The organism is Snodgrassella sp. CFCC 13594, from assembly GCF_001590725.1.
Lineage (GTDB): Bacteria > Pseudomonadota > Gammaproteobacteria > Burkholderiales > Neisseriaceae > Snodgrassella.
In genome coordinates this window covers 230687-288357 of sequence record NZ_LQXR01000001.1, presented here as the reverse complement: position 1 = coordinate 288357, position 57671 = coordinate 230687, and the positions used below count along the sequence as shown (strand labels likewise).

Here is a 57671-nt window from a genome sequence, read left to right as displayed (position 1 = left end):
CATAATCGGCATCGTTCATATGCTGCCAATCCAGTAAGCGCAAATTATGGACCAAATTACCGCTGCCGATAATCAACACCCCTTGCTCACGCAATTGAGCCAATTTCTTGGCCAAGATGATGTGTGATTGTGGCGTCAATCGGCGGCACAGGCTCAACTGTATCAATGGCACATCTGCCTTGGGATACATATGCTTCATTACAGTCCAACTGCCATGATCAAAACCGCGCTCAACATCTTCCTGCACAGGCACGATTTCATGCAATAAAGTTTGTATTTCGCTGGCCAGCGCCAGATCAGCCTGAACTGGATACTGCACACGATACAAGGCAGGTGGGAAGCCATAAAAATCATACACAAGACCAGGATCAGTGCTGCCCGTTTCAGCGATATTTAAGGTTTCCCAGTGCGCAGAAATGCACAATACTGCACGCGGCTTGGGCATATTCTCTGCTGCCTCTCGCCATTTTGGCGTAAAGGGATTGTCTTCGATAGCCAGCATAGGTGATCCGTGACCAATAAATAATACCGGCATTTTGACATTGGTTTGCATTATCATTACCTCGCTTTTTATATGCATTCAGGCAGCTATTTAAAGCTGCCTGAATATCATCACGTATCTATTTGAGTGGGCCACCCCGGTGTCACCCGTCATTTACCTTCATGCCAAGACTGCGAATTGTGTTCTTCATTCATGGCACTGCTCATTGCCTGTCTGGGGGCAAGACGGCAGTTAAACTGATTGACGGCAGAATCGATTATCCAAGGCGTATGCACCGCCACCGGCGACAACCAAGTACAGAAAAATAAAGCAAAACAGCACGGCGCTTTCGCCTTGATTGGCTAATGGCGTCAACAAAGTGTGCACACCACTCCATTGCAAAACATGAAAGCCCAGATAAGCCACAGCCATCTGACCCGCCAAAATAAATGCCGCGGGGCGCACAAACAAACCTAAAATCAGCAATACTGAACCCACCAATTCAATAACTCCCGCTGCACCCATTAAGGACAACAATGGAATCCCGCCATGGCCTTCTGTCATTGAGATGGGAAATTCCCAGAATTTAGCGGTGGCATGTTGGATAAACAAAAAAGCCGTTACCACACGCAACAGTGCCAATACTTGCAGTTGCCAACGGTGGAGTGAATTGCCTGTTGATTGAGTCATAATCGTCTTCCTTCTCTTATGTGGTGTGATTGATTCAACACACATTGTATTGAAGAACAAAAAAGAAAACGATACCATAAACGATGATGGATTATTTCCTATTAAGAAAGTATAAGCATGGATACTTTACAAAGTATGTGGGTTTTCCGCCGCGTGGTTGAATTGGGTAGCTTCACCAAAGCCGCTGATTTTATGGATATTTCAACGGCCATGGCGAGCAAGCATGTGCACCATCTGGAAAAAACCATTCAAGCCAAGCTACTGAACCGCACCAGCCGCCGCATCAGCCTCACCGAAGCGGGAGAAACCTACTACCAACGCTGTGTATTGGCGTTAGATACTTTGAATGAAGCTGGCAAAGTGGTACAGGAAGGGACGGTCACGCCGCGTGGCTTACTCAAAATCACGGCACCCGCTTGGGTAGCCACGCCCTATTTTGCGCGCTTGTTGGCTGAATATCGGCAACAATATCCAGAAGTCACTTTGTCCATCAACCTCGACAGCCGCCATATTGATTTGGTGGCTGAGGGCATTGATTTGGCTTTACGCGTCACCAGCCACCCCGAACCCAATTTGATTGTTCGCCCACTCACTCAAGTGGGTTTCCATTGGGTGGCCAGTCCGGGCTACTTAAAACAACATGGAACGCCTGCCGACCTAGCGGATTTACACCAGCATTTGGGCTTGATGCCGACTTATGTCAACATGGACGTCCCCATCCAAATGGCAGTGAGCAGCAATAATGCATTGATGCTGCACCAATTAGCCGTCAGTGGCGCGGGGCTGGCTTACTTGCCCGAATGGATATTAAAAGACGACTTGGCGCAAGGGCGTTTGTCCATCGTATTGCCTGCATTCTCCCGTGAGCAACACACCTTATATGCGGCGTACATGGATCGAGAGTTTCTCAGTGCCAAAGTCCGCAGCCTGATTGATTTTCTGGCACTTAAATGGGATAAACTTTAATGACCACACCGATTTTCAGCACACAAGATGCAATTGGCTGTTTGCAAAACCTATTTAAAGAAACCGTTCAGGCAGCCTTGCCGGAAGGAAAAATTGCCGCATTCCTGCCATCTGAGCGCCCCCAGGGAAAGGTTGTCGTGGTGGGGGCAGGCAAAGCAGCTGCGGCCATGGCAGCAGAACTAGAACAAATTTGGCCTTATGCGGATGTGCCATTAAATGGGGTGGTGGTCACACGTTATGGCCATGGTGTACCCACTCAACACATTCGTGTGTTGGAAGCCAGCCACCCTTTGCCCGATGACGCAGGCGCCGCTGCCGCGCAAGCGCTGCTTGATGCCGTAACGAATTTATCGGCTGAAGATTGGGTGATTTATTTGGTTTCCGGCGGCGCCTCTGCGCTGACTGCACTACCTGCAGAAGGGATAACCCTAGTCGATAAGCAGGCAGTTAATCGCCAATTATTGGTTAGTGGCGCGCCGATAGAAGCGATGAATATCGTACGCAAGCATTTATCACGCATCAAAGGTGGGCGTTTGGCCGAAGCTGCCGCGCCAGCGCAGGTGTTGACACTCGCCATTTCGGATGTGGTGGGCGATGATATCAGCACCATTGGCTCTGGTGCTGCGGTACCCGACAGTAGCACCTTAGACGACGTGGCACGGGTCGTCCGCCAATTTAGCATTGCGTTGCCTGAACATGTGCAACAGTATTTGCGCAGCGCTGAGCTGAAACGCCGAAAACATTGGTCAACCAAAGCCATCACATCATTGCCACCGCCAACCAAGCCTTTGCCAGCGCCACTGAGTGGGCACAAGCAAAAGGCCTGAATGTCCTGTATTTGGGTGACCGCATCAGCGGTGAAGCTCGCGAAGTGGCACAAGTATTGGCTGGTTTGGCTTTGCATATTCAGGCCACCAATAGCCCACTTGTCAAACCAGCCTTGCTCCTCAGTGGCGGCGAAACCACCGTCACCGTACGCAATCACCAAGGCCGAGGTGGGCGCAACAGTGAGTTTTTACTGGCATTGGCGCTCGCACTCAATGGCGCACAAGGCATTTATGCCTTGGCCGCCGACACCGATGGCATTGATGGCAGCGAAGACAACGCTGGGGCTTGGCTCACACCCGACACGATGGCCAAAGCCCAGCTTCACCATTTGGATGCCCACACTTTATTAACCCAAAATCGGGCTTATGACTTTTTTAGTGGCGTCCAACAACTGCTCAAAACAGGTCCTACCCGCACCAATATCAACGATTTTCGTGCCATTTTGATTGTGTAAACACCATCAGTGATCGTAAAAAGCTGCCTGAATGATTCAGGCAGCCATTACCCGAGTGCCCATCGCTGCGTGTACAATACACATTATTTGCTCAGCAATCGGCCATGTCGCACACACCCAAATCCCAATACGAAAACAACAAGCTCCATAAACGATTGCGCCACCAAGTGGGTGCCGCCATCAATGATTTTCGCATGATTGAACATGGCGACAAAGTCATGGTTTGCCTCTCCGGCGGCAAAGACAGCTATGCCCTTCTGGACATTTTGATGGGCCTGCAAAAATCAGCACCCATTGAATTTGAGTTGCTGGCAATCAACTTGGATCAAAAACAACCTGGTTTCCCCACGCACATTTTGCCTGAGTACCTCCAGCAATTGGGTATCCCGTTTCAAATTATCGAAGAAGACACCTACAGCGTGGTCAAACGGGTGATAGAAGAAGGCAAAACAACCTGTGGCTTATGTAGCCGCTTGCGTCGTGGCATTTTGTATCGAGTGGCCAAAGAAACAGGCTGCAATAAAATTGCCTTGGGTCACCACCGCGACGATATTTTGGAAACCTTGTTTCTCAACCTTTTTTACGGTGGCAAATTGAAAGCCATGCCGCCCAAGCTCTTGTCTGACAATGGCGAACATATGGTGATCAGACCTTTGGCTTACGTCAAAGAAAAAGACTTGGTGCGCTATGCCGGAATCAAACAATTCCCCATTATCCCGTGTAATTTGTGTGGTTCTCAGCCCAATCTACAGCGACAAGTGATTAAAGACATGTTGCAGCAATGGGATCAACAATTTCCAGGACGCATTGAATCCATGTTTTCTGCTTTACAAAATGTGGTTCCTTCGCATCTGGCCGACACCGATTTATTTGATTTTCACCATTTGCAACCAGGCCAAATGCTCAAACACGGTGGTGACACCGCGTTTGATAGAGAAGCATTCATCGCCACGCCGCCAGTCGTCAGCAAAACAGATGTAGCTGATGGCATCACGGCCAACCGTGTCATCAATATTCTCGACACGCGCAGCCGCACTTTGCCACAGCAAGCATAATTTCACCATACACCCCCACCAATTAAGGGATAAGGCATACACACCATGAGCAATACCCACTCAGATAAAAAACCACTGACACCCGCCAAAGCGATGGTTGCCGCCATCAGCGGTTATGCCATGGATGGCTTTGATTTACTGATACTGGGGTTCATGCTGCCCGCCATCAGCGCATCGCTGCTGCTGAACCACTCACAGGCAGGCTCATTGGTGACTTGGACACTGATTGGCGCCGTTTTGGGCGGGATCGTGTTCGGTCATTTAAGCGATCGTTACGGACGAATTAAAATTTTGTCTCTAACTATTTTAATGTTTTCTGTTTTTACCGGTCTATGCGCCCTGGCACAAGGTTACTGGGATTTGTTGATCTATCGTACTTTGGCAGGGGTAGGCTTGGGCGGGGAATTTGGCATTGGCATGGCCATGATTGCCGAAGCATGGCCAACAGAAAAACGCAATCGAGCATCGGCATGGGTGGGTATAGGTTGGCAGCTGGGCGTATTGCTGGCAGCTTTTCTCACCCCATTGCTACTCCCTTTAATTGGTTGGCGCGGCATGTTTTTGGTTGGATTAGCACCCGCACTGGTTTCCTGGCTGATTCGCCGCAGTATGGGCGAGCCTCAAGCTTTCGTGCACAGTGCGCAAAAGCAAGAAAACATCTCTTTTCTGTCTCGTTTAAAATTATTGTTTAAAGACAGGCACACCACCAAGGCCAGCTTGGGGATTTTTATTTTGTGTTCGGTACAAAATTTTGGCTACTATGGCCTGATGATTTGGATGCCTGCATATTTGGCATCTAATTTCGGCTTTAGCCTAACCAAATCAGGCCTGTGGACAGCCGTAACCGTGATTGGCATGACTGTGGGGATCTGGCTATTTGGTGTATTGGCAGATCGATTTGCCCGCTGGAAAATTTTTCTGTTGTATCAAGCGGGCGCAGCCATCATGGTTATCATCTATGCACAACTCACCAATCCCACGGTCATGCTCTTTGCTGGCGCCGTAATGGGGCTGTTTGTCAATGGCATGATTGGTGGCTATGGTGCGCTAATCTCCGATACTTTTGAACCCCAAGTGCGTGCCACCGCACAAAATGTTTTATTCAATTTAGGCCGCGGCGTGGGCGGGTTCGGCCCTTTGGTGATTGGCCTATTGGTATCGCAGTGGTCATTTATCGCAGCCATCTCGTTACTGGCCGTGATTTATCTACTGGATATTCTGGCCACTTTATTTTTACTGCCCAAAAAACACAGCCAAGGTGACGATACATTGGGCGCCATTGGCTGAATATTAAGTTAAAAATAAATGCCTTCCATTTTGAGTCTAGGAAAATATAATGCATCATTTTACTCATGTCATTTTATTCACCGACGCAGACGGTTATGCGCGTTTTCGTGAAGAGCCCATTGCGTTAACCGAGGGCAATGAAAAAAGCCGCTTATCACCATGGCTGGCTGCCAATGGGCTGCAACTGCGCCAAAGCCCTGTGGGCTTTACCAGCGATTTTCATTGCACGGGCAAAGCGCAATGGCTTTTTGTGTTGCAAGGCATTATGGAAATAGGTTTACGCGATGGTAGTACCCGCCGCTTTGGCCCAGGACAACATTTTTACTCGGCCGATACCTTGCCTGAAGGCGCGATTTTTGATAACAACATTCATGGTCATTGCAGCCGTTTGATTGGCGACCAGCCATTGATTACGGCATTTGTTCGTGGCGACGATTAATGGCCAAAGCCAACATGGGGTCTACACGACAACACATCAACCCGTGCGTCTGGCCGTATGGTGGGCAAAACCTTATTGAATTTTCCCACCCAAATCTGCCATGCCAGAGTGTGGATGTAAACCAGTAAAACACGACGACCATCAATTCTCACCAACATGCAGGCTACTTCGTTGTTGACCAAACCAACCTAGATGTCTTTAGCAAACCGTATATTTTATTTCACATGCAATTGTGTTTACCCCATTCAGGAGCATCGAGATGAACGAAAAAATGCTGTTTACCCTACCCGACACTGAAGGCCAAATTTTTCAGGCAGCCGAACATCTGCCGCTGGTGGTGTATTTTTACCCCAAAGACAGCACACCCGGTTGCACCACCGAGGCACAGGAATTTAGTGCCTTGTTGCCTGAGTTCCAAAAGTTGGGTTACACCGTGGTTGGCATCTCACGCGACACCGCCAAAAGCCACCATAATTTTGTTTGCAAATATGCGCTCAATGTGACCTTGTTGTCAGATGTCGACGAAACAGTCTGCCATCAATTTGATGTGATTCATGAAAAAAATATGTATGGCAAAAAAGTTATGGGCTTGGTGCGCAGTACATTCATATTGGATGAGCAAGGCCATATTGCGCATGAGTGGCGCAAAGTCAAAGCCGCAGGCCATGCTCAAGCAGTGCTGGATACCATTAAAGGTGCATAGCCCATGTACAGTCGCCAATATACTGCGCCGTGCTGCCCACTGCGCTTGGATTTCGATGATGCAGACCGATTAACCGGTCTACATTGGCAGCATCAACCCATGCCTTGGCTAACCACCCTGAGCGGCCATTGGGCGGCACAACTGGATGCCTATTTTTCAGGCAGCCTGAAGGCTTTTGATTACCCAGTTTCAGCCCAAGGAACAGCATTTCAACAACGAGTCTGGCAGGCCATCGCGTCCATTCCATACGGCCAAGTAGCCAGTTATGGCGACATCGCCAAGCTCATTGGCAGTGCACCACGCGCCGTAGGCCAAGCATGCGGCAAAAATCCTTTGCCCATCGTCGTGCCATGTCACCGCGTTGTAGCAAGCCATGGCTTAGGCGGTTTTGGCTTGGGCAACAACGAATCTGATTTGGCCATCAAAAAATGGCTACTGGCCCACGAGGGCGCACAGTGGTAGCACCCTCCCAAAACCAACAAAAGCTGCCTGAAAATATAACACAGCCAATTGAAAGCCTACTCGAGCATTTATGGCTCAGCGAGCAGTTATCCACCAATACGCTCAATAGCTATCGGCGTGATTTGTGTAAAGTAGCACGGCGATTACAGGCAGATAAACTCGATTGGCTATCGGTTAATGACCTGCAACTGGCAGCCGCGGTATTTGTGGCCGAAGAAAAACCCAGCTCGCAGGCGCGTGCGCTGTCAGCGTGTAAACGTTTGTTTGACTATTTACAGGTTTATGGGCAACGGGCTGATTTGCCCACGGCACACCTAAGCTCACCCAAATTGGGACGCCACCTCCCCGCCATCATCACCGAAGCACACATCGATGCCCTGCTCGCCACACCCATCACCGACAATCCATTGGGTTTGCGCGACAAGGCCTTGCTGGAATTGATGTATGCCACCGGTTTGCGGGTGAGCGAAGCGGTACAATTGCAACTGGTCGAAATGGACTTAAACCGAGGCCTCATCAGCACCATAGGCAAAGGCAACAAACAGCGTCTGGTGCCACTGGGTGAAGAAGCCGTGTATTGGTTGCAGCGGTATCTGGCTGATGCGCGTCTTTTTTTACTCAAAGGACGCGCCTGCGACGCGCTGTTTGTGAGCCAAAAAAAGGTCGCGATGAGTCGCCAGCTGGCATGGATGATTGTCAACAAATATGCTCAAGCAGCAGGCATCCAGCATCTAAGTCCGCATGGTTTGCGCCATGCCTTTGCCACTCATTTGGTGAATCATGGGGCTGATTTACGTGTGGTGCAAATGCTGTTGGGCCATGCCGATATTGGCACCACCCAAATCTACACCCATGTCGCGAATGAGCGTTTGAAAAGCATGGTGCACGAACATCATCCGCGTGGTTAACCGATTAGCGCTAGAGATGATTGCTTTTATCTAGGCAAGATCGCACGGCACCATGATTTTTAGTGGCCGCTTCCCAACCCAAATTCGCTTGTTTTTTGAGCACTTCTACGGCCTGAGGCAAAGGTGTCAACACCATAGTCTCTTTGGTATACACCGCGCCAAATTGTGCTGCCAAATGAGGCCACCAACGATTGCCCATGAGTTCCCACACCGATTGCGATTCCTCGGCTTGAACGCGCAACCGATAACCCATAAATTGCGCTTCGCTTAAGGTAAATCCATGTTTCTGGAAAAGTTGCTGCACACTTTGTGCCGTATGGTGATGCAGCCCACGTAAATTAGCATGGTGCCCATACCATAAACGCCAATAGCCGCAGGCATTTAAGCCAGTAATCACTATCTGTCCACCTGGCGCAAGAATGCGGTGCAATTCACGCATCACGCATTCAGGTTGAACACAACCATCTAGACCGTATGGCCAAATCACCGTATTGATACTGTGCGTTGCCCAAGGCATGGCATCATAAGCAGCCACAACATCAGTTTTACTTGTTGCAATCGTAGCTGAGGCTGCCTGAAACAAAAATTGACCTGCAAACGCACTGTCAACAGGCAATGGCAAGTTCGCCGCACCCAATTGCAATACGGTGGACAACGGTGCACGTGTCAACTTATCCATCACAAATGCTTGTGTTTGCTGCAGCATATAGTGGCCAAATGGACTGCCGTGTAACCAAGTAAGCAGTCCAGATTCGCAGTCATTGGGCATCTGCACGCAACCTCTCATTAAAAAATATCAATAAAATCAGTACTCATACTGTACTTTAAAATATGGCAAAAACTGTAAAAATAGCACGCTAAGCCTTGACCATCTTGGCATCAGCCTTAGTATCGGTAAGATTTTTATCATTATTAATGGTTTCATATGGCTCATCTTAAGCACATGGTACTGGCATTAACTGGTTTGGTACTGGCCCCGTCTTTCTCTTTTGCACAAACTTACAACAGCAACAGCGTGGGCTTGTCCATCATGAATTTGAACTCGGCAATCCTAAAAGGCCAAGCCTTATCCATGGGTGATATTTGGGGACGAATGCGCCAAGATTTCCGTATGACCGAGGTTAACCCGGAAATTATTCGCCGCCAAGAGCAGTATTATGCCAGTAAAAGCGCTTATTTTAATCGCACCATAGACCGCAGTCAGCCTTATCTTTACCATATTTTAACTGAAGTCGAAAAACGCCAAATGCCGGCAGAAATTGCCCTGCTGCCATTTATCGAAAGTGCTTTTGTCACCAAAGCAAAATCGCCCGTAGGCGCTTCTGGTCTGTGGCAGTTCATGCCCGCCACAGGGAGGCACTATGGCTTAGAGCAGACCACTTTATATGATGGGCGCCATGATGTGTACGCGGCTACCGATGCCGCTTTAAATTATTTACAATACTTATATGCCTATTTGGCGATTGGTCCTTGGCATTGGCCGCATACAATTGGGGTGAAGGTAATGTGGGGAAAGCAGTGGCGCGTGCGCAGGCAGCGGGGTTAGATCCCACGTACGACAACCTGCGTATGCCTAATGAAACACGTAATTATGTGCCCAAGCTGTTGGCTGTGCGCAATATCATCAACAACCCACAAGCATTCAGCGTTAATCTCGCTAAAATCGACAACAAACCCTATTTCCAAGCCATCAATGTCGAGCAGCCGCTGGACATTCAGTCTGCTGCACGTTTAGCCAACATTTCCACCAATGAATTTTTGGCGCTCAACCCAAGCTTCAACGGCCCCGTATTCGTTCCCAAAAACAATCGAAAAATGCTGCTCCCCATCAGCGCCATCAATACATTTGAAAACAATTACCGCAAAGCAGACAAAAGCAGCTTGCTGTCTTGGAATTTATATACCACGCTATCCAACACCAACGTGGCTGATTTAGCCATGCAAAGTGGCATGAGCGCCAGTGAAATCAAACGGCTGAATGGCATCAGTGGTAATACCATTGCAGCAGGGCGCAGCGTATTGTTAAGCAAAAATAGCATGGCAACACCGGCATTAAGCTCCTTTGCCAACAATGACTCAGATGATTTACTGCGACCAGCGATGGCTAAAGCTGACATGGCGCCAGTCTTGCCAGCGCGCAGTTTGGCTAATGTCAAAGTAAACGTACCAGCAACACCCGTTCAAGCGGTGCCTCTTTTGGCGCAAGCGCCTGTGACAGCTGCTGCTCCGATACGCACTACCCAATTAACACAAATCGCTGCACTTCCGTCCACGCCCGCCATCACCATCAGCCAAGCACCTGTGAGTGCGGCCCCCGCTACTGTATTGGCACAGGCGATGCCAGCTGCGCCAATAAACTCAGGTTCACCTGAAATCAGTCGTCATGAAAGCGTGGCTTCAATCAGTAACACCCCTATCAGCAACACGACTCTAGTCGATCCGCTGTTGACGCTGGCACAAGAATCCAGCTTGAAATTAAATGCAGCCGAATCGGTGCAAGATGCCTTGGCCAAAGCCGAAATGGAAGAAAACCGCCAAGCGCGCTTGGCGCAAGCCCGTGCTGAACGAGCGGCCAAATTGGCGGCCAATGCTGTCAAAAATGACACCGATGATGAGCGCGCACCCAAAACCCACAAAGTAGCATCGGGCGAAACTTTATTTGCCATCGCTCAGCGCTATAATTTAAATGTAGCTGATTTGGTGACAGCTAACCGCTTAAAAGGCAGTAACATTCACGCAGGCCAAGTCTTGAATGTGGCCTTAGATGGTCGCAACACCTTGTCCAAATCCAGCAGCGTGCGTCAAGTGTCTTATACAGTAAAACGCGGTGACACACTGACTTCAATTGCAGCACAGCTGAATATGCCAGTAAGCAGTCTGCAAAAATTGAATAAGGGTGAGAATATTCGCCCAGGCCAGAAAATCAAACTCACCAATCTGTAATTCCCTTAAGCAAACCCAAAGCAGCGCCACAAGGCGCTGCTTTTTTATGATGAGTGATCCAGCCAACAATTGACGGCAACGCTTTAGCCGTTATACTGGCACACATTCCATTCATCGATGTATGCCATGATCAGTGTGACCGATGTTTTCAAAATTGGCTTGGGGCCGTCTAGCTCGCATACGGTAGGCCCCATGCGTGCTGCGGCACACTTTGCCGCCTCTTTGGCTCGCCAGCAACAGTTATGGCAAACACAACGTGTCGCCGTCGAAATCTATGGCTCATTGGCGCTCACAGGTCTAGGGCATGGCACGTTTGACGCGATTATTTTAGGTTTGGAAGGCGCTGATCCTCAAAGCATAGACTTGGACAGCGTCGCACAGCGATTAGCCGACATTGAAACACAAGGTAAACTCAAGCTCGCGGGCCAACAACCATTGCAATTTGAATCCGCTCGGGATTTAGCAGTACGCTACGATGAAATTCTACCCAAGCATCCCAATGGTCTTATTTTTACGGCTTATGACGATCAGGAATCGGCTATTTCCCGTGAAACATACTATTCGATTGGTGGTGGCTTTATCGTGACTGAAGATGAATTTGGTCATGCGAGCGAAACCTCAGTTGCTGTGCCTTATCCATTCAATAATGCCGAAGAATTGTTTGCATTCTGCCAACAGCAAAATTTAACCGTAGCGCAATTGGTCATGGCCAATGAGATGATGCTGCATCAATGCAGCGCAGATGAAATACGAAAACGAGTAACCCACATCGCTACAGTGATGCAGGCATGTGTTGCGCGCGGCTTAACAACGAGGGGTATTTTGCCGGGCGGCCTGCAGGTACAACGTCGAGCGCCACAACTGGCGGAACAATTACAAAAGCTGCATGATGCCAATCAGGTCAATACCCAATTGTGGCCAATGGTATATGCTATGGCCGTCAATGAGGAAAACGCAGCTGGTGGCCGAGTGGTCACTGCACCTACCAATGGCGCCGCTGGGGTCATCCCAGCGGTATTGGCTTATTATCGACGTTTTCACCCTCTTTGCCATGATGACGGTGTGGTAGATTTCCTGCTTACAGCGGGTGCTGTGGGCATTTTATACAAAACCAATGCCTCTATTTCAGGTGCCGATGTGGGCTGCCAAGGCGAAGTAGGCGTGGCGTGCTCCATGGCTGCGGCGGCTTTTGCTGCCGTGAGCGGGGGTAGCTTAAAACAAATTGAAAACGCAGCAGAAATGGCTATGGAACACCATTTGGGGCTCACTTGCGACCCGGTAGGCGGGTTGGTACAAATTCCGTGCATCGAGCGCAATGGTATCGCCGCCGAAAAAGCCATCAAATTGGCACAATTGGCCTTATTGGAAAGCGGTACACACCAGAAGGTGAGCTTAGACATGGTGATTAAAACCATGCTGGCTACTGGACGCGACATGAAATCTACCTACAAAGAAACGTCATTGGCGGGCTTGGCCAGTACCCTCAAACAAAAAGCCGTGACCGTTTCAGTGCGGGTGGTTGAGTGCTGAAACCGTTCAGGCAACCCAATAATAAATGCCCAAAACCGAGATAAAGAATGTATTACTACAGCATAGAAAATGAAGATGCCCAGCATTTGGGGTTTTTGGTTGTGATGGGCCATGATCCAGAAGCCAATGCACAACATTGCGAAAGCGGGTTTTTCGCGCTCAAGGCCCAGGCAGATGAAGCAGTGCAGCATACTTACCAAGCCGCTTGGCGGGTGTTGCAACAGCGCAGCAAGCAAGAAGGACTCTGCTGGCAAAAACAAGCAGACTATTTGCTACTCAGTGATGCCGAAGGGGCCGTGATTGGCCGCCTACAACATCAATATCTGCGTTTAGATAACCAGCAATACATGTTATCAGACCTCACTGGAACGCTTTAATGACTGCTTCGAATAATCCACGGCAGGCTGTTTCAGGCAACCTGTTAAATTGCACGGAAAATCCAAGGTTAACATGAGTACCCCTGACACCATTAAACGCACAGGCCAGTTTGCCTTTGCCCGATCCCGCCGCTTTGCTCCTTTGTTTGCCACTCAGTTTTTGGGGGCCTTCAATGATAATTTGTTTAAAACCGCCCTATTTGTGCTCATCAGTTTTTATGGTTTGGGCTCCAACGCTTGGTTGCCTGCAAGTCAAATGCTTAATCTTGGCGCTTTATTGTTTATTCTGCCTTATTTTCTATTTTCCGCATTGTCTGGGCAATTGAGCAATAAGTTTGATAAAGCCATACTGGCACGTTGGGTCAAGCTCGGGGAAATTGCCATTATGCTGTTGGCGGCATTCGGTTTTTGGTGGCATTCTGCCGCTGTGTTATTGATGTGCTTATTTTTAATGGGCTTGCAATCCACGCTATTTGGCCCATTAAAATACGCCATCTTGCCCGATTACTTAAAAAGCCGTGAGCTCCTTTCTGGCAATAGCCTCATCGAAAGCGGCACATTCTTGGCCATCCTATTGGGCCAAATTCTGGGTACGCTACTGGCTGGGGCTGATACGCATTGGATTATTGCCTCGGTATTGTTGGTGGCGGCATTGGGTCAAGCCAGCAGTCTGTTTATGCCAAAGGTAGCCGCCAAAGCACCCAATACGGCCATTGATGCCCATGTATTTCGCTCGACTTGGCAGCTACTGCGTGCCACTTGGGCACAAAAAGAGTTGATGGTTGCCATCATCGGCATTTCATGGTTTTGGTTTATTGGTTCGGTCTACACCACGCAACTGCCCACTTACACTCGCCTTAATTTAGGCGGCGATGAAAGTGTGTTCAATCTCATGCTCACGTTGTTTTCTATTGGCATTGGCCTAGGCTCGATTGTCTGTGCCAAACTCAGTCATGAAAAACTGCACTTGAGTTTAGTGGTACCGGGCACGCTGGGGATGACTGTATTTGGCTTGTGCTTAGTATGGCTCACACATGGCCAGCACTACACCGTGACCCAAAATTGGGCTGATTTTTTACTCCGCGCCAATGCCTGGCCAATAATGGGTTGTATTACTGCGTTGGGCTTATTTGGCGGCTTCTTTTCAGTGCCTTTGTATACTTGGCTGCAAACCAGCAGCAGTGATGAATTTCGTGCCCATGCTGTGGCCGCCAATAATATTGTCAACGGGCTGTTTATGGTGGCGGCCGCCTTAATTAGTTCTGTGCTGATTTGGTTATTTGACAGCATCAATTTACTTTATTTGGTGGTGGCTGTAGGCAATGTGGTGCTACTCCTGTATTTACTCACAGCCACTTCCTCGGTGCGTGATGATGTGAACGCTTTTTTCTGGCGTCACTGACCATGCAACAACACGGCCATCTATGCTATGAGTGGCATGCATCGAAGTGGCAAAGCCAATTGAAGTGGCAAAGCCATGAGCGTTGCAAACAGCAACACTTCTATGGCATCATGGTGAAGCCCTATATTTTTAATGGCTTCATCAAGCAGCAACGGTTTCGGATCGGGGGAATAAATTATCCCGCACACCATTAACCTCAAAAACACGCCACGATAAAAATACAACGATGGCAGACCGAATATCTACTTCAGGCAACCTTTTTCAAACAATAAAAATTGATCAACAAATCCATCCTGATCATTGCTGAAAGATAAAAAATGCCCCATAACGGGGCATGATATATTTACCAGTAGTAGTGTAAAACATGAATTTAAATCCGACTTGTGTGCTCTTTTGCCAGTCGCCGTAATTCGAATTTCTGTATTTTCCCAGTTGCCGTTTTTGGCAATTCACCAAAAATAATCTTTTTGGGCACCTTAAACCGGGCCAGATGCTCACGGCACCAATCCAGTAGCGCCTGCTCCGTTAGCGATGCATCGGGTTTGATTTCCACAAATGCCACCGGCACCTCCCCCCATTTTTCATCCGACACAGCCACGACCGCCGCATTCATAACGGCGGGATGCTTATAAACCACATCTTCCACCTCAATACTGGAAATATTTTCACCGCCCGAAATAATGATGTCCTTGCTGCGGTCTTTAATCTGCACATAACCATCGGCATATTGCACCCCCAAATCGCCGGTATGAAACCAACCATCGGCAAACGCTTTTTGAGTGGCTTCCGGATTTTTCAGGTAGCCTTTCATGACAATATTGCCACGAAACATCAATTCCCCCATGTCTTCGCCGTCCGCGCATACAGCAGTCATATTTTCTTCATGGAATACCTGCAACCCCGCCTGTAAACTGCCACGCATACCTTGTCGCGCTTTCATGCTGGCCCGTTCACTAATTGATAGATCATGCCATTCTTCGTGCGCCACGCACACCGCTGAAGGACCATAGGTTTCAGTTAACCCATACACATGGGTGATATCGAAATCCATTTGTTCCATACTCGCCAACACAGCTTCCGGCGGCGCGGCACCAGCCACCAATCCTTTAACCGAATGCTCAATACCGGCTTTCTGGGCTTCAGGCGCATGAGCCAACGCCGCATGTACAATAGGCGCGGCACAATAATGGCTGACTTGATGCTCGCGAATCAAATCCAAACAGAGCTTGGGTTCAAATTTACGCAGACACACATTGACTCCTGCACGCGCTGCAATGGTCCATGCAAAACACCAGCCATTGCAATGAAACAGCGGCAAAGTCCACAAATACACAGGGAATTTGGCCATGTCCCACTCGAGTATATTGGACAAAGCATTGATGGCTGCGCCCCGATGATGATAGACCACCCCTTTGGGATTACCTGTGGTGCCAGAGGTGTAATTCAGCGCAATGGCATCCCATTCATCGTCAGGCCACACCCAGTCATCGGTATTGCGTGCACGCGCCAAAAAATGCTCATATTCATCATCGCCATAATGCGCCACATCGACTGGCCCCAAAAGATCATTCACTTGAATGACGTTCAATGTAGGCATGTGCGTTTTAATGCGGGGAATATAGGCAGCGAATTCACTGTCCACCAACAATACCTTGGCCTCTCCATGCTGCAAACAAAAAATCAGCCCCTCCACATCCAAACGAATATTGAGCGCACACAAGACACCACCCGACATGGGCACACCAAAATGCGCTTCAATCATGGCAGGTGTATTGGGCAGCAATACTGCGACCGTGTCATTTCGGCCGATACCCACTTGGCGCAAAGCAGATGCCAATTGGCGGCAACGATCATAGGTTTTGCCCCAAGTCTGGCGCAGATGGCCATGGATAATGGCCGTTTTATCACCATATACCTCAGCAGTGCGCTTCAAATAATCAATGGGGGTTAATGGGGCGTGATTGGCCGCATTGCGCGCCAAGCCGGTATCAAAATCGGCCATGTGTTTCTCCTTATCCTTTTTCTTCTCTATAAAAAGGCTGCCTGAATACTCATGCAGCCTCCATCGTTGGCCTCATGCCGTCAATGGTTCATACTTTTTATTGTGGTTAACTACTTGTATCAACAACCTTCATCACGTACATGACTATATGATCATGTTTTGATCACGGCGGTTGTCAATCATTTTGGGTTATAACACTAAAATCAGGCCATGTCATGACCTTCTATTGAGACATTAATGCTGTTCCGAGAGCCAGTTACGGGCTACTAGATATTCATTTAAGCGGGCTTCTGGCGTATTTGCTTGGGGTTGATGGTTATAGTCAAAACGCACCAATGGCGGCATAGACATCAAAATGGATTCTGTGCGCCCCCCACTTTGCAATCCGAAATGCGTCCCCCGATCCCACACTAAATTAAATTCCACATAGCGACCGCGTCGATATAATTGAAATTGTCGCTCACGTTCACCAAACGGCGTATTTTTTCGCCTCGAAACAATGGGCAAGTAAGCATGCAAATACCCTTCTCCTACCGCCTGCATCAACGAGAAACAAGTTGTAAAATCCCAGCGATTAAGATCATCGAAAAATAATCCCCCGACGCCGCGTGCCTCCTGGCGGTGTGGTAAGTAAAAATAATCATCGCACCATTGCTTAAACTCGTGGTAGATGCTGTCACCAAAAGGTTGGCACAAAGCTTGAGCCACTCGATGCCAATGCATAATATCTTCATCCACAGGATAAAATGGCGTCAAATCAAACCCGCCACCAAACCACCATACTGGCTCCGCATCCGCTGGATAAGCCACAAAAAAACGAACATTGGCATGGCTAGTGGGCACATAAGGATTATGGGGATGCACCACCAAAGACACGCCCATAGCCTCAAATGGCGCACCAGCCAACTGAGGACGCTGCGCTGTGGCCGAGGCCGGCATGGCATCGGCTTTGACGTGGGAAAAGTTCACACCTGCCTGTTCAAACACCGCACCGTGGCGCAACACCATAGTGCGCCCTTGTCCCAAACGACTTTGCCATTCATCCGTTTCAAAAATGGCCCCGCCATCTTCTGCGGCCAAAGCATGGCATATCTGCGTTTGCAATTGACGTAAAAAATGTCTCACTTGAGCTACTGGCAAAGTATCAGCCATATTGGTGTCCTTATCGAAAATCATTATTGTATCCGTTGTGTGCATTGGCGCCTCAGCGAACCACTCACGCCAATGCACCCACTGTACATGCCGATTTCACATGCGCATCAGCACACCCGCTATTCACTTTAGGCTAATGAACCTAGGTGGCATAAAACTGAAGATACACAGTATCACACACGGTTTCAGACAACCTGCCCATCAGACCAAAACCAATCTCATTCGTCTTCACCGCCCACATGCAACAGGCTTCGCCGTTTCATACCATCAGGCTTGCATTATCGCCAACTCGCCCCCATTACTTCTATCTCAAGGAGGCAAAATGAAACTATACACTTACGATCATTGCCCGTTTTGTGTGCGTGCGCGCATGATTTTTGGCCTGAAACAGGTACCTCTCGATAATACGGTCTTGCTCAATGATGATGAAGACACCCCCATCCGGTTGGTGGGGAAAAAACTGGTACCCATTGTGATTAAACCTGACGGCACAGCCATGGGCGAAAGCTTAGATATTGTCCATTATATTGATGCCTATGCTGGCGGACAGCAATTGGATGCGCACATTCGTCCAGAAATAGAGCAATGGCTACACACGGTGGGCGAATACAGCAATCGCTTAACCATGCCTCGTTGTACCCAAATTGGGCTGCCTGAATTTGCCACACAAGCGGCCATTGACTACTTTACCCGCAAGAAAACCGAATACATTGGTGATTTTAGCGAAAATTTAGCCAACACCCCAGCATTGCTGAAACGCCTAAATGTAGACTTGCTACAACTGGTGTCTTGGGTTCAATCGCATCAGGCCTTAAATGGTCAATTGGGCCTAGAAGATATCATTACCTTCCCCATTCTGCGCGGTTTGACCATGGTTAAAGGAATTGAGTGGCCGCCAGCCGTGCGTGCTTATGTTGAAAGCATGAGCCAGCAAAGCCGTGTGCCTTTATTTGACAGCAAAGCCATTTAGTTGCCTCGAGCCTGAGCATGGCTCAGCTCATGATGCCAACGAGGTTGCCTGAAAACCTGCGTCATTTTACATTGGCGCGGGTTTTCGTGATTAAAGCACACGGATACTGCCCAAGTGTTGATCTTCGGCAGCCGCCGCATGGGTTAGTTCCACACAGCCACCAATTAGCCCATTCCTGATGGAAAAATCAGCCAAAACCAAAACGCGGCCGCAACTGCCATCTGGGCGTTGCACCGTCACACGATGGTGTGAAAACACATGTGATTGATTGCCCATTAACGTGATGAATTCCAATTGCTTGATGTGCACCTTTTGTTGCAAAACCATTAAATGTTGCTGAAATTGAGCAAAATCGCTGTGAACCTCATTGGTCCATTGTTCATAATCAGGGCAGAAAAACTGGGCCACAGTGGGCACATCAGTATGGCCTGCCACCAGTAGCGTGTGCAAAGCATCGCGGACCAGTTGTGTATTGTGCATGGAATGCTCCTAAAATCAGTGAATACGATTGACTATAGCGCGCCCCGCTGCGTGCCCGTGAGGAAGAAGGAGTAAAATTTGTGGCCAAATCAGTCAAACGCAGCCAACCACCTCTATGGCAACAATATCCAAACCCTGACCAGTCATTCAACGCTGTAGTCAGACATTATTCACAGCAAACAGACGTTGAGTGGCACCAACATTCTTGGTTACAGGCCTATTGGGTGCATTCGGGCGTGGTTCATGTGTTTTTACAGACGCATTTGCAGTTGGCCGCACCAGGACAATTGTTGCTGCTGGCACCACACACACAACACGGAGCTTACTTTCCAAAGCATACTCGCCTAATCGCCCTAAATTGGCGGCCCAATATTGCTACTGACATCAATGGCGCGATCCTAACAACATGCCCTGCTTTCTTGGCGGCGTTATTACAACAAGCCGCTGACAATAGGCCATCAACACATCTTTACCAATCGGCTCTGCAAACTCTATTCGCGACTGAATTGCAGCTTGTATGCACATCCATACCGGTCGCTGCCGAGCCCCCCATTCCGTTGCCCCAACACAAAATGCTGCGCCGTCTGTTGATCCGGTATATACAAGGGCCTAAGCCTGCCGAAACATTGGCGCAATTGTGCCGACATGTGGGCAGCAGTGAGAGTACGGTGCAAAGGCTATTTCAACAGCAATTGGGTATGTCGTTTCGACAATGGAAACAGGCGTATCATGCGGAGAAAGCAAAACGATTGCTTTCTTCCGGCGCCAGCATGACCGATATTGCCGAAGCATTGGGCATGGCCGATGCTTCATCGGTGTACAAAATGCTCAAGCGCCTACAGCCCATCAAGGAACCGTCAACCCCATCATGAAAAAGCTCACTCAATTCCACGTCATTCGTAGCACAAGCATGAACATCGTCATTTTACTGACATTGTTTGCTGGTTTACTCAGTCTGCAAGGCTGTGTCACCAAACTGGTTACCGTGCCCGTGAAGGTGGTCTATGGCACCACGAAATTGGTGGCCAAAGGCACGTATCATGCCGTTAAAGCGGTCATTCCGGATGGTCAAAAAAAGAACGAAGCAGAAGCGCATAAAAACGACTCTAGTAATGCCACAGAACCAACGGCAACCCCAATTAGCGAGTGAGCTAGGCTGTTCAGGCAGCCTTGTCGGCCAATTGAGCCCCTCTATTTTTAAAACAGTTGGCCTTGTTGTTGCAAATATGCTTTCAAAGGCTGTGGCAAACCATAATCGGCCAATGCTTGTGGCAAGACCCAACAACCCTGTTGCTCAGGAATATTGGGCCTAGGCAAAATAACCTGCGCCCTGAATGGCGTAATCAGCAATTGACGATGAGTCAAACGGTGGCTGATTTCAGCATCTTCACTCAAGTCTGCTGCAACCAATTCCCACTCAGCAGCGGCTATTAAGGTTGCCTGAAAAGAATCAAAACACGGTACGCACCAAAGCCCACCCCAAATCCCTTTATTCGGCCTTTTTTGGAGCCACACGGCCCCTTCCGAGTTATGCAATACCAACCAAAATAAGGGCAATACTTTCACCGGAACCGCACTTTTTTTACGTGGTAGTTCATCTTGTTTGTGTTGTGCTCGGGCCAAACAGCTCATTGCCTGCGGGCAAATATCACACAAAGGCTTGCTGCGCCTACACACAGTGGCGCCCAAGTCCATTAGCCCCTGCGTGTAAGCAGGCATGTCGATATTGTTTTCAGGCAACAATTGTTCCGCCAGCGTCCATAATTTATCGGTAAACGCCTTATTACTCGGATCACCATCCAAAGCAAATACACGGCACAACACGCGTTTGACATTGCCATCCAGAATGCTTTCGCGCGCATCAAAGCAAAATGCCGCAATGGCCGCTGCAGTGCTGCGGCCTACTCCGCACAAGGTTTCTAATTGTGTGCGTTGTTGCGGAAATACACCGCCAAATTCATTCATGACCTGCCTCGCTGCTTTATGCAGATTGCGGGCGCGGCTGTAATACCCCAATCCTTGCCATAATGCCAATACCGCATCTTCATCGGCTTCGGCCAAGGCCCCCACTTGCGGGAATGTTTGCAAAAAGCGAGGATAGTAATCCAATACTGTGGCCACTTGCGTTTGCTGTAACATGATTTCCGATAGCCATACCCGATAAGGATCGCGCACCTGCCAGGGTAAATCATGGCGGCCTGCCTGTTTTTGCCAACACACCAAGCGCGCAGAAAAACTCCTAATCTGGTTATCCACTATCATGGCATTGTTCATCTTCATTTAGCACACCATCCAACACGGGGACATCACGGCTATTTTGAAATCATTGATGCTATCGGCATTCAAAACATGCAGATGGATATTGTCTGTTGTGCCGATCCTCAGCATATTCAAAAACGCAACTCCAATTTCGCAGTACACAAAGTAAACATCAGACCCACAGAATGCAATCGCCATCTCATCAGCATCAAATAAATTAGCGTTATATTGTTTTAAAAAAACATAATCAAACAGGATTAACCAACGTCGATTATAATAATAGGCTGTCTGAATGTTTCAGGCAGCCTATTATTGTACACAAAGACTTGGCATGAGCACTTTCTCTTTATTTGTTTCCTGTCCGCGCGGTTTGGAACAGCCTCTGGCAAACGAGCTGGCTGCCTTGGGTGCTGCCGACATCCGCATCAGCGATGGCGGGGCAGCCTGCAGCGGCGATTTGGCGGTCATTTATCGCATTAATTTACATGCCCGCACCGCCAGCCGTGTGTTGTTGCGGTTGGTGCAAAACCGTTTTCGCAACGAAAATGACATTTACACATTGGCCCGCAACGTAGACTGGCCACACTGGTTTGGGGTAGATAAAGGGTTCAAAATCCACATCGAAGGCAAACGCGCCAAAGTGGCGAGCTTGAATTTTGCCGCACTTAAAGTTAAAGATGCATTGTGTGATGTCTTTCGTGAAACCACAGGTGCGCGACCCGATGTGCAAAAGATTCGGCCCGACGTGCGCATTCAAGTATTCATTGAAGAGCAAAATCTAGCCATCTACTTGGACACCAGTGGCGAGGCTTTATTCAAACGAGGTTATCGTACTGAAGCAGGCGAAGCGCCCATGCGCGAGAATTTAGCCGCCGGCTTGCTACTTTTGGCCGGTTATGACGGTAGCCAACCATTTATGGATCCCTTTTGCGGCAGTGGTACCTTAGCCATTGAAGCGGCACTCATCGCAACCCGTCACGCTCCAGGATTGCACCGCAGCTTCGGTTTCGAAAGACTGGATAATTTCGACGCTCATTTGTGGGATCAACTCAGGAAGCAGGCTGAAGCGAGCATTGGTACTGCATCCGCTCCCATTGTCGGCAGCGACATAGACCGCTTCATGGTTCGTACTGCCAAGGCCAACGCCGAGTATGCGGGCTTGACACATTGCATAGACTGGCAGGTGGCCGATGTTTTGGATGTGCGACCACAAGGCGAGCACGGCATTCTCATCAGTAACCCACCGTATGGTGTGCGACTATCTGAAATTCAAATCTTGCAAGCACTTTACCCGCAGCTAGGCAGTTGGCTGAAGCAATATTTTGCTGGCTGGCGCGTGGGCATGTTTACTGCAGATCGTGACATGCCAAAAATGATGCGCCTGACGCCAAAACGGAAATATCCACTACACAACGGTAATCTAGACTGCCGCTTGTTTGTATTGGATATGGTTGCAGGTTCCAATCGGGGAAGTAAATGACCACACCAACCAATGCCAATCCAGCTGATGATACTATGCGTTTATCAAAACGCATGGCTCAACTGGCTTATGTTCGCGCCGTGAAGCTGATGGTTACATAGAGCAAGGCTGGGTTAAAGTAAACGGTCAAACCGCGATTTTGGGGCAAAAAGTAACGCCATCAGATCGCATTGATCTTGAGCGGCAGGCTCACCAGCAGCAAGCCAATCGTGTCACGATTTTGCTGAATAAACCTGTAGGTTATGTGAGTGCACAACCAGAAAAAGGCTATAAAGCCGCAGTGGAATTAATTACCGCAGCCAATCATTGGTCGGGCGACACCAGCGGCATTGTGTTTCAGGCAGCCCAACACATCCGGCACTTGGCACCTGCGGGCCGCTTAGACATTGATTCAGTGGGATTATTGGTACTAACCCAAGATGGCCGGATCGCCAAACAACTAATCGGTGAAAACAGTGGTATGGAAAAAGAATACCTGGTGCGCGTCAGAGGCCAGTTAAACGATAATGGACTGGCTTTACTCAATCATGGACTGAGCTTAGATGGAGAGAAGCTGCGACCAGCCAAAGTCAGCTGGCAAAACGAAGACCAACTGCGTTTCATCCTGAAACAAGGCAAAAAACGCCAAATCCGACGCATGTGCGAATTGGTTGGTTTGCGTGTCGTAGGGCTAAAACGCGTCCGCATGGGTAAAATCAAGTTGGCAACACTACCGCCAGGGCAATGGCGTTTTCTCTCATCTCATGAACATTTTTGATCATTATTTGCCCATGAAAAGCCTTGCATCACGTTCCGCAAGGCTTTTTTCATGATACTCATGCTCCATTTTCGGCCATGCTCTCTGCATGAGTTTAAAACTCATCATTCCCATACAGCAAAAAATAATAATGGAGAAAGCCTAATGACAGTCATGATAACGGCAGCATGAGTTCGGTTAGGTTTATTTGAGAATGGCGTATGATAATAGGCAAGCAGCAACCAAGCTGATATTTTGCCAAAACGCATTTCACAGTCAAGCAAACCGCACAGCACACAAACACATCAATTTTCATGGAGTCTGACATGAATGTCCAAAACGAAAAAGACAATCCACTAACTTATCGAGAACGCATGGTTCTGGAAGAGCATGAAAAACTCTCACCGCGCTTGATGTATGAAATCATCCGGCGTAACGGCATAGAAGAACTTAGGCGTCCCACCAAAGCATTGGTTTTCTCCGGCATTACCGCCGGTATTGTCATTACCTTTTCTTTTGTATTCAAAGCCATACTCAGTGCCCTTTTACCAGACGCCAGTTGGGCACCTTTGATTGCCAATATGGGTTACACCGTAGGCTTTCTCTTGGTTATTCTAGGACACATGCAGTTATTCACGGAAAACACCATTACCACTGTTGTGCCTTTGTTTAACCCTTTATCCCTAAGTAAATTGAAAGCTGTACTGCGCCTATGGGCCATTGTTTTGGTTTCCAACCTCGTAGGAACCGCCATTGCGGCCGCATTTTTGCTCAACACCCATCTATTCTCGCCTGAGTGGGCCGCTGCTTTGGACGCATTGGCGCATCATGTGGCCTCATTTACTGCCATGGAAAACCTAATACGCGGCATTCCTGCTGGTATTTTAATTGCTTCATTGGTTTGGATGTTGCCCAGCGCTGGATCCAATAAATTCGTGTTGATCTTCTTTTTTATCTATTTGATTGCTTTGGGCGACTTTACCCACATCGTGGTGGGTTCTGCCGAAATGGCCTACTGGTTATACAAAGGCCAAGCGACGATCGGCCAGTATTTATTTGATTTTTTGCTGCCAACGGGGCTGGGCAATATCATAGGCGGCACCGGCGTGTTTACTTTGCTGATTTATGGCCAAGTCACCGACGAACTGAATTAGCACGCAAGGAAATAGCTGCATACCCCAATCCATCCAAAACATACCAGAGCGGATACGGTTCTGATTTTTTAACGCCAATCAATGGTCGGAGGATGCAGTCAATTGAATTCAATGCAACCTTACTCCATTCAAAAAAAATACTGCTGGTTCAAACTGATATGAGCCATCCCAACTAAAACGGATGGCCTAGTACAATAGAAAATTTAAACTTCTCTACGAGGCCAATATAAAAGGCTGCCTGAATAGGCAGCCTTTGCGGACACCGAATTACTATTTCAATTTAATGCTTTGCTTGGCGACCAAAATACACAAAACCAATCGCACCCAAAATCATCATGGGCAAACTCAGCCATTGCCCCATTGATAAGTGCATGGCCAATAGCCCTAAAAAATCATCGGGTTCGCGCGCAAATTCGGCAATAAAACGGAACGTACCGTAACCCAATAAAAATAACGACGACACTTGCCCAAGCGGCCGTGTTTTTTTGGAAAACACCCACAACACCACAAACAGTGCAATGCCTTCCAATAAAAATTCATACAATTGCGATGGGTGACGTGGCAACATTTGATACTGAGACCAAATTGGCAACCACCGTTGCGGGTCTTGCGCCACAATCATCAAGTCTTCATTCTGTGCATGAGGAAATCCCATGGCCCAAAACGCATGAGGATCTGTAACGCGCCCCCACAGTTCACCATTGATGAAATTACCGATGCGGCCCGATGCCAAACCCAGCGGAACTAGAGGCGCCACAAAATCAGAAATTTGAAAAAAACTCAATTTGTGTTTTCGAGCAAACAGCAACATCGCTGCCAAAACCCCTAAGAAACCGCCATGAAAAGACATGCCTCCTTGCCATACCTTTAGGATTTCCAGTGGATGAGAGGAATAAAAACCAGGTTGGTAAAATAAAACGTAGCCCAGCCGCCCCCCTAAAATAACCCCCACTACACCCCAAGTGAGGAAATCATCCAGCATATCTTTGGTCCAAATCGTGTTGCCCGCTGCAATGCGTCGTCGCCCAAGCCACATAAACAAACAGAAACCAACAATATAACTGAGCGCATACCACCGGATTGCCAACGGACCTAAATGCACCAATACTGGGTCAAAATTGGGGTGTATCATCATAGCGAATCTATCCTTGATTAAAGTGCATTTCAGGCTCCCTGAAACACCTATAAAACTCCCGCATTATAGCCCAAGCCCAACACGCTCAGGCAGCCTCCCAGTTAAAATTTGGTGAAGGTCACTACTCCATACATGGCGAAACCCACACCAACCTGCTCATCTTCTTCGCCACGCCACCTTTCTTGCATCAGTGATCAGCAGAATCGCATCGCCTGAATCACCTGTGACGAACAATCCAAGCCAGCCATGTGGTGATCGCTGTGTCGCCAGTATGTAGGTGCTGGCATACTGCGCCAATGGCATAGCATCACATAGAATTAAGCACCGAAATTTCAGCATTTTCACCCGCACTGGTACAACTTATCTTTTATCTATATTCATCTCGTACCTTCAAAAATATGAACCGCAGTCAGCCCTACCAAATATGAATTCCAGCCTAAGCACAAACGTATTGACAAGAATAACGACACTCTTTAATATTAAATTATGTATTTTAAATACATATTATATTAATCACAGGGATCCACCATGAGCCTTACCAATCAACAAATCGAACTGATTCAAGCCACCGTACCAGTATTAAAAGAACACGGCGCTGAATTGACTGCTTACTTTTACAACCGCATGCTGACCAATAATCCAGAATTAAAAGAAACATTCAATATGGGGCACCAACGCAGTGGAGCCCAAGCCCGATCATTGGCTGGCGCCGTTTTGGCCTACGCGGAAAACATTACTTCTTTGGAAAATTTAGGCGATGCTGTCAGCCTGATTGCCCACAAGCATGTCAGCCTGAATATTCAACCAGAACAATATGATATTGTTGGTGACAATCTCTTGCATTCCATCAGTGAAGTATTGAATGTTCCTATGGATGCCGATCTGATTCACGCATGGGCCGCTGCATACCAGCAATTGGCCACTATCCTGATAGATGTGGAACGTGATTTATATGGAAAGCAAGTCCAAGCGGAAAATGGCTGGACGGGATGGAAGCCTTTTAAGATTGCGAAAAAAGAAGCAGAAAGCAGTGAAATTACCTCATTTTATTTGACCCCAATGGATGGTCATGCCTTGCCAGCCTACCGCCCTGGCCAATACATTTCGGTACGTGTGAATGTACCGGAGCTGGGCTTGCACCAACCGCGCCAATATACGCTTTCTGACCACAGTAACGGGCAATATTTCCGTATCTCTGTCAAAAAAGAAGCTGGTCATGACGGCCTGGCTGACGGCTATGTATCCAATACGCTACATCAGCAATATCAAGTTGGCGATATTGTGGAAGTCAGCAACCCTACAGGTGATTTTGTCTTGCTCAACCCCAATAAAGATAACGTATTCATCAGCGCAGGTGTAGGGCTAACGCCTATGGTGGCCATGCTCAACGAACTCTTAGCACAACAAAGCAAACATCAGATTAGCTTCATCCACGCTTGCCGTAATAGCCAGGTTTTGGCAATGCACAATCACATTCAAACCATTGCTGCCCAACACCCAAACATACACACGTACTTGGCTTGCGAAACCGAGGATCCACAACTGCCCGCTGATAGAATTGGCCGTTTGGATCTGACGGCCTTAGATGCTGATTTATTGCCGCGCGAGGCTGATTATTATGTATGTGGCCCCAAGCCTTTTATGTTGCACAGTGCCAATCACTACGACACTTGGGCATTCCTGCGCAAAACATTCACATGGAATTATTTAATACAGGCGGCGTTGCTGACATTAAGCAAGCCGAGGCGGCTTAATTAAAAAGTCCCGATTGGTTCAGGCAACCCGGAATGCTGCCTGAATCTGAATCATAGCAATACCCATAAAAAAACCTGAATTGCGCATGGCGATTCAGGTTTTTTATTGATACAAAGGCTTATTTACGCAAGCCCAAGCGACCAATCAACTCACGATAAGTATCGGGTTTAGTGCGGCGGATATAGGCCAGCAAACGGCGGCGTTGGCTCACCATTTTCAACAAACCGCGGCGGCTATGATGGTCTTTGGGGTTGGTTTTAAAATGCCCAGTCAAGTCATTAATGCGAAAAGTCAACAAAGCAATCTGCACTTCAGAAGAGCCAGTATCGCCTTCAGTACGCTGGAAATCTTTAACAACTTGTGCTTTTTGTTCTACGGTCAACATATTTTACTCACTTACTTTAATCAATTAGGTCTTACGACCGACAAGTTTGCCGAGCAGGACTTACCCACAAAACAAACTCCAACTGCGATTCACGCTTCAGCGGTGGTGCTCATCAAACGCAATGCCTTGATGCCATTTAGCGCCGGTATATATTGCGCCAAACCCATAAACCGATTTGCTTCGTCATAAATACGCAAGGGCGTTATTGTGCCACAATTTTCTTTGGTTTGCACAGGCAAACCATGTTGCAAGCGCAAAACATCGGCATTATTGAGACATTGTGAGGGGAAATGCTGCACCATAACATCACAAGGCAATAATTCGGCATCCCGTGCCACATCGGTCATGTCCTGCAATTGACTCAAGGTATGCGCAGAAGCCACTTGGAAGCCTGCAGTGGCAGTACGCCGCAGCGCCGTCAAATGCGCTACCGTACCCATGTGTTTAGCCAAATCCTCAGCCAATGTCCGAATATAAGTACCTTTGCTGCAACGCACGGCCAGCACCAGTTGCGATGGTACAAACGATAAAACTTGAATATCATAAATGGTAATTAGGCGTACTTTACGTTCAACCGTCAATCCTGCACGCGCATACTCATACAAAGGCCGGCCTGATGCTTGAGGGCTGAATACATAGGAGGCATTTGCTCAATATTACCGTGAAATGCGCTCAGCGCCTCCGTCACGTCGGTTTCGGTCACGGTCTTCTCGGCTCGCTGCACCACTTCGCCTTCGGCATCGCCCGTAGTGGTGGCTTCCCCTAGCCTTAAGGTGGCGAGATACGCTTTATCCGCATCCAATAAATACTGGGCAAATTTAGTGGCTTCGCCAAAACACACCGGCAACAACCCCGTTGCCAATGGATCCAATACCCCAGTATGCCCAGCTTTGGCCGCCGAATACAGGCGCCGCGCTCGTTGCAAAGCGGTATTGCTGCTCATACCACAGTCTTTGTCGAGTAATAAAACGCCATTCAGCCTGCGCTGTGGTGTGGGTGTTGAAACCATGATGTTATTTTCCCCAAAATCATATTCAGGCAATTTGTAACCTTTTTTCCCAATCACATTCTTTGAATAATGCAAACAAGTCGGTAAGCTCAGTGGGCACGCATCATACCATGCTTTCTTTTTTTGAAGCTTATCGGTACACTGCGGCAGATGGCCGATGTGTACGGCCTTTAATGATGCACTGCCGCATTTACACATCATAATCAATTATTTGGGAGGATTCATGAAGAAACGCATTTTGGCCATTTTGGTGGCTGCTGCCGTGGGTGCAGCATTGACAGGCTGTAATAAAAAAGCCAGTGGTGAAGCTGGCGCAGAAGGTGAAAATGTGATTCATCTGGCTTCAGGCAGCCCATTGTCTGGCGGCCAAGCCAGTGCTGGTAAAGACTTTGCCAACGGTGCGCAATTAGCCGTGGATGAGATTAACGCCGCAGGTGGTATTGAAATTGGTGGTAAAAAATACACGCTGGCATTGGATGCTGAAGACGATGCTGGCGATCCCAAAACTGGCGCCACAGTGGCCCAAAAAATTGCCGATAACGATGATATTATGGGCGTGGTAGGCCACTATAATTCGGGTGTAACCATGGTGGCCGATCCCATTTATGCTAAAGCAGGCATTGCTTCAATTACCGTGAGCACCAACCCAGACGTCATCAATAAGGCACCGAAATTCGACAATGGCGGCACCGCTGTATACCGCATCAATGCCGGTGATGATAAACAAGGCCCTGCTTTGGCTACATTTGCACAAAGCAAAGGCGTCAAAAATATGGCGATCTTTGACGATGCCACTGCCTATGGCAAAGGCATTGCCGATCAAGTAGAGAAAAAAGCCAAAGAACTGGGGGTTAATATTGCTGCACGAGAAGCCGCGACGGACAAAACCACGGACTTCAAAGCGTTGCTGACTAAGGCTAAAGCAGCCGGTGCCGATGCGGTAATGTGGGGGGCTATGACGACACTGGCGCGATTTTGGCCAAGCAGGCACGTGAGTTAGGCATGAGCGTATTGGTATTGATGCCAGATACAGCTTGTACCGACAACTACATCAAATTGGCGGGTTCGGCCGCAGAAGGCACCATTTGCTCTTCAACCTCTGTTCCTTTAGATAAGATGCCCAAAGGTGAGCAATACAAAGCCTCATATGCCAAAAAATTCCCAGGCCAAGTTGTTCAAGCCTATTCACCGTTATCTTATGATGCGGTCTATGTATTTGCCGCAGCGGTGAAAAAAGCAGGCGCCATCGACAAAGCCAAAATTGCAGCAGCCATGCCAACTGTCAGCGTGGATGGTTTGACTGGTGCCGTTGCCTTTAATCCCAATGGTGAGCGCAAAGATGCAGAAATTGCTATATTGCAAGAGCAAGGCGGTAAGTTCAATGTGATTCAAATGGTTAAATAATCGGTGTACCACAACAAAAATCCCCACCCTTGCGGTGGGGATTTTTTATTCAGACAGGTTAAGCGCGAGCCATTATTTGCAATGCACCTGCCCGCATAGGCCGTCGGTGCTTCATCTTCCAGTAAAAAAACTAGTCTTCATCAACCGATTTTTCTTGTGTCACTTGGTCAATCAAATGCGATATGCTCATCCCTCTTTCTAAGGATTCGTCATACTCAAAATGGAGCTCTGGAATACGAAATAAACGAATGCGCTTGGCCAATTCGCTGCGCAAATAACCCTTAGCATGCTCCAATGCTTCTTCAGTTACTACCCGAGTTTTGTCATCCAATACCGTGTAATACACCACCGCATGGCTGTAATCTCGGGTTACTTCCACTTCATTAATGGTAATGAACCCAGCACGAGGGTCTTTCAGACCAGTGCGCACCAGTTCAGCCAACTCGCGCATAATTTGCTCTTTAACTCTATCTTGGCGGGCATAACCGCGTTGTTGTTTGCGCATTGTTTGTCCTTTCTGTATTCAATCATGGACGACAACAAAAGGCAGCCTGAAACCACCAGGCTGCCTGAATAGCCGGTTCCAGCATTAAAGCTGACGAGCCACTTCCACCACTTCAAATACTTCCAATTGGTCGCCTTCCTCGATTTCATTGTAGTTCTTCAGCATCAAACCACATTCAAAACCTTGGCGGACTTCCTTAACATCATCTTTAAAGCGTTTCAATGAAGCCAGCTCGCCCGTGTGAATGACCACGTGGTTACGGATTAAACGCACATGGGCATCCCGTTTAATGACGCCATCTGTCACCATACAACCGGCAATATTGCCCACCTTAGAAACATTAATGACTTGACGGATTTCCACCGTACCAATCACGTTTTCCTTTTCTTCAGGCGCCAACATACCGCTTAAGGCAGCCTTCACATCATCAATGGCATCATAAATGATGTTGTAATAGCGAATTTCCACGCCCTCATGTTCAGCCAACTTACGAGCTGCCGCATCGGCACGAACATTAAAGCCGATAACAACGGCCCCTGAAGCGATGGCCAAATTGACGTCAGATTCGGTTACACCACCCACACCGCTGTGCAATACGCTGACTTTCACCTCATCGGTAGACAATTTTTGCAAACTACCAGCCAAAGCTTCATAAGAACCTTGAACGTCTGCCTTGATGATAACAGGCAAACTTTGTGCTTTATCTTCACCCATGTTGTTGAACATGTTTTCCAATTTGGCTGCTTGCTGTTTGGCCAAACGTACATCACGGTATTTGCCTTGGCGGAACAAAGCAATTTCACGTGCTTTTTTCTCATCTGCCATCACAATGGCATCTTCACCCGCATTGGGTACATCAGACAAACCCAAGATTTCCACTGGAATGGAAGGGCCAGCTTCGGCAATTTGCTTACCGTTTTCATTGACCATTGCGCGAACGCGGCCAAATGCCGTACCCGCCAGCAACACATCGCCTTTGTGCAAGGTACCACTTTGCACCAGCAAGGTAGCCACTGCACCACGCCCTTTATCCAAGCGCGACTCAACAATAATGCCCTTTGCCGGTGCATCAATAGGAGCCTTAAGCTCCAACACTTCAGCTTCCAACAATACAGCCTCCAACAAGGCATCAATATTGGTGCCTTGTTTGGCCGATACGTCAATGAATTGGACTTCGCCGCCCCACTCATCCGGCACCACTTCATGTGCTGTTAATTCTTGGCGAATCCGTTCCGGATTGGCGCCTTCTTTATCAATTTTATTGACAGCCACCACCATCGGCACTTTTGCGGCTTTCGCGTGGGCAATGGCTTCCAAAGTTTGCGGCATCACGCCATCATCGGCAGCCACCACCAAAATCACGATATCAGTGGCTTGCGCACCACGGGCACGCATAGCAGTAAATGCTTCATGGCCCGGAGTATCCAAAAACGTAACGACGCCACGCGGTGTTTGTACGTGGTATGCGCCAATGTGTTGCGTAATACCACCAGCTTCACCCTGTACCACTTTAGCGCGGCGAATATAGTCCAACAAAGAAGTTTTACCATGATCAACATGACCCATTACGGTCACCACAGGTGGGCGCGGTAAAGCTTCCGCTTCTACCACCGTCTCATCTTCGTCCAAAAAAGCTTCTGGATCATCGGCTGCCGCCGCTTTACCGATATGACCCATTTCTTCCACCACAATCAAAGCCGTTTCTTGGTCGAGCACCTGATTAATGGTAACCATCATGCCCATTTTCATCAAAATCTTGATGACTTCGGCTGCTTTAACTGCCATTTTGTGCGCCAACTCGGCCACAGTAATGGTTTCTGGTACCAAAACTTCATGCACAACGGGTTCTGTTGGGGCTTGGAAAGCATGTTGGTTGGGTTCCAACTTCAACTGTTTTTTGCCACCTTTTTTCCCACTACGCCAACGCCCATCATCAGCGCTACTTTGACTGCGACCCTTACCACTCTTCAAAGATTTACCTTTGGGCACATCATCGTCACGATGGCGGCGTTCTTCTTTCTTACGGCCAACTGAAACAGGGGCTGCAACCCCTGCAGCTGCCAAAGGCTTTTTCTCAGTAGGCTTGGCCGACCGGTGCTCTGCTTGCTTCTGTTCTTTGCTGGCCTTAGCATCTTGAATAGCCTGCAATTTAGCAGCGTCACGACGTGCTTGGCGCTCTTGCTTTTGCTTCAACAGCGCTTCCTGATGCGCACGCAAAGCCTCAGCTCGTTTAGCTTCATCTTCACGCTGTGCTTGTTCTTCCACACTGATAATCGGCTTAGCTGCTTCTGCAGCCAAGGCAGCAATATCCAATTTTTTCTCGCCACGCTTGCCTTTTTTATTGGTGGCCTTTTGGTGCTCAGCTTTAGGAGTCAATGGTTTGGCTTCTGCATGATGACTAACAGCTGTTTTTTCTACCGGTACAGCAACTACTTCTACTGCTTTAGCAGCAGGCTTTTCTGTAGGTAATGGCTGCGCATCAACTGGGGTCGGTGCGGGTTCTACGGCTGCCTGAATAGCTGCAACTTCCACCTTTTCAGTCGATGTCTGCTGTGCTGCTTTCAGTTTTGCCGTTTCAGCTTCTGCCTCAGCACGCTGTTGACCTTCATCCGCTTCAACCACTGGCGCAACCGGTTGAGCTGGTTCTGCGGTCAAGTCTTCCGTCGGCACCGCAATCCGACGACGACGACGAGTCTCAACTTCCACACCGGCTACGGTGCTTTTTTCAGTGCTTTTCTTGCGTGTCAATGTAATGGTGCTACCACCTTGGTTACCATGTGATTGCTTTAAATGAGCCAGTAATTGTTTTTTGTCGGCAGCAGTCAATTCATCGGCCACGGCCTTTTTATCCACGCCAGCTTCAGCCAATTGTTCCAACAAACGTTGTGGTGACAGACGTAATTCTGCTGCAAATTGCTCAACTGTTGTTTGATTACTCATAAACTCCCTCTCTTATGCTTCGTCAAACCAGTGGGCGCGTGCAGCCATCACCACTTTTTTGGCGGTTTCTTCATCGATACCGGTGATTTCAATCAATTCATCCACCGACAACTCTGCCAAATCATCACGTGTTTTGATGCCAGCCTGAGCCAAATCACGCAACATCTCCTGATCCACACCTTCCAAAGACTTTAAATCTTCATCTAAGTGTTCCATTTGCTCTTCCGAAGCAATGGCCAAGGTCAAAATAGCATCGCGGGCACGGTTACGCAGCGCGTTTACCGTATCTTCATCAAAACCATCAATTTCCAACATTTCCTGTACTGGGACATAAGCCACCTCTTCTAAGCTGGCGAAACCTTCTTGCACCAACACATTGGCCACATCTTCATCCACACCCAGATTGGCCACAAACAATTCACGCAAAGCCTGATCTTCCGCTTCATGGCGCTCTTGGGCCTCTTCCACGGTCATGATATTTAACTGCCAGCCTGTCAATTCAGCCGCCAGACGCACATTTTGACCACCGCGACCGATGGCAAGCGCCAATTGGTCTTCTGCCACAATCACGTCCACTGAGTGATGATCTTCATCAATCAGAATACGGGTTACCTCTGCCGGGCTTAACGCATTAATGACAAATTGGGCGGTTTCAGGTGACCACAACACCACATCAATACGCTCGCCTGACAACTCATCGGTTACCGCATTTACACGAGAACCACGCACACCAATACAGGTCCCTTGTGGATCAATGCGTGCATCGTGAGATTTAACTGCAATTTTGGCACGCAACCCAGGATCCCGAGCCACCTCTTTAATTTCCAGCAGCCCATCTTCAATTTCCGGCACTTCCATTTCAAATAATTTCACCAAAAATTCTCGAGATGTGCGGGTCAAAATCACTTGGCTACGGTTACCGATTTGGTCAACACGCAAAAATAAAGCACGCACTCTGTCGCCATTCCGAAAGCTTTCACGGGGAATCATCTGATCACGCGGCAGCAAGGCTTCCAGTCGACCGATTTCGATAATAGCGCCATGCCGTTCCACACGTTTTACAGTGCCCAGCACCAAGCTGTCTTTGCGCTGTAAAAATTCACTCAAAATCTGTTCGCGCTCAGCATCTCGTATGCGTTGCAAAATCACCTGTTTGGCAGTTTGTGCACCGATACGGCCAAACTCCACATTATCAATCGGCTCTTCGTAATAATCACCAATTTGCAATGTCGTGCCTGGTTGTTCTTCCTGAATTTCTTCAATGGTCTTCTGAATATCAGGATAAGTGTAGTCCTCATCGGCCACGATCAACCAACGACGGAAGCTCTGATAATCACCGGTTTCACGATCAATGGCCACGCGTACATCCATGTGTTCACGTTCTGTTTTTTTCTTCGCGGCGCTGGCTAGGGCGAATTCCAACGCACTAAACACCACCTCGGTGTCCACGTTTTTCTCACTCGCCAGTGCCTCTGCCAACTGCAAAATTTCACGACTCATTATTGTTCTCCAAGCAGGTTTGTCCCGCGCAAGATTTAAAAATCAAATTCTGGTTTCAATCGGGCTCTGTCAATATTACTCAATTCAATTGCCACAGTTTTACCAGCAGCCACAGCTGCTCGCTTGGCCTTGCGCACTTCATTGGCTTCTTCCAAAGTGAGCTGGATCACACCGTGTTCGTCAATAGAGACAATGCGGCCCATAAAATTCTTTTGTCCATCAATGGGCAATCGGGTTTTAATTTTGGCCAACTGCCCAGCAAAACGCGCAAAATCGGCTGCTTTTTTCAAAGGGCGGTCCAAACCAGGGCTGGACACTTCCAAGCGCTCATAATCCACATCTTCCACCAACAATACGCGGCTAAGGTGATTACTCACTGCCACGCAATCGTCTAATGTAATGGCGCCATCAGCTTTATCAATGTACACACGCAAGTCACCCTGGGCGCTCAGTTCATAATCCACCAGCTCGTAACCCAAGCCGGGTAAAGTTTTGTCCAGAATGCTCTGAATATCCATGTTGCCCCATAAAAACAAAAAAATGGCCCCGTGGCCATTTCTCAGTGATTCGAAAAATTTCTTTATTTTAACCCATTGTGCACCAAAAAGAAATAGTTCAATTGCTGTTGCAACTCCTGCCCCACTATACTATTAGAATTTATGCGCCAGACTTAAATGCTTCAGACAGCCTCAATGTCAGTTGACAGCAAACACACAGAATTGACGGCGTATAATATTGGCTGCGCTCATTTATTTATACTGAATTATGCTGGCCATACTCACCATCACCACCCCTATTTTCCTGTTGATTGGCTTGGGTTTTTTCTCAGTCAGATTTGGTTGGCTGCAACAAGAACACCTACAAGGTTTAGGCGCCTTTGTCATTCGCTTCGCGCTGCCCGCATTAATTTATACGGCCTTAGCAAGCAAACCCATAAACGACATTATTAATCCAATTTATTTGACCGCCTATGGCGGTGGTTCACTGCTATCTTATACTTTGGGCTTTTTATTGACTCGAATATGGCGAAAACAAGATTGGTCTACGGCCACACTTAATGGCTTTGGCATGGGCATCAGCAACAGCGGCTTTATCGGTTATTCGGTATTGGTAATGGTATTGGGGCAAACCGCTGGTGTGTATTTGGCGCTGAATGTCATTGTAGAAAATCTCTTGATTATTCCTTTATTTTTGATTCTGGCCGAATTGGCACAGCCCCACGAACGCAATTTAGCCAAAACCTTTTTACACATTGGTGCTACTTTGGTGCGCAACCCTATGGTGGAAGCCTTAATACTGGGCTTATTGGTTTCAATAACCGGCCTCAAACTGCCAACGCCGCTAACCCATGCCATCGGCATGTTGGCACAAGCATCAGCACCAGTGGCTCTATTTGTGATTGGAGGGAGTTTGTTTGGCGTGCGTTTAGGCCATAACAAATGGGATATGTTGGTCATCAGTAGCGGAAAATTATTGATACACCCGTTGTTGGTATTGGCCTTGTTTTTATTGCTGCCCCATGACAATACCTTGGCTGTACTGTGCGGAGTACTATTGGCAACAGCCCCCATGGCCAGCATTTTCCCCATCATGGGGCAACGCTTTGGGCAAGAACAGCGTTGTGCGGCCATATTAATGAGCGCTACATTAATGTCGTTTTTCAGCATGAGTTTCATGTTGCTGATTTGGCATACTTGGTTTGCCAACACGCTACCGCAATAAAAGCGAGCTTCGTCCCTAAAAGTTGGGGGAGTGCTTTATTTCATCAATGGAATAAGGTTTTTCAATTAAATATTGAACATTGCAGCACTGCTTGCTGCTGGTTGATTTCTATTCAATGCATTGTAGTAAAAATAAGATTGATGAAGCCCAGCAATTTGATGGCTAGATAGGAAATAATTTTAGTGAGCAAGCTCGCTATAAGGCTGCCTGAACTAATGCAATAAAAACAAACTAAGTTCATACATCGCTTATATACGGCGCAAATATCCTTCCAAGAGTGCTATTGGGTGTACAAGATTTGAAATTAAGCGCTAAGGTAGAATTTCTGTACGCCAGTTTGCTTGATTGGCTGCAACACAGTCGCCTGTATCAACATGAAGTCACTTGTGAGCGCATGGCAAAGAGCCAAATATTACAAGCATGCCCATCCTCAAAACACGCAAAACAACATCCCCCTCTAGAAATACCCAGAACCATCAGCCAGCATCTAGGGTTGTGTTCCCAATGTCTGCACCAACCACTGTGCATAAGGTGCTGCTGCTTGTTCAACAGGTAATGCCAGAATTTGAGGACAATCATAAGGATGGATGGCTTCAATGGCAGACTGGACCTGCTCGTAGTATGAACAAGCGGTTTTCATGATGAGCCTGATTTCATTATCACGCTGTATCTGCCCTTGCCACCAATACTCACTCACAATGGCTTCATATTGCACACAGGCCACCAATCGCTGTTGCAACAAAACATGACCAATTTTTTCGGCATCGGCCTGCGTGGCAACTGTGGTATACACCACACACAATGCATAAGGATTTAAATCCATATTGAATTCAGACAAAATTCAATACAGGCCAGCCATTTTTCTGCGCATGAGCCAGTAGAATATCATCGGGGTTCACGGCAACTGGCTCATTAGCAAGCTTGAGTAAAGGCAAATCATTGTGGGAATCACTGTAAAAATACACTTTTTCATAATCCGCCAGTGTTTTGTTTTGCCCATCCAACCATTCGTGTAAACGCGTGATTTTGCCTTCTTTAAAACTTGGCGTACCAATATAGTGCCCTGTGTAATTACCTTCATCATTGGTTTCCAAGCGCACACCAATGATGTTAGTGATACCAAAAGCTTGGGCAATGGGCGTAATCAGAAACTCATTAGTGGCCGAAATCATCAACAACTCATCGCCTGATTCACGGTGGCTTTGTACCAACAATCTGGCCATATCACTGATATGTGGAACAATATACTCTCGCATAAACTCGGCATGCATCTGATTGAGTTCATGACGGTCAAATTGGCTTAAAGGCGCCAATTGAAAAGCCAAAAATTCATCAATATTCAGGCAGCCATTTAAGTAATCTTGATAAAATTTGTCGTTTTTCATGTCAACAAATGCTTTGTCAACCACACCTTTTTGCATCAGATATTTCGGCCATTCATTGTCTGAATCGCAGTTAATTAAGGTGTTATCGAGGTCAAAAATGGCCAAATTCATGCAAATTCCTGTTGTTTGAGTAAATTACGCAGCAAAGGCAAAGTAATGCGTCGACCTTGTGCCAAAGAATAATCGTTTAAAATATTGAGCATCAGCAGCAAACTGTCCAGGTCTCGGCGCCAATGGCTGAGCAGATAATGGAATACTTCTTCATCTACCGGAATTTGACGCGCCTCAGCCATACCCATGAGCGCGGCAACTTTTTCTTCATCACTCAGCGGCTTGATTTCATACACCAAGCAATAAGCCAATCGGGTACGCAAATCCTCACGCAGCATCAGCCGCGTTGGAGGAAGCGTACTGCTGAGCAGCAAGTGCCCACGATTTCGGTTGCGGAAATGATTAAATAAAGCAAACAATTGCTGCTGCTCACATTCATTGAGGCATTCAATTTGGTCAACCGCCACAAAATCCTGCTCCCAAAGCCAATCACCTAAATTTTCCCGGCGTGCATCCACGTATTCCGCTGCTTTACTTTGCAGTTGCGCTTGTGCAACCCAAGCTTTAAGTAAATGACTTTTGCCACAGCCTTCTTCACCCCACACCAACACAAAAGGCTCACTCTGACTTTGCAATACCTGCAACAAGGCGCCATTGGCTTGCCCCAAAAATTTCTCAAAACGGGGATAGCTGTGGTCGGCAAAATCAAAAATAAGCTGGTTCACGAGTGGCAAAATCCATGCAAAATTGTTTAAATTGTACGCTGTCTTTCTACGCCACAGCAAGACCAACAGGCTGCCTGAAACACACGCTGCGCCCTTCCCATGTTACACTGAAGCCATGGCCATCTATGCCGCATTGATACTTTACCTGAAAGGTTTGACATCCCCATGAATATTGATAAAAACAGCGTCGTAACGCTGCATTATGAAATGTACGACGCCAACAACCAGCTAATCGACAAAACCGAAGAGCCCATTGCCTATTTACATGGCGGCTATGATGGTATTTTTCCGTTAGTTGAGGAAGCATTGCAGGGCAAAGCAAAAGGCGACGTGGTGGAGGTCACCTTGACACCAGACGATGCCTTTGGCGAACAAGATCCAGAAATGATTCGTATCGAGCCTTTAGACGTGTTTCCGGTAGAAGTCGAAGTGGGTATGATGTTTGAAGCAGACGACCCTGAAACTGGCGATGTCATCATTTACCGCATCACTGATGTGGCTGATGGCAAAGCCGTTGTGGACGGCAATCACCCCTTGGCAGGCATGCGCTTGCGCTTCAAAGCCACCGTAGATGACGTGCGCGCAGCGACTCAAGAAGAGCTGGCACACGGCCACGTTCACGGTGAACATGGTCACCATCATTGAGCCGTTCGACACCGAATATTGAGTCCATAAATCAACAAACCCGCATCATGCGGGTTTGTTATTTTCAGGCAGCCTAAGTAGCCTGTCCAGAAACTCAATGACAATCATACCGCCCACATCGTGATAACTGATCACATGCAGCTTCGCGGTCACTCTTGCGGTCCATATAGCGAATCAACGTCATGCAGCGTCGACAAAGTACAACTTCAGCAGAAAAAATCTGTTGGTCAAAATACCTCATCAGAAAATAATTTATTTCCCATCTCATTTTGTTCAATCAAGAAACCATCAATACATCGACTTCCTGAATTTGGTTCTAATGGCTTTCGGCAGCTTGAACCTATTCAGCAATACAGCTGAACGGTATGATGAACCCATTATTTGCTGATTTCTCCTATCATGACACCCGAACAAATGATCGCCAGCGCGCGGCCCTACTCTCAATACCTGAGCCGTCATCTGGATAATGGAATGCTCCAGCCCAGTATCTTGTTGCCACTGCTAACGCGCCCACTAACATCAGAAGATTTTGCAGCGTTTACTGATTGGACGGCACTCCAAGTAACCGGTAATGAAACTGAATTAGCCCGACAGCTGCGTTTATTGCGCCGTTACGTAATGGCCCATATCATCATCCGTGATTTGGCCCGAATCAGCGATTTAGACGAAGTCACAGGCACTATCACAAGACTGGCAGATTTTGCCATCAATATGGCGGAGCAATTTTCGCATCATTATTATGCGGGACTTTATGGCGAACCCATCGGCCATTTAAGCCAGGCAACACAGCGCCTCAGCGTGGTGGCTATGGGCAAAATGGGTGGATACGAACTGAATGTTTCGTCTGACATTGATCTCATTTTTATTTTTCCAGAGTCTGGCAACACCAATGGCAAACGCGAAAAAAGCAATCAGGAATTTTTCACCAAAGTAGGCCAAAAAATCATTGCCTTGCTCAACGATCTCTCTGGAGATGGACAAGTATTCCGCGTCGATATGCGCCTTCGCCCAGATGGTGATTCCGGCCCATTGGTCATCAACGAAACCGCCTTGGAGCAATATTTGGTTACACAAGGCCGGGAATGGGAGCGCTATGCTTGGATTAAAGGACGCGTGGTCACGCCTCACGACAACGGCATCAGTGCCTTGGTTCGGCCGTTTGTGTTCCGCAAATACCTCGATTTTAATGCTTATGACGCGATGCGCAGTTTACACAAGCAAATCCGCCAAGAAGTCTTGCGCAAAGGCATGGCCGACAATGTCAAACTGGGTGCAGGCGGTATTCGCGAAGTGGAGTTTATTGCCCAAGTGTTCCAATTGATTCGAGGCGGTCAAGTGCGTGCCTTGCAATGCAAAGGTACTCAGGAAACCCTGCGACAATTGGCGCGCTTGGATATGTTGGAACCCGAAACGGTAGAAACGCTACTCTCGGCTTACCGCTTCCTGCGCGATACCGAACACCGGCTTCAATATTGGGATGACCAGCAGACACAAATGTTGCCCGAACACCCTGAGCAACAGGCTTTACTGGCGCAAAGCATGGGGTTTGCAGACTATGCTGCTTTTTCAGGCAGCCTACATGTGCAGCGACAAGCTGTTAATAGCATATTCAACGACATTCTCACGAACCCAGAAGACAAATCCAAGCCAGCCGACCCTGAGTTAAACCGCATCTGGCAAAGCAATACCGATGACGACGAACGTATGGCCTTATTGCAGCAACACGGCTTCCAAGGCCGAGACGCGCTGCAAAGGCTGCGAGCCATCCATCACGGCAGTCAATATCGGCAATTATCTGCTTCAGCTAAGCAACGATTTGACGATCTGGTTCCACAATTACTCACCGTTGCAGCTGGCTGTGCCAACCCCAATCCAACACTCATGCGTTTGCTCGATTTTCTGGAAGCCATTGGCCGCCGCAGCGCTTATTTGGCTTTTTTGCAAGAGCACCCAGAAGCGTTGGGACAGTTGGCAACCCTCATGAGCCAGAGCAATTGGGTGTCCACCTATTTGCGTCACCATCCGGTGCTTTTGGATGAACTATTGAGTGCCCAGCTACTGGAAATCGACACAGATTGGCATGCACGCCAAACCGAATTGGCCCGTTTATTGGATGATTGCCGTGGCGATGTAGAAGCCCAAATGGATGTATTACGCCGTTTTCAGCATGCGCAAACATTCCGTTTGGCGGTTCAGGATTTAGCCGGTTTATGGACCATAGAGGCATTGTCCGATCAGCTTTCCGCACTGGCTGATTTGATTGTGCAGCAAGTATTGCCACGCGCATGGGCAGATTTACACAAACGCCACACCAACACGCCTCATTTTGCCGTCATGGGCTATGGTAAGTTGGGTGGCAAAGAATTGGGCTATACCTCTGATTTGGATCTGGTTTACCTCTACAATGATGATCACCCTGACGCTGCCGATACCTATGCCCGACTGGCCCGCCGCATCACCTCATGGCTAACTGTTCCCACTGGAGCCGGCACCTTATATGAAGTGGATTTGCGTTTACGCCCAAATGGAGACTCAGGTTTTGCAGCCACCCACATCAATGCGTTTGATCGCTATGAGCGCGAAAATGCGTGGACATGGGAACACCAGGCGTTAACACGGGCTCGCTTTATCGCTGGAGATGAACAAACTGGCGAGCGCTTTAATGCCGTTCGTGATGACATGCTCAGTCGCCCACGCGACCCGTCCACTTTAAAAACTGACATCATCGGCATGCGTGAAAAAATGTTCCCCACGCATCCGCCGGAAATCCGCAATGTTAAATATGCGCGTGGAGGTGTCGTGGATGTGGAATTCATCGTGCAATATCTGATCTTGGCACATGCCCATCAATATCCTCAGTTGCTGCAAAATTATGGCAATATTGCTCTGCTGAGCATCGCGGCGGACTTAGATTTAATTGATGAAACCTTGGCTGAAGCCAGTCGCACGGCTTATCGCTATTATCGTCAACAGCAGCACAATACTCGCCTTCGTGACGCCACACATGCCGAAGTCAATGAAACACTGCTTGGCTACTACCACGTGGTGAAAACATTATGGACACAGGTTTTTGGAGAAACACCCAAAGAAGAATAAAACCCTGACCGAATGACTGCCTGAAGGCTGATTTTGATTCTTTTGCATGACTCCGTTGTTGGGCACATTATCGTATCGGCCAAATCAATGGCCGTAGCCTGCAGCTGTGCATCCTACCCAGGCAATGAATTAATCATGCCTATTTAATACAACCATTTTTTATCGGCATGATTATTGCACTCCCATACCCGCATAAAAAAGCCGCGCAATTGCGCGGCTTCACCATCTAGGCTAATGAAATTAAATGTTTTTATCCACTTCTTCCAATGTGGCCTTAGCGTCTCCAAAACACATTTGTGTATTGTCTTTATAGAATAATGGATTATCCACCCCTGCATAGCCTGCATGCATGGAGCGCTTGAATACAATCACGTTATGCGCTTCCCAAACATGCAGCACAGGCATCCCTGCAATCGGACTAGTAGGATCAGTGGCTGCAGCCGGGTTAACTGTATCATTGGCTCCAATCACCAATACCACATCGGTGTCTTTGAAATCATCATTGATTTCATCCATTTCCAGCACAATGTCGTAAGGTACTTTGGCTTCAGCCAGCAATACATTCATGTGTCCAGGCAATCGACCCGCAACAGGGTGAATACCAAAGCGAACTTCCACGCCCTTTTCACGCAGTTTGCTGGTGATGTCTGCCACCACGCCTTGTGCATGGGCCACAGCCATGCCATATCCCGGAGTGATGATAACGGAGCTGGCGTTTTTGAGCATATCGGCTACTTGCTCAGCTTTGATTTCATGAATTTCACCAGCCGGCTGTTGTTCTTGCGTACTCTTACTTGGTGCCTGGCCAAAACCACCGCCAATCACCGACAAGAATTTTCGGTTCATGGCTTTACACATGATATAAGACAGAATTGCGCCTGAAGAGCCCACCAACGCGCCAGTTACAATCAATAAGTCATTACCCAGCATGAAGCCTGCGGCGGCGGCGGCCCACCCTGAATAAGAATTCAGCATGGAAATCACCACTGGCATATCAGCGCCACCAATTGAAGCCACCATGTGATAACCAAAGGCAAATGCAATCAATGTCATCACAATCAAGGCCAGCATGGAACCTTCAGCACTCACAAACCACAACATCAACAAGAAACACACCACCAAAGCGGCCAAATTAAGTAAATGGCGATGCGGCAGCATCAACGGGCTACTCTTGATCTTACCATTGAGTTTACCCCAAGCCACTAAAGAACCAGTGAAGGTAACCGCGCCGATAAATACACCCAAAAATACTTCCACCAAATGAATGGTTTCCATATCTGGCGCCACATCAGCTGGGTCGATAAAGCTGTTATAGCCCACCAAAACCGCGGCGAAACCCACAAAGCTGTGTAACATCGCAATCAGTTCCGGCATTTCTGTCATTTCAACTTTTTTGGCCTTATAAATACCGATGGCACCGCCGATAACCATGGCAATAATCACCCAGCCCAAACCTTGAGCTTTGTCACCAAATACAGTAGCAAGCAAGGCAATCAACATACCCAGCATGCCCAAATAACAACCGCGTTTGGCGCTTTCTTGCTGTGACAAACCGCCCAAGCTTAAAATAAACAGCACGGCGGCAACGATGTATGCCGCAGTAACCAATCCATGAGACATGTCGTACCTCCCTTATTTACGGAACATATCGAGCATACGGCGGGTAACATAAAAGCCGCCAAATATGTTCACGCTGACAATGGCAATTGCAAAAAATGCCAACCATGAAACCAAAGCATGACCTTGCCCGATTTGCAATAAAGCCCCCACCACGATGATGCCAGAAATGGCATTGGTCACTGACATCAGCGGTGTATGTAGAGAATGGCTCACATTCCACACTACGTAATAGCCGACCACACAAGAGAGCACGAACACAATAAAGTGATTCAAAAACTCTTCTGGTGCCACAGCACCTATCCACAATATGGCAAGTGCACCAATCACAGCAGGAGCCAATTTTTTCCAAACAGGTGTTGGTTTGGGTGCAGGTGCCACAACAGGCTCAGCTTTCGGCGCGGCCTTGGGCGCAGCAGACACTTGAATGGGTGGAGGTGGAAACATGGATTCGCCATTGTGCGTTACGCTCATATTGCGAATGATCACGTCTTCAAAATCCAAAGCCATGTTGCCATCTTTATTGGGCGTCATAAGCTTGGCCAAATTCACCAAATTAGTGCCATAAAGCTGTGAAGACTGGCCTGCCAAACGGTTTGCCATATCCGTATACCCAATGATTTTCACACCATTAGGCGTTTCAAACACCTCGCCCGGAACTGTGTATTCACAATTACCACCAGTTAAAGCGGCCAAATCCACGATAACCGAACCTTCTTTCATGCTGTCAACCATGTCTTTGGTGATCAGCTTGGGAGCAGGTTTACCAGGAATAGCCGCGGTGGTGATGATGATGTCGACTTGTTTCGCTTGATCAGCAAACAGTTTCATTTCAGCATCAATATAGGCTTTGCTCATGGTTTTGGCATAGCCATCAGTGCTTACCGAGGTGTCTTCTTGGTAATCCAATTTCAAGAATTGGCCACCCATGGATTCAATCTGATCTGCCACTTCTGGTCGTGTATCAAACGCCTTTACTACTGCGCCCAATTGCCGCGCCGTACCAATAGCAGCCAAACCGGCTACACCCGCACCAATCACCATAACTTCTGCCGGTGGCACTTTGCCGGCTGCTGTAATTTGACCCGTAAAAAAGCGACCAAAATTTTCTGCAGCCTCAATCACCGCACGATAGCCGCTGATATTGGCCATCGAAGACAAGGCGTCCATGGCTTGCGCGCGCGAAATGCGTGGAACCATGTCCATGGCCAACACAGTAATTTTTTGGGCTTGCAGCTTAGCCACCAAATCACTGTTTTGTGCGGGCATGATGAAGCTCACTAAAATCGTGCCTTCAGCCATTTTGGCAATTTCATCATCACTTGGGGCATCGACTTTAAAAATAGCAGGGCAAGCCCATACTGTTGCGGCATCAGCAATGGTGGCGCCCGCATCAGTATATGCGCCATCGGACAAGCTGGCCGCTTTCCCGGCACCGCTTTCCACCACCACCTCGTAGCCCAACTTAATGAGTTGAGCAACGGTTTTAGGCGTAGCCGCAACCCGGGTTTCACCGGAAAGAGACTCGCGAGGAATACCGATTTTCATTGTTTATCCTCTCACTGGGTGTTAAAAACTATCTTGCTGACACGCATTCACACACCATGCATGGGTGCATGTCAGCAACATTCATTAAAGCTATTTTACTGCCTTTAAACGCTGCCTTATAGTGTTTCGGGTCTAAATTAATGCCTTAAATCAAAAATAGTCAATTTGCATTCAACGACTCGGTAAAAATGACATCAACTCGCCTTCCTACAGACCGCATGAAGGCACATTGAAACAAGCGTCTATCTCATTTTATGCTGTTCTTAACGTCAGTATCATGACTGCTGCACCATGCAATAGGCATATCACCAACAAAGGTAAAACCACGAAAAAAATTAAATGGTAAAAGCGTATATTGAAATTAAATTCCATATGGAATCTAATTTCAATATACTCCTTTTTAAGGTAGGTGGACAGGGACCATTAACATTGCCACTGTATCTATTCAATCCTAAGCTTATTCATATCCACACACTTGATTTAAGTATATTGACGAAACGGTTATAATATTTGATTGGCTACCTGTGTATGTCAGGCAGCCTAGATCAGCGGTATGACACACTTTATTCAGGCAGCCTGAAAGCACACTACATCATGGCAGACAACGACACCATCCGCATTCGCGGCGCGCGCACCCATAATTTAAAAAATGTTGACCTCGACATTCCCCGCCATAAGCTGGTGGTGATGACAGGACTCTCTGGCAGCGGCAAGTCATCGCTGGCTTTTGATACGCTGTATGCAGAAGGCCAGCGTCGTTATGTAGAAAGCTTGTCGGCCTATGCACGCCAGTTTTTACAAATGATGGAAAAACCCGACGTGGATTTGATTGAAGGGCTGTCACCAGCCATTTCGATTGAGCAAAAAGCCACCAGCCACAATCCTCGCTCCACTGTCGGTACGGTCACCGAAATCCACGATTATTTACGTCTCTTATACGCGCGGGTGGGTACGCCCTATTGCCCCGAGCATCATTTACCCTTGGCCAGTCAAACCGTATCACAAATGGTGGATCATGTACTGGCTTTGCCGGAAGACACCCGCGTGATGATACTGGCACCCGCAGTCCGCGCAAAGGCGAATTTGTGGATTTATTTGCCGACCTTCAAGTACAAGGCTTTGCTCGCGTGCGCGTGGATGGTGAAGTATATCCATTAGAAGACGTCCCCAAACTACAAAAAAACATCAAGCACAACATTGACGTGGTCATTGATCGGGTGAAAGTGCGACCCGATATTCAGCAAAGGCTGGCCGAAAGTTTTGAAACCGCTTTGCGCCACGGCAATGACCGTGCCTTAGCACTGGAAATGGACAGCGACCATGAGCACTGGTTTTCAGCCAAATTTGCCTGCCCGGTGTGTTCATACAGCCTGCAAGAACTGGAACCACGGCTATTTTCCTTTAACAACCCCGTTGGTGCCTGCCCCACTTGCGACGGCTTGGGTAGCATGAATTACTTCGATCCAGAACGCGTGGTGGTGCATCCAGAGCTGTCTTTGGCCGGTGGCGCCATCAAAGGCTGGGATAAACGCAACACTTTTTATTTTCAGATGATCCAATCTTTGGCCAAGCATTACGATTTTGACATCGATATGCCTTATGAAAAGCTGCCTGAAAATATCCAACACATTGTTTTGTATGGCTCAGGAAAAGAAGCCATCGAATTTAAATACTTATCAGAGAAAGGCACCACATTCAACCGCAGCCATGCTTTCGAGGGCATCATTCCCAATTTGGAGCGGCGCTATCGAGAAACCGATTCGGCCACGGTACGCGATGAATTGACTCAATATCAAAGTCACCGCGCGTGCCCCAGCTGCGGCGGTGCACGCTTGCGCAAAGAAGCCCGCTACGTGTATGTGGGCCAGCAGCCTCTACATGAAATCAGCGCTTGGCCGCTCACCAAAACGTTGGATTTTTTCCAAGCTCTAAAATTGGATGGCAACAAAAAGCACATTGCCGAAAAAATTCTCAAGGAAATCACTGAGCGTTTGGGCTTTTTAATCAACGTGGGCTTAAATTATTTGAATTTGTCGCGCAGTGCCGAAACATTATCCGGCGGCGAGGCGCAACGTATTCGCTTAGCCAGCCAAATCGGTTCAGGGCTCACCGGCGTGATGTATGTATTGGATGAGCCATCTATCGGCTTGCATCAACGCGACAATGACCGATTGCTCGCCACCCTCAAGCATTTGCGTGATTTGGGCAACAGTGTCATCGTGGTGGAACACGACGAAGACGCCATTCGAGAAGCGGATTTCGTGGTTGACATGGGCCCTGGCGCTGGTGAGCATGGCGGCCATGTGATTGTAGCTGACACCCCAGCCAAAGTGGCGGCCTGCAAAACCTCCATCACCGGCCAATATTTAAGCGGCAAAAAGTGCATTCCCATGCCAGCACAGCGCACGCCCGTTGACCCCAAGCGCTTACTGATTTTAAAAGGGGCTTGCGGCCATAATTTGAAAAACGTCACATTGAATTTGCCATTGGGGCTCATTACCTGCATCACCGGCGTTTCTGGCAGTGGCAAATCCACACTGATTAACGACACCTTGGCCAAAATCACTGCGCGCGAATTAAACCGCTCCAGCGAAGAACCAGCGCCGTATGATGAAATTCTGGGCTTAGACCAGTTAGACAAAGTCATCAATGTCGACCAATCCCCTATTGGCCGCACGCCGCGTTCCAACCCCGCCACTTATACTGGCTTATTTACCCCGATTCGAGAGCTGTTTGCTGGGGTTCCGCTGTCACGCGAACGCGGTTACAACGTGGGCCGATTCTCGTTTAACGTGAAAGGCGGCCGCTGCGAAGCCTGCCAAGGCGATGGTGTAATCAAAGTAGAAATGCATTTTTTGCCCGATGTGTATGTGCCCTGCGAAGTGTGCCACGGTAAGCGCTACAATCGAGAAACCTTGGAAATTCAATACAAGGGCAAGAGCATCAGTGAAGTGCTGGACATGACCGTCGAAGAGGCGCGGGTATTTTTCGATGCGGTTCCTGTGGTCAAACGCAAGTTGCAAACTTTAATGGACGTGGGTTTGGGTTATGTTCGCTTAGGTCAATCCGCCACCACATTGTCTGGTGGTGAGGCGCAGCGGGTGAAGTTGGCACTGGAACTCTCTAAACGAGATACTGGCCGTACCTTATATATTTTGGATGAACCCACCACTGGCCTTCATTTTGCCGACATTGATTTGCTGTTAAGTGTGATTCAACGCCTTAAAGGCAAAGGCAACAGCATCGTCATCATTGAGCACAATCTTGACGTGATTAAAACCGCCGACTGGATTGTGGATTTGGGGCCCGAAGGCGGTGATGGCGGTGGCATGATTATCGCCGAGGGCACGCCGGAGGAGGTGGCCCACAACAGCAAAAGCTATACCGGTAAATATCTGAAACCCATATTGGCCAAAAAATAGCATAAAGGGCTGCTTGAAACAGGTTCAGGCAGCCCTTCTTTATCAGGATATCTTTAGCTCAATAACAAAGCATCATCCGTGACTTTTTCCCCTCGAGTCCGCTCAAATAATTGTAGCAAGTCACTCACGGTCATGCCGCGCCGCTCATCCCCAGACACATCCAAAACCACTTGTCCCTGATGCAACATCACCGTCCGGGTACCATGATCCAAAGCTTGTTGCATAGAATGCGTTACCATCATAGCGGTAAGCTTGCCTTCTTGGATAATGCGATCGGTTAAACGCAGCACAAATGCGGCTGTTTTCGGATCTAATGCCGCTGTATGCTCATCCAACAGTAATATTTTAGAAGGCTGCAACGTAGCCATGAGCAAACTCACTGCTTGGCGCTGGCCACCTGAAAGCAAGCCCATACGATCACTCAAGCGTTTTTCCAACCCCAAATCCAGAATGGCTAACTTTTCACGAAACAGCGCACGATTGGCTTCATTCAAAGCAAAAGATAATTTCCGTTTACCGCCGCGTTTGAATGCCAAGGCCATGTTTTCTTCTATGCTCAAGGCTTCACAGGTACCGGCCATGGGATCCTGAAACACCCGAGCGACCAAATGCGCACGTTTGTATGCCGGCGCTCGAGTCACGTCTTTCCCATTAATGACAATTTTGCCTGAATCCACCATAGTGTCACCACTAATGGCATTCAAAAAAGTGGATTTACCGGCACCGTTACTGCCAATCACGGTCACAAATTCGCCTTCATTGATATTGAGACTCAGGCCACGTAAAGCCGGATTCTCAATGGGCGTACCCGGATTAAAGGTTAACCGCAGATTATCCGCCCGCATCATGATTGTTTTTTCCTTTTAAAATAAGCCTTAATCGCAGGCAGACGCAACGCCAGCACCACCAAAATCGCTGTGACCAAATTTAAATCTTGTGGCCCGAATCCGATGTTTTGCAATGTTTCGCTGCCCAAGGCCAAGGCAATAAAAGCACGATACAACACCGCACCCACAATCACCGCCAAGGTAATGACCACAAACCGTTTACCAGGTATTAAGGTTTCACCAATAATGACCGCGGCCAAACCCACCACGATGGTACCAATACCAATAGAGATATCGGCACCCCCTTGGGTTTGTACAAACAAAGCACCGGCTAAGGCAATCAATGCATTAGACAACGCCATGCCCACCATAATCATGCGTGAGGTATGCACCCCCTGAGCACGCGCCATACGGGCATTGACACCGGTGGCCCGCATGGATAAACCTGCTTCGGTAGAAAAAAACCAATCCAGCAATAATTTGGCCACCACCACAAAACCCAAAATAACCAGTGGCTGTACCCAAAATTGGTTACTGCCATCCATACTCAAAAACGGTGTGAACACACTGGGCTCATTTAACAATGGCAAATTTGGCGCGCCCATGATGCGCAAATTCACCGAATAAAGTGCCACCATCACCAAAATACTGGCCAAGAGCTGCAATATCTTCAGCGACACATTCAACCAGGCGGTGACCAAGCCAGCACAGGCACCAGCGCCAGCGCCAGCCAAACAAGCCAGCCAAGGATTGACACCATGCAAAACACAAACGGCGAAAACAGCGCCACCAAGCGGGAAACTCCCATCGGCAGTCAAGTCCGGAAAATCCAAAATACGGAAAGAAATCAATACACCCAAAGCCACCAGTGCGTAAATCAGCCCGCTTTCCAAGGCACCAAACAGAGCAAGTGAAGACATACTCAATCCATCAACAAATCACACAAAAACAACATCGGCAAAGCTTTCAGGCAGCCTGCCGATGTCCGATCACCCTCACCAAATGTTATTCAACCACTTTGGCTTCTTTTAATACTGCATCAGACAAGGTTGCGCCCTGCTCAGTTGCATTTTTTTTGCTCACATACAAATCCAATTTTTGAATGCGTTGTGGCGCAATATCACCTGCTTTTTCGCCTTTTAAAATGCGAGCCACCAACTTGCCAGTGGTAACGCCCACTTCATGGTAATTGGCGCCCAAGGCCGCCACCGCACCGCGTTTAACCGAATCGGTATCGGAAGCAATTAATGGCAATTTGACTTCTTTCGCTGCTTTATACATGGATTCATAAGCTGATACCACGTTGTTGTCCAGCGAGGTGTAAATCAAATCGGCTTTGCCCTTTAAGCTTCGTGCTGCCAAAGGAACATCTGTTGTCCGTTGTGCAGGTGCCGCGGCCACAGCGATGCCATCTTTCGCCAACAAGCCTTTGAGCTGATCCAAAACCACGGTTGAGTTCACTTCACCAGGGCTGTATACATAACCGACTGTTTTTAAATTCGGCACAATTTTTTTCATCAAGTCAATTTGTGGTGCCAAAGGTAATTCATCTGAAACCCCCGTTACGTTGGTTTTCGAAGGCGCCCAACTGCTGACCAATTTGGCCGCCACCGGATCTGTTACGGCGGCAAAGACTACAGGCACGGTTTTAGTAGCCGCAATTACCGACTGGGCACTGGGCGTGGCAATGGCCACAATCACATCGGGTTTGTCACCAGCAAATTTCTTGGCAATTTGACCTGCTGTGGCGGTATTACCTTGGGCACTTTGAAAGTCCACCTGCAAATTTTCACCCTGTTTGTATCCCTCAGCCGCAAGCTCATCCAACACCCCTTGGCGCACCGCATCCAAAGCAGGGTGTTCCACAATGGCAGTAATCGCCACTTTTTTAACGGCTGTGTTGCCTGAAGCCGCAGAGCCGCTTTCTGTTTGCTTTTCAGCAGGCGAGCAAGCCGCCAACACTACAGAAGCCAATGCTGTAAGCATCCATACCGACTGTTTAACGCATACTTTCATGTTTCATCCTTCATTTTATTATTGATGTTGTTATGCTGCAGGCAGCAAGGGTTTTAAAATAGCCACAGCGATACTGCAACAATTAAACAACCAGCATCCAAACAGATAGAAAGTCAAACCATCAGCACCAAACAGCGATGTTTGCCAAATTCTATTCTGATGATTTTAACTGATTTTAGCGCAACTTTTTAACAATCTATCTAACATGGCCAATCAATATTCAGGCAACCCAACCCAGCCACCAGATTACTCTTCGTCCTCATCACTCACGCGCACACTGTGATCCACCAAGCCTGGAGCCACAAAAGCCGCTTCTCTAGTGGATTGTTTGCCCACAGACAGACGCTCCAAATAAGCCTCATCCACATCGCCGGTAATATAGCGGCCATCAAAGCAAGAGGAATCAAAGCCTTCAATCTTTGGATTTAAGGTATTCACCACTGCCTGTAAATCACTCAAGTCCTGGAAAATGACGCCATCTGCGCCAATTTCTTCAGCAACTTGTTCGGCAGTGCGTCCATTGGAAATCAATTCTTCACGAGTGGGCATATCAATGCCATACACATTCGGATAACGAACAGCGGGAGCTGCTGAAGCAAAATACACCTTAGTAGCACCAGACTGGCGAGCCATTTCAACAATCTCTCGACTGGTGGTACCGCGCACAATAGAATCGTCTACCAGTAGCACGCTTTTGCCTTGAAACTCATACCCCATCGGATTGAGTTTTTGGCGTACCGATTTTTTGCGTACCGCCTGTCCTGGCATGATAAAAGTTCGACCAATATAGCGGTTTTTAAACAAGCCTTCACGATACGGTTTGCCCAAATGCTGAGCCAATTCCATGGCACTGGGGCGACTGGTATCGGGAATCGGCATCACCACATCAATGTCATCCAAATTAATGGTGCGCTTCACCTTCTCGGCCAAAGTCACCCCCATATTCAAACGCGCCTGATACACAGAAACCCCATCCATTACCGAATCTGGGCGCGCAAAATAGACATATTCAAACAAGCAAGGCATTAATTTTGGATTTTCGGCACATTGTTGCGAAAATAATTTGCCATCCATGGTGATAAACACCGCTTCGCCCGGCACAATGTCGCGCACGTATTCATAACCCAAGCTTGGGAAAGCCACCGATTCGGAAGCCACAATATAGTCGATGTGACCATTTTCTTGTTTTTGCCCTAAACACAACGGCCGAATACCAAATGGATCACGAAAAGCCAACAGGCCATAACCAGCGATTAAGGCAACAACGCCATAAGCGCCACGCACGCGTTGATGCACCGCCGATACGGCATTGAAGATGTTATCCAGATGCAATTGGGTATGATCGTTTACTTGCGTTTCCAGTTCTCGCGCAAACACATTCAACAAGACTTCTGAATCAGATCGGGTATTGATGTGTCGCAAATCGGTAAAGCACACATTTTGATACAGCTCATCGGTATTAGTGAGATTGCCGTTGTGTGCCAACACAATGCCAAATGGTGAATTAACATAAAAAGGTTGCGCCTCAGCGCTGCTACCTGCATTACCAGCCGTAGGATAGCGCACATGAGCAATGCCGGCATGACCCAACAAATCGCGCATATTACGCGTGCGAAATACATCGCGCACCATGCCTTTGCCTTTATGCATATGGAACATTGTTCCTTGAGCGGTAACAATACCCGCTGCATCTTGACCACGGTGTTGCAACATTTGCAGGCCATCGTACAAAAGCTGATTCACCGGCTCATGGGCCACAATTCCCAACACACCACACATATTATTTTCCCCAGATTGGCCCTTGAGCGGGCGGATATTGCACATCTCCGGCCATGAATGGCGGCAAATAAGGCACCGCCAACATGGCCAACTGTTCAAACACAAAAGCCGTTTGCGATTGTTGCCACGCGTCTGTATGAGGCAAATCCGTAAACGCACACACCAGCACCGCCAAGGTCACCAATAAAATGCCTTTCACTGCCCCAAATACGGCGCCCATCACGCGATTAATGCCACCCAAACCTAATGCGCTCAATAGCGATGTCAGTAAAGAGCGCAACAGCCGTTGCATGACCCATGCGGCCACAAACAACAGCATGAAAGACAGCATCACCGCCATGGCATGCGGCTGCATATGGCAAACGCAATATTGGCCAAAGGTTCGGCCATCATTCGCGCCAAAACAAAAGCCACTACCATGGTAGCCAAGGATGCTATTTCTGCCACCAAACCGCGCATCATCGACACCACGGCGCTCAATGCGATGACACCCAGCGCCAAGATATCAAATACCGTCATTTTATTGACCGATCACAATGCCATCCAGACCATGAGAACGAATGCTGCCTAATTTTTGCTGTGCTTGCGCACGACTGGCATAGGTTCCAGTGCGCACTCGATACAAAGTACCCTTGCTGGTTTGACTCTGGCTAATGTGGGCAGATACCCCTGCCGCTGTTAATTTTTGTTGTATTGCTTTGGCCTGTTGTTCGCTGGTATAGGCGCCAATTTGGATCAACGCTTTACCACTGCCCGCTGCCGTTGCGGAGCGCCCATTTAAGATTGCGTTGGGATCGGTTTTTTTTGCATTACTTGAACTAGCGGGTTTGGCTTTCTTTACTTCGGCCGCCGCTTGATTTTTCAGAATTTGTTGGGGCGTCAACGATGGGTGGACTTTGCTTTTCTGGTCATCTTGAGTAGCTGGTCTAGCGGGCTTTTTATTATCGTTTTTTGTCACTGAATGGGTATTAGCCGTCTTTTTACCATCATGAGATTGGGTTGTAGGAGTGGGTTTGCTCACGGGTTTGACGGTTGCTTTTTTGACTTCGGCTGAATGCGTATCTGCCTTGCGTTCTGGTGTCTGCGGCTTCACCGGTACTGTTTGGGGCGTATGGTGCGCTTGTACGGCGGGCTGCTTGGCTGTCGCAGAAGGTGCCGTTAGCGACTTATGTTCAACATTTGGGGCAGGTTTCGGTAGCGAAGGCAGCGGTGCCGTTGCTGGTCCCACTTGAGGAGTTTGGTTATTGCCGGCAAGCGATGCAGCAGGAATACTGGCCGCAGGCACCGACGCTGCTGCCGCCGAAGCCGAAGCCAAAACTGGTGCTGATGCAGCACTGGCAGACGAAGCTGTTGTTGGCGCCGAAGCGGCAGGCACGCCGGCAATGTCCACAGTGGGCACCGCTTCTGGCGGTGCCGATTGGCGGTTGAGGGCGGTCAGCAAAATACCGCCGGCGGCCACCACCATCACCACGGCACCTACCAAGCGGCGACGATTACGGCGACGCAACTGATCATAACTGTCTTGCGGATTCATAAACCGGACCTACTCCTAAGCGTGTGGCAAAGCCATGACTTCGGCCACAGTGTGAAATGAACCAAATACCACGATTCTATCATTTTCGCCTACCTGCGATAAAGCAGCCTGATAGGCTGCCTGAATATGGTCATAAGCGGTAACATTATCAATCCCGTGCGCCACCAATTTTTCCACCAATGCGTTGGTGGTCATACTCCGTGGCACAGGCAGAGGTGCCACCATCCATTGATCGAATTGGTCTTTAACGATCTCCACAACACCATCGATGTCCTTATCAGCCAGTATACTGAATACCGCTATTCGCTTTTCGGCATATGGCAACGCAATCATGCTTTGGCGCAAAGCGCGTGCCGCATGAGGATTGTGCCCCACATCCAAAACCCGCAAAGGGCGCCCTGGCAACACCTGAAAACGGCCTGGGTTGTGTACCCGCGTCAAGCCTCTTTTTATCGCCCCAATATCCACCGGTAATTGATTATCCAAACATTGTACCGCAGCCAATGCACAAGCTGCATTGCTCAGCTGAAACCGGCCACGCAGCGCGGGGATGGGCAAAGCGTGGCGGGCGCGGCTGCCTGAAAACAATCGGCTTTGCTGTGGGTGAAAGCGGAAAGACCATTGTTGTTGCGCCAACTGTTGCACATCAAAATCGGTTTCCATCACCAATAAATCGGCATCAATATCAGCCGCATGCTGGCGCAAACTATCGGGCACAGGCAGCTGCCCGCACACTACCGGTTTACCGGAACGCATAATGCCCGCTTTTTCATAAGCAATTTGTTCGATGGTGTTGCCCAAGTAGGCCTGATGATCCAGATCCACACTGGTGATTACGGCCACATCGACATCAAACACGTTCACCGCATCCAAACGCCCACCCAAGCCCACCTCTAATACCATCACATCGACATTGGCATGGTCAAACACATCCACTGCAGCCAAGGTATTGAATTCAAAATAAGTCAATGAAATTTCTGCGCAAGCAGCTTCAATGCGTTCAAAGCTACGGATAATGGTTTGGTCGTCTGCCGGATGCCCATTCACGGCAATGCGCTCATTAAAATGCAGTAGATGTGGGCTGGTAAGGGTCCCCACACGGTAACCGGCTTCCACATAGATTTGGGTTAGAAAAGCACATACCGATCCTTTCCCATTGGTGCCGCCCACAATAATCACTGGGCAACGCGGCTTCAACCCCATGCGCTGGCGTACCGCCCCCACCCGTTGCAAACCCATATCGATTAATCCGGCTTGGTGCGCCGTTTCCAAATGATGCAGCCACGCATCCAAACTGGCCAATTGTGTTTTCATGGTTCATTCGTGCTTATATTCAATGCCGTATTGATTTCAGACTCAAGCCGCCATCAACACAGCCATTCCATTTTTAATCTTCCAGGCAGCCTTTACGACAGGCAAGCTGATTGGCCTCGCCACCATCGCCACGCTAATCCATGGGCGGCGCGTTCCTAATATTCATCGGGATTTTTGGGCGACACCAAATGGCCCACACTTTCAAGCGTCGGAACGCATCGGCATCCGTCATGTCCACCCACACAAATTGCCACAATGTACGCCGTCCCAATTGCCAATGCAGCCACGCACCATACCGCTGAATACGACTGTCTTCATGCAAATAGGCTGCCTGAAAACCGTTTTCGCCGTGCAATTGCAAGTGGGCCTCGCCGGCCTCATCTACCACCAACACAGCCACATTGGTACCACGGCCCCGTAGCCGCCCTAGCACCCAGCAACCCGAAAACCACACCAACCCCAACCACAGCCATTTCAGCCACCCGGTTAAAAACCAAGCAACCACCGCTATGGTTGTGACGTGCAGCAAAATACTCAGCACTTGGCATTGCTTGATGGCGTGAATTGGACAGTAAATGCTGGCATACCGGCCTCTCTTT

49 protein-coding genes and 5 pseudogenes (1 of these 54 cut by a window edge) are annotated in these 57671 nt (G+C 48.3%); 26 read left to right on the top strand and 28 right to left on the bottom strand.

Annotation, left to right across the window (positions count from 1 at the left end; all coding sequences use genetic code 11):
* Window positions 1-553 carry the 5' portion of a dioxygenase gene (locus A2F46_RS01345; protein ID WP_066565741.1) on the bottom strand. The gene continues 257 nt to the left of window position 1, outside the view, so 553 of the gene's 810 nt are visible here — the first part of the coding sequence; the start codon lies at window positions 551-553; its stop codon lies off the left edge, out of view.
* A 180-nt stretch (window positions 554-733) separates the two neighbouring features.
* On the bottom strand, window positions 734-1171 hold the full coding sequence (locus tag A2F46_RS01340) for a DoxX family protein (protein ID WP_066565739.1): 438 nt from the start codon (window positions 1169-1171) through the stop codon (window positions 734-736).
* A gap of 117 nt (window positions 1172-1288) precedes the next feature.
* Here A2F46_RS01340 and A2F46_RS01335 point away from each other — a divergent pair, with 117 nt between their 5' ends.
* The 6 genes from A2F46_RS01335 (at window position 1289) to A2F46_RS01315 (ending at window position 6200) form a co-directional block, all read left to right on the top strand.
* The gene (locus tag A2F46_RS01335; RefSeq protein ID WP_066565737.1) at window positions 1289-2137 is read left to right on the top strand and encodes a LysR family transcriptional regulator; all 849 of its coding nucleotides are present in this window, start codon (window positions 1289-1291) and stop codon (window positions 2135-2137) included.
* Window positions 2137-2964: a glycerate-2-kinase family protein gene (locus A2F46_RS12855; protein WP_231867666.1), complete on the top strand. Its 828-nt coding sequence runs from the start codon at window positions 2137-2139 to the stop codon at window positions 2962-2964. Before A2F46_RS01335 ends, A2F46_RS12855 begins: the two co-directional genes overlap by 1 nt.
* Complete coding sequence (locus A2F46_RS12850) at window positions 2880-3419, top strand: MOFRL family protein (protein ID WP_231867665.1); 540 nt, start codon at window positions 2880-2882, stop codon at window positions 3417-3419. Before A2F46_RS12855 ends, A2F46_RS12850 begins: the two co-directional genes overlap by 85 nt.
* Window positions 3420-3523: 104 nt before the next feature.
* Entirely contained in the window at window positions 3524-4474 is a 951-nt protein-coding gene (gene ttcA, locus A2F46_RS01325) for a tRNA 2-thiocytidine(32) synthetase TtcA (RefSeq protein WP_066565735.1), read from the top strand.
* Between the two features lie 45 nt (window positions 4475-4519).
* Window positions 4520-5761, top strand: coding sequence for an MFS transporter (locus A2F46_RS01320; RefSeq protein WP_066565733.1), 1242 nt, complete (start codon window positions 4520-4522; stop codon window positions 5759-5761).
* 49 nt (window positions 5762-5810) lie between these two features.
* The gene (locus A2F46_RS01315; RefSeq protein ID WP_066565732.1) at window positions 5811-6200 is read left to right on the top strand and encodes a hypothetical protein; all 390 of its coding nucleotides are present in this window, start codon (window positions 5811-5813) and stop codon (window positions 6198-6200) included.
* Here A2F46_RS01315 and A2F46_RS12240 read toward each other — a convergent pair.
* Entirely contained in the window at window positions 6197-6358 is a 162-nt protein-coding gene (locus A2F46_RS12240; RefSeq protein WP_156471520.1) for a hypothetical protein, read from the bottom strand. The two genes, A2F46_RS01315 and A2F46_RS12240, sit on opposite strands and share 4 nt — an antisense overlap.
* Before the next feature lie 101 nt (window positions 6359-6459).
* Between A2F46_RS12240 and A2F46_RS01310 the strand changes: the two genes are divergently transcribed.
* From A2F46_RS01310 to xerD, 3 genes are read left to right on the top strand one after another with little or no spacing between them, the layout of a single operon-like run.
* Window positions 6460-6903, top strand: a complete 444-nt coding sequence (locus tag A2F46_RS01310; protein ID WP_066565730.1) for a peroxiredoxin — start codon at window positions 6460-6462, stop codon at window positions 6901-6903.
* A 3-nt stretch (window positions 6904-6906) separates the two neighbouring features.
* Window positions 6907-7365: a methylated-DNA--[protein]-cysteine S-methyltransferase gene (locus A2F46_RS01305; RefSeq protein WP_066565729.1), complete on the top strand. Its 459-nt coding sequence runs from the start codon at window positions 6907-6909 to the stop codon at window positions 7363-7365.
* 35 nt (window positions 7366-7400) lie between these two features.
* Complete coding sequence (xerD, locus tag A2F46_RS01300; protein ID WP_231867677.1) at window positions 7401-8273, top strand: site-specific tyrosine recombinase XerD; 873 nt, start codon at window positions 7401-7403, stop codon at window positions 8271-8273.
* A 10-nt stretch (window positions 8274-8283) separates the two neighbouring features.
* On the opposite strand, the gene A2F46_RS01295 is transcribed toward xerD, so the two are convergent.
* A complete protein-coding gene (locus tag A2F46_RS01295; protein WP_156471519.1) occupies window positions 8284-9048 on the bottom strand; it encodes a hypothetical protein in 765 nt (254 codons plus the stop codon).
* A 150-nt stretch (window positions 9049-9198) separates the two neighbouring features.
* On the opposite strand from A2F46_RS01295, the pseudogene A2F46_RS01290 reads away from it, so the two are divergent.
* The 4 genes and pseudogenes from A2F46_RS01290 to A2F46_RS01275 all read left to right on the top strand — a co-directional run bounded on the left by A2F46_RS01290 (window position 9199) and on the right by A2F46_RS01275 (window position 14525).
* Window positions 9199-11216, top strand: a pseudogene (locus A2F46_RS01290) (LysM peptidoglycan-binding domain-containing protein).
* A 126-nt stretch (window positions 11217-11342) separates the two neighbouring features.
* Window positions 11343-12746, top strand: coding sequence for an L-serine ammonia-lyase (locus A2F46_RS01285; RefSeq protein ID WP_066565906.1), 1404 nt, complete (start codon window positions 11343-11345; stop codon window positions 12744-12746).
* Between the two features lie 47 nt (window positions 12747-12793).
* On the top strand, window positions 12794-13123 hold the full coding sequence (locus A2F46_RS01280) for a hypothetical protein (protein WP_066565725.1): 330 nt from the start codon (window positions 12794-12796) through the stop codon (window positions 13121-13123).
* A gap of 73 nt (window positions 13124-13196) precedes the next feature.
* Window positions 13197-14525, top strand: a complete 1329-nt coding sequence (locus A2F46_RS01275; RefSeq protein WP_066565723.1) for an MFS transporter — start codon at window positions 13197-13199, stop codon at window positions 14523-14525.
* Between the two features lie 370 nt (window positions 14526-14895).
* Here A2F46_RS01275 and A2F46_RS01265 read toward each other — a convergent pair whose 3' ends face one another.
* On the bottom strand, window positions 14896-16527 hold the full coding sequence (locus tag A2F46_RS01265) for an acyl-CoA synthetase (protein WP_066565719.1): 1632 nt from the start codon (window positions 16525-16527) through the stop codon (window positions 14896-14898).
* A 234-nt stretch (window positions 16528-16761) separates the two neighbouring features.
* A complete protein-coding gene (gene hemF / locus A2F46_RS01260) occupies window positions 16762-17679 on the bottom strand; it encodes an oxygen-dependent coproporphyrinogen oxidase (RefSeq protein WP_066565904.1) in 918 nt (305 codons plus the stop codon).
* Between the two features lie 322 nt (window positions 17680-18001).
* On the opposite strand from hemF, the gene grxB reads away from it, so the two are divergent.
* Window positions 18002-18649, top strand: coding sequence for a glutaredoxin 2 (gene grxB / locus A2F46_RS01255; protein WP_066565718.1), 648 nt, complete (start codon window positions 18002-18004; stop codon window positions 18647-18649).
* Between the two features lie 90 nt (window positions 18650-18739).
* Here grxB and A2F46_RS01250 read toward each other — a convergent pair whose 3' ends face one another.
* Window positions 18740-19129, bottom strand: a complete 390-nt coding sequence (locus A2F46_RS01250; protein WP_066565716.1) for a hypothetical protein — start codon at window positions 19127-19129, stop codon at window positions 18740-18742.
* Window positions 19130-19209: 80 nt separating this feature from the next.
* Here A2F46_RS01250 and A2F46_RS01245 point away from each other — a divergent pair, with 80 nt between their 5' ends.
* Together A2F46_RS01245 and A2F46_RS01240 are read left to right on the top strand one after the other, a co-directional pair.
* Complete coding sequence (locus tag A2F46_RS01245; RefSeq protein WP_066565714.1) at window positions 19210-20001, top strand: helix-turn-helix transcriptional regulator; 792 nt, start codon at window positions 19210-19212, stop codon at window positions 19999-20001.
* On the top strand, window positions 19998-20279 hold the full coding sequence (locus A2F46_RS01240; protein ID WP_231867664.1) for an NF038104 family lipoprotein: 282 nt from the start codon (window positions 19998-20000) through the stop codon (window positions 20277-20279). The genes A2F46_RS01245 and A2F46_RS01240 overlap by 4 nt, the downstream gene beginning before the upstream one ends.
* A 47-nt stretch (window positions 20280-20326) precedes the next feature.
* Here A2F46_RS01240 and mutY read toward each other — a convergent pair whose 3' ends face one another.
* The gene (gene mutY / locus A2F46_RS01235) at window positions 20327-21391 is read right to left on the bottom strand and encodes an A/G-specific adenine glycosylase (protein ID WP_066565902.1); all 1065 of its coding nucleotides are present in this window, start codon (window positions 21389-21391) and stop codon (window positions 20327-20329) included.
* Window positions 21392-21719: 328 nt separating this feature from the next.
* Here mutY and A2F46_RS01230 point away from each other — a divergent pair, with 328 nt between their 5' ends.
* The 3 genes and pseudogenes from A2F46_RS01230 to A2F46_RS01220 all read left to right on the top strand — a co-directional run bounded on the left by A2F46_RS01230 (window position 21720) and on the right by A2F46_RS01220 (window position 24758).
* A complete protein-coding gene (locus tag A2F46_RS01230; RefSeq protein WP_066565900.1) occupies window positions 21720-22868 on the top strand; it encodes a class I SAM-dependent RNA methyltransferase in 1149 nt (382 codons plus the stop codon).
* Window positions 22865-23625, top strand: a pseudogene (locus A2F46_RS01225) (pseudouridine synthase). The gene A2F46_RS01230 and the pseudogene A2F46_RS01225 overlap by 4 nt, the downstream one beginning before the upstream one ends.
* A 305-nt stretch (window positions 23626-23930) precedes the next feature.
* Window positions 23931-24758 (top strand): formate/nitrite transporter family protein, encoded by an 828-nt coding sequence (locus A2F46_RS01220; protein WP_197457508.1) that lies wholly within the window; start codon window positions 23931-23933, stop codon window positions 24756-24758.
* A gap of 280 nt (window positions 24759-25038) precedes the next feature.
* Here the strand turns inward: A2F46_RS01220 and lgt are convergent, their stop codons facing one another.
* Window positions 25039-25893: a prolipoprotein diacylglyceryl transferase gene (gene lgt, locus A2F46_RS01215; RefSeq protein ID WP_066565710.1), complete on the bottom strand. Its 855-nt coding sequence runs from the start codon at window positions 25891-25893 to the stop codon at window positions 25039-25041.
* A gap of 528 nt (window positions 25894-26421) precedes the next feature.
* Here lgt and hmpA point away from each other — a divergent pair.
* On the top strand, window positions 26422-27651 hold the full coding sequence (gene hmpA, locus A2F46_RS01210) for an NO-inducible flavohemoprotein (protein ID WP_231867663.1): 1230 nt from the start codon (window positions 26422-26424) through the stop codon (window positions 27649-27651).
* 115 nt (window positions 27652-27766) lie between these two features.
* On the opposite strand, the gene rpsO is transcribed toward hmpA, so the two are convergent.
* Together rpsO and truB are read right to left on the bottom strand one after the other, a co-directional pair.
* Window positions 27767-28033, bottom strand: a complete 267-nt coding sequence (rpsO, locus tag A2F46_RS01205) for a 30S ribosomal protein S15 (RefSeq protein ID WP_066565708.1) — start codon at window positions 28031-28033, stop codon at window positions 27767-27769.
* Window positions 28034-28122: 89 nt separating this feature from the next.
* Window positions 28123-29042 (bottom strand): annotated as a pseudogene (truB, locus tag A2F46_RS01200) (tRNA pseudouridine(55) synthase TruB).
* A 223-nt stretch (window positions 29043-29265) separates the two neighbouring features.
* Between truB and A2F46_RS13180 the strand changes: the two are divergent.
* Window positions 29266-30042 (top strand): branched-chain amino acid ABC transporter substrate-binding protein, encoded by a 777-nt coding sequence (locus A2F46_RS13180; protein WP_066565706.1) that lies wholly within the window; start codon window positions 29266-29268, stop codon window positions 30040-30042.
* Complete coding sequence (locus A2F46_RS13175; protein ID WP_156471518.1) at window positions 29988-30446, top strand: ABC transporter substrate-binding protein; 459 nt, start codon at window positions 29988-29990, stop codon at window positions 30444-30446. The genes A2F46_RS13180 and A2F46_RS13175 overlap by 55 nt, the downstream gene beginning before the upstream one ends.
* Before the next feature lie 130 nt (window positions 30447-30576).
* Here the strand turns inward: A2F46_RS13175 and rbfA are convergent, their stop codons facing one another.
* From rbfA to rimP, 4 genes are all read right to left on the bottom strand, one after another.
* Entirely contained in the window at window positions 30577-30951 is a 375-nt protein-coding gene (rbfA, locus tag A2F46_RS01185) for a 30S ribosome-binding factor RbfA (RefSeq protein ID WP_066565704.1), read from the bottom strand.
* Window positions 30952-31035: 84 nt separating this feature from the next.
* Window positions 31036-33891 carry a translation initiation factor IF-2 gene (gene infB / locus A2F46_RS01180; protein WP_066565703.1) on the bottom strand — a complete coding sequence of 952 codons (2856 nt, stop codon included), beginning with the start codon at window positions 33889-33891 and terminating at the stop codon, window positions 31036-31038.
* Between the two features lie 12 nt (window positions 33892-33903).
* The gene (nusA, locus tag A2F46_RS01175; protein WP_066565702.1) at window positions 33904-35391 is read right to left on the bottom strand and encodes a transcription termination factor NusA; all 1488 of its coding nucleotides are present in this window, start codon (window positions 35389-35391) and stop codon (window positions 33904-33906) included.
* 35 nt (window positions 35392-35426) lie between these two features.
* On the bottom strand, window positions 35427-35909 hold the full coding sequence (gene rimP / locus A2F46_RS01170) for a ribosome maturation factor RimP (RefSeq protein ID WP_066565700.1): 483 nt from the start codon (window positions 35907-35909) through the stop codon (window positions 35427-35429).
* A gap of 247 nt (window positions 35910-36156) precedes the next feature.
* Here rimP and A2F46_RS01165 point away from each other — a divergent pair, with 247 nt between their 5' ends.
* A complete protein-coding gene (locus A2F46_RS01165; protein ID WP_066565698.1) occupies window positions 36157-37113 on the top strand; it encodes an AEC family transporter in 957 nt (318 codons plus the stop codon).
* A gap of 487 nt (window positions 37114-37600) precedes the next feature.
* Here the strand turns inward: A2F46_RS01165 and cutA are convergent, their stop codons facing one another.
* Genes cutA through hda form a run of 3 tightly spaced genes read right to left on the bottom strand, consistent with a single transcriptional unit; the run spans window position 37601 to window position 39274 of the window.
* Window positions 37601-37936 (bottom strand): divalent-cation tolerance protein CutA, encoded by a 336-nt coding sequence (gene cutA / locus A2F46_RS01160; protein WP_066565694.1) that lies wholly within the window; start codon window positions 37934-37936, stop codon window positions 37601-37603.
* Between the two features lie 7 nt (window positions 37937-37943).
* Window positions 37944-38609, bottom strand: coding sequence for an HAD family phosphatase (locus A2F46_RS01155; RefSeq protein WP_066565693.1), 666 nt, complete (start codon window positions 38607-38609; stop codon window positions 37944-37946).
* Window positions 38606-39274, bottom strand: a complete 669-nt coding sequence (gene hda / locus A2F46_RS01150; RefSeq protein WP_066565898.1) for a DnaA regulatory inactivator Hda — start codon at window positions 39272-39274, stop codon at window positions 38606-38608. The genes A2F46_RS01155 and hda overlap by 4 nt, the downstream gene beginning before the upstream one ends.
* Before the next feature lie 165 nt (window positions 39275-39439).
* Between hda and A2F46_RS01145 the strand changes: the two genes are divergently transcribed.
* Both A2F46_RS01145 and glnE read left to right on the top strand, forming a co-directional pair.
* Window positions 39440-39919 carry a peptidylprolyl isomerase gene (locus A2F46_RS01145; RefSeq protein ID WP_066565692.1) on the top strand — a complete coding sequence of 160 codons (480 nt, stop codon included), beginning with the start codon at window positions 39440-39442 and terminating at the stop codon, window positions 39917-39919.
* A gap of 399 nt (window positions 39920-40318) precedes the next feature.
* On the top strand, window positions 40319-43015 hold the full coding sequence (gene glnE, locus A2F46_RS01140) for a bifunctional [glutamate--ammonia ligase]-adenylyl-L-tyrosine phosphorylase/[glutamate--ammonia-ligase] adenylyltransferase (RefSeq protein WP_066565690.1): 2697 nt from the start codon (window positions 40319-40321) through the stop codon (window positions 43013-43015).
* A 240-nt stretch (window positions 43016-43255) separates the two neighbouring features.
* Here the strand turns inward: glnE and pntB are convergent, their stop codons facing one another.
* Together pntB and A2F46_RS01130 are read right to left on the bottom strand one after the other, a co-directional pair.
* A complete protein-coding gene (gene pntB, locus A2F46_RS01135; protein ID WP_066565688.1) occupies window positions 43256-44635 on the bottom strand; it encodes a Re/Si-specific NAD(P)(+) transhydrogenase subunit beta in 1380 nt (459 codons plus the stop codon).
* A gap of 12 nt (window positions 44636-44647) precedes the next feature.
* Window positions 44648-46180, bottom strand: a complete 1533-nt coding sequence (locus A2F46_RS01130) for a Re/Si-specific NAD(P)(+) transhydrogenase subunit alpha (RefSeq protein ID WP_066565685.1) — start codon at window positions 46178-46180, stop codon at window positions 44648-44650.
* A gap of 594 nt (window positions 46181-46774) precedes the next feature.
* On the opposite strand from A2F46_RS01130, the pseudogene uvrA reads away from it, so the two are divergent.
* Window positions 46775-49602, top strand: a pseudogene (gene uvrA, locus A2F46_RS01125) (excinuclease ABC subunit UvrA).
* A gap of 53 nt (window positions 49603-49655) precedes the next feature.
* Here uvrA and A2F46_RS01120 read toward each other — a convergent pair.
* The 8 genes and pseudogenes from A2F46_RS01120 to A2F46_RS01085 form a co-directional block, all read right to left on the bottom strand.
* A complete protein-coding gene (locus A2F46_RS01120; RefSeq protein ID WP_066565683.1) occupies window positions 49656-50450 on the bottom strand; it encodes an ABC transporter ATP-binding protein in 795 nt (264 codons plus the stop codon).
* Window positions 50447-51349 (bottom strand): ABC transporter permease, encoded by a 903-nt coding sequence (locus A2F46_RS01115; RefSeq protein ID WP_066565681.1) that lies wholly within the window; start codon window positions 51347-51349, stop codon window positions 50447-50449. Before A2F46_RS01115 ends, A2F46_RS01120 begins: the two co-directional genes overlap by 4 nt.
* Before the next feature lie 85 nt (window positions 51350-51434).
* Complete coding sequence (locus A2F46_RS01110; RefSeq protein WP_066565679.1) at window positions 51435-52445, bottom strand: ABC transporter substrate-binding protein; 1011 nt, start codon at window positions 52443-52445, stop codon at window positions 51435-51437.
* A gap of 246 nt (window positions 52446-52691) precedes the next feature.
* Complete coding sequence (gene purF / locus A2F46_RS01105) at window positions 52692-54224, bottom strand: amidophosphoribosyltransferase (RefSeq protein ID WP_066565675.1); 1533 nt, start codon at window positions 54222-54224, stop codon at window positions 52692-52694.
* A 1-nt stretch (window position 54225) separates the two neighbouring features.
* A pseudogene (locus A2F46_RS01100) lies at window positions 54226-54683 on the bottom strand (CvpA family protein).
* A gap of 61 nt (window positions 54684-54744) precedes the next feature.
* The gene (locus tag A2F46_RS01095; RefSeq protein WP_066565674.1) at window positions 54745-55758 is read right to left on the bottom strand and encodes an SPOR domain-containing protein; all 1014 of its coding nucleotides are present in this window, start codon (window positions 55756-55758) and stop codon (window positions 54745-54747) included.
* A 15-nt stretch (window positions 55759-55773) separates the two neighbouring features.
* Window positions 55774-57060, bottom strand: coding sequence for a bifunctional tetrahydrofolate synthase/dihydrofolate synthase (folC, locus tag A2F46_RS01090; RefSeq protein ID WP_066565895.1), 1287 nt, complete (start codon window positions 57058-57060; stop codon window positions 55774-55776).
* A 145-nt stretch (window positions 57061-57205) separates the two neighbouring features.
* On the bottom strand, window positions 57206-57613 hold the full coding sequence (locus A2F46_RS01085) for a hypothetical protein (RefSeq protein WP_066565673.1): 408 nt from the start codon (window positions 57611-57613) through the stop codon (window positions 57206-57208).
* Window positions 57614-57671 lie beyond the last annotated feature (58 nt).

Excerpts from the sequence above, each read along its gene's own strand:
- A2F46_RS01280 (WP_066565725.1), top strand. The coding sequence starts at position 12,794 with ATGTATTACTACAGCATAGAAAATGAAGATGCCCAGCATTTGGGGTTT.
- A2F46_RS13180 (WP_066565706.1), top strand. The coding sequence starts at position 29,266 with ATGAAGAAACGCATTTTGGCCATTTTGGTGGCTGCTGCCGTGGGTGCA.
- A2F46_RS01340 (WP_066565739.1), bottom strand. The coding sequence starts at position 1,171 with ATGACTCAATCAACAGGCAATTCACTCCACCGTTGGCAACTGCAAGTA.
- A2F46_RS01165 (WP_066565698.1), top strand. The coding sequence starts at position 36,157 with ATGCTGGCCATACTCACCATCACCACCCCTATTTTCCTGTTGATTGGC.
- lgt (WP_066565710.1), bottom strand. The coding sequence starts at position 25,893 with ATGATGATACACCCCAATTTTGACCCAGTATTGGTGCATTTAGGTCCG.
- grxB (WP_066565718.1), top strand. The coding sequence starts at position 18,002 with ATGAAACTATACACTTACGATCATTGCCCGTTTTGTGTGCGTGCGCGC.
- ttcA (WP_066565735.1), top strand. The coding sequence starts at position 3,524 with ATGTCGCACACACCCAAATCCCAATACGAAAACAACAAGCTCCATAAA.
- pntB (WP_066565688.1), bottom strand. The coding sequence starts at position 44,635 with ATGTCTCATGGATTGGTTACTGCGGCATACATCGTTGCCGCCGTGCTG.
- cutA (WP_066565694.1), bottom strand. The coding sequence starts at position 37,936 with ATGGATTTAAATCCTTATGCATTGTGTGTGGTGTATACCACAGTTGCC.
- A2F46_RS12855 (WP_231867666.1), top strand. The coding sequence starts at position 2,137 with ATGACCACACCGATTTTCAGCACACAAGATGCAATTGGCTGTTTGCAA.
- A2F46_RS01230 (WP_066565900.1), top strand. The coding sequence starts at position 21,720 with ATGAGCACTTTCTCTTTATTTGTTTCCTGTCCGCGCGGTTTGGAACAG.
- A2F46_RS01115 (WP_066565681.1), bottom strand. The coding sequence starts at position 51,349 with ATGTCTTCACTTGCTCTGTTTGGTGCCTTGGAAAGCGGGCTGATTTAC.
- A2F46_RS01310 (WP_066565730.1), top strand. The coding sequence starts at position 6,460 with ATGAACGAAAAAATGCTGTTTACCCTACCCGACACTGAAGGCCAAATT.
- A2F46_RS01320 (WP_066565733.1), top strand. The coding sequence starts at position 4,520 with ATGAGCAATACCCACTCAGATAAAAAACCACTGACACCCGCCAAAGCG.
- purF (WP_066565675.1), bottom strand. The coding sequence starts at position 54,224 with ATGTGTGGTGTGTTGGGAATTGTGGCCCATGAGCCGGTGAATCAGCTT.
- A2F46_RS01110 (WP_066565679.1), bottom strand. The coding sequence starts at position 52,445 with ATGAAAGTATGCGTTAAACAGTCGGTATGGATGCTTACAGCATTGGCT.
- A2F46_RS01155 (WP_066565693.1), bottom strand. The coding sequence starts at position 38,609 with ATGAATTTGGCCATTTTTGACCTCGATAACACCTTAATTAACTGCGAT.
- A2F46_RS01130 (WP_066565685.1), bottom strand. The coding sequence starts at position 46,180 with ATGAAAATCGGTATTCCTCGCGAGTCTCTTTCCGGTGAAACCCGGGTT.
- A2F46_RS01095 (WP_066565674.1), bottom strand. The coding sequence starts at position 55,758 with ATGAATCCGCAAGACAGTTATGATCAGTTGCGTCGCCGTAATCGTCGC.
- A2F46_RS12240 (WP_156471520.1), bottom strand. The coding sequence starts at position 6,358 with ATGTTGGTGAGAATTGATGGTCGTCGTGTTTTACTGGTTTACATCCAC.
- rpsO (WP_066565708.1), bottom strand. The coding sequence starts at position 28,033 with ATGTTGACCGTAGAACAAAAAGCACAAGTTGTTAAAGATTTCCAGCGT.
- rbfA (WP_066565704.1), bottom strand. The coding sequence starts at position 30,951 with ATGCGCAAACAACAACGCGGTTATGCCCGCCAAGATAGAGTTAAAGAG.
- A2F46_RS01335 (WP_066565737.1), top strand. The coding sequence starts at position 1,289 with ATGGATACTTTACAAAGTATGTGGGTTTTCCGCCGCGTGGTTGAATTG.
- A2F46_RS01220 (WP_197457508.1), top strand. The coding sequence starts at position 23,931 with ATGAATGTCCAAAACGAAAAAGACAATCCACTAACTTATCGAGAACGC.
- infB (WP_066565703.1), bottom strand. The coding sequence starts at position 33,891 with ATGAGTAATCAAACAACAGTTGAGCAATTTGCAGCAGAATTACGTCTG.
- glnE (WP_066565690.1), top strand. The coding sequence starts at position 40,319 with ATGACACCCGAACAAATGATCGCCAGCGCGCGGCCCTACTCTCAATAC.
- A2F46_RS01120 (WP_066565683.1), bottom strand. The coding sequence starts at position 50,450 with ATGATGCGGGCGGATAATCTGCGGTTAACCTTTAATCCGGGTACGCCC.
- A2F46_RS01250 (WP_066565716.1), bottom strand. The coding sequence starts at position 19,129 with ATGCACAATACACAACTGGTCCGCGATGCTTTGCACACGCTACTGGTG.
- hemF (WP_066565904.1), bottom strand. The coding sequence starts at position 17,679 with ATGGCTGATACTTTGCCAGTAGCTCAAGTGAGACATTTTTTACGTCAA.
- A2F46_RS01305 (WP_066565729.1), top strand. The coding sequence starts at position 6,907 with ATGTACAGTCGCCAATATACTGCGCCGTGCTGCCCACTGCGCTTGGAT.
- A2F46_RS01285 (WP_066565906.1), top strand. The coding sequence starts at position 11,343 with ATGATCAGTGTGACCGATGTTTTCAAAATTGGCTTGGGGCCGTCTAGC.
- hmpA (WP_231867663.1), top strand. The coding sequence starts at position 26,422 with ATGAGCCTTACCAATCAACAAATCGAACTGATTCAAGCCACCGTACCA.
- A2F46_RS01315 (WP_066565732.1), top strand. The coding sequence starts at position 5,811 with ATGCATCATTTTACTCATGTCATTTTATTCACCGACGCAGACGGTTAT.
- nusA (WP_066565702.1), bottom strand. The coding sequence starts at position 35,391 with ATGAGTCGTGAAATTTTGCAGTTGGCAGAGGCACTGGCGAGTGAGAAA.
- mutY (WP_066565902.1), bottom strand. The coding sequence starts at position 21,391 with ATGATAGTGGATAACCAGATTAGGAGTTTTTCTGCGCGCTTGGTGTGT.
- A2F46_RS01145 (WP_066565692.1), top strand. The coding sequence starts at position 39,440 with ATGAATATTGATAAAAACAGCGTCGTAACGCTGCATTATGAAATGTAC.
- rimP (WP_066565700.1), bottom strand. The coding sequence starts at position 35,909 with ATGGATATTCAGAGCATTCTGGACAAAACTTTACCCGGCTTGGGTTAC.
- A2F46_RS01240 (WP_231867664.1), top strand. The coding sequence starts at position 19,998 with ATGAAAAAGCTCACTCAATTCCACGTCATTCGTAGCACAAGCATGAAC.
- A2F46_RS01275 (WP_066565723.1), top strand. The coding sequence starts at position 13,197 with ATGAGTACCCCTGACACCATTAAACGCACAGGCCAGTTTGCCTTTGCC.
- A2F46_RS01265 (WP_066565719.1), bottom strand. The coding sequence starts at position 16,527 with ATGGCCGATTTTGATACCGGCTTGGCGCGCAATGCGGCCAATCACGCC.